Genomic DNA, 56,913 nt, shown 5'->3' with positions numbered 1-56,913 from the left:
CTGCCATCTTGGCAACCTTTGTTCTAATAGTCTTATTGTGTTCAGATTTTGGTTTCTTAAAACGCATCAGTTTTTTTGAACTAGCCTTTCAAAAGGAAAATCTTTTTCAATTTCTCTATTTTATGGGCATTGTAACGCCATATTTACTGATTGGCACCCGCATCAGCTCTCTATTTATTCTAGATAAAAAAATGTAACTGAACTTAAGTTAAAGAAAGCAGGAAAAATAATATGAAACAATTTAAAATTGGCGATGGTGTCACTCCCTTGGATGGACCATTTAAGGGAATCTATGGTGTTGTCGTTTTCTATGATGAAAAAGAACAGGTTTTAGTTCGTTTTACCGGCAGTCAGCAGTTGTATTTTGCTGAGATGGATTTGAGGTTGTGGGAGAACTAAAAAATTCTTGATACAATTTAGAGAATCAGTTTGTTACTAGTTTCAGACGCTTATGCTGAATAATGCCTTCTAATATCATCAGATGTTTTTTATCAAAAAAGAGTTTTCATTTTATTACTTGAAAAAAATTAGAAAACTAATTAGAATGAAAGCATATACATCAGATGAATTAGGGAAGGGGCATGCTTGTGGAAGCGACAAAAACTTTGGTAGAACAGACAACAGATAAAATCATTGCCTTTATCAAAACGCATGATTTAAAAATTGGCAATAAACTCCCCAATGAGTACCAGTTATCTCAGGAGCTAGATATTGGACGCAGCACTTTACGGGAGGCAGTTCGTGTGCTAGTTTCCCGTAATATTTTAGAGGTACGCCAAGGATCAGGGACTTTTATTAGCGATAAGCGGGGGATTGCGACAGATCCCCTAGGGTTTTCTTTGATAAAAGATCAAGACAAGATGATTTTAGATTTGTTTGAGCTACGTTACTTGCTGGAACCTAAGATGGCAGCGCTAGCAGCTAAGAATGCTTCAGAAGAGCAAATTCAGCGAATCACGTATTTAAAAGATGAGATTGAAATCTCTTTTTTAGAGGGAACAGATGATCACGTTCAATTGGACATTGAACTGCATACGACGATTGCTCAGGCTAGTGGAAATGTCGGGCTAACCCATATCATTCCAGTAATTAACGAATCTATCGCCCTCTTTAACAAAAGCTATAATGTCGAGCGATTGAAACGTGAGACGATAACCTTGCATTCAGACATTGTAGAGGCTATCAGCAATCATGACGAGCTGGAGGCCTTTGATACAATGACAGTCCATATGGCCACTAATCGCAAGGAGTTTCGCAAGATTATGAAAAAAAAATAGAAAACGCTTTAAAAAAAAGTTGACAAGTCATCTGATGTATTTTATATTGAAATACATCAGATGACTTTTTTATTTTGAGGAGGAGAAAAAATGAGTGGTTTTATGGACAAACTAACCGATGTACTAGGGAGCTTCGCCAACAAGATTAACAATCTACGCTACATCATGGTCATTAAAAATGCATTCTCTGCATTAATTCCTGTAATTATCACGGGGGCTTTCGGGACATTATTTTCTGCAATGGTTTTCGATGCTGAGAATGGTTTAGCTCAGATTAATGCACTAAGGTTCTTAGAACAATTGAAACCGATTGCGTCAGCGGTGAGTTACGTAACGCTGAGCTTTTTAACAATTTATGCCGTATTTTTAATTGGGATTGAGCTGGCTAAGCTAAACAAAATCAATGGGGTATTTCCTGGGATTTTAGCTGTCATGTCTTATTTATCAGTCAATCCAACAACCTATGAATTGGTTAATAATGATACCACCGTTTTAGTGGAAAATGTTTTAGCAAAACAATACACTGACACTAAAGGATTATTTTTAGGGATGTTTGTTGCAATTATTTCAGTCGAATTGTATAGCTGGTTAGGCAAACGAGAAGGCTTGAAAATCAAAATGCCAGACACTGTGCCAAGCAATGTATCGGCTAGTTTCTCAGCGCTATTTCCAACAATCATCACGGTAGCAGTAATTGCCAGTGCGGGATTTGCTATCAAAGCAATTACCGGTCAGTATGCTTATGACATCATCTATAATATTGTTCAACGACCTTTAGAAAGTGTCGTGCAAGGTTTACCGGGAATTTTAATTCTAATGCTAGTAGCTCAAGTCTTTTGGGTGATTGGGATTCATGGTAATCAGATGGTTAAACCAATCCGCGAACCGTTATTATTAGCTGCGATTGCGGTCAATACAGAGGCCTTTCAAGCCGGTAAAGAGATTCCGAATATTATCACGATGCCATTTTGGGATATGTATATGAGTATGGGTGGTTCTGGTGTTACCATTGGTCTATTAGTTGCTATTTTACTTGTGGGTAAACGAGACGATATGCGGGAAATTACGAAGCTATCTTTGGCCCCGGGTATTTTTAATATAAATGAACCGGTGATTTTCGGAATGCCGATTATGTTGAACCCGATTTTGGCGATTCCATTTATCATCACACCGTTAGTAACTGGGACAATCGGTTACTTTGCAACTTCATTAGGCTTTGCTGCCAAAGCCGTCGTGATGGTACCATGGCCAATGCCACCAATCGTGAATGCCTACTTGGCAACAGCTGGCGACATCGGTGCGGTCATCACTCAGGCAGTCTGTATTGTTGTCGCAATTTTAATCTATCTACCATTCGTTAAGATTTCTAATAAAGAAAGTCGCTAATCAAAGGAGAGCTTTATGAAAATCACAATTCCTGAAAATTTTATTATCGGTGCCGCTTCTTCCGCTTGGCAAACTGAGGGCTGGGTTGGCAAAAAGGAAAACCAAGATTCCTATTTGGATCGTTGGTATAAAAATGAAAAATTTGTTTGGCACAACGGCTATGGTCCAGCAGTTGCTACCAATTTTATGGAAAAATATCAAGATGACGTTGACTTGATGAAGGAAATCAAGCTAACGCATTATCGGACTTCTATCAATTGGGCCCGCTTTTTCACTGATCATGAACAATTAATTGTTGATGAAGACTATGCTCAGCACATCAGTGATGTGATTGATGCACTGTTAGCAGCGGGTGTAGAACCAATGCTGTGCTTGGAGCATTATGAAGTGCCTGCAGTCCTATCTGATAAATACGATGGCTGGTCTTCGCGAAAAGTCGTTGATTTGTATGCTGGCTATGCCAAAATCGCCTTTGAACGTTTTGGCGACCGGGTCAAACAGTGGTTTACCTTTAACGAACCGATTGTGCCGCAGACCCGTATTTATTTAGATGCGATGCGTTGGCCCCATGAGCAAAACACGCAGAAGTGGTTGCTGTGGAATTACCATAAAGTTTTGGCTAGTGCCAAGGCTGTTGAAATTTATCATGAATTAAATCAAGGAGGCCGGATTGGCTGTGTTTTAAATCCTGAGATGGTGTATGCCCGTTCTAGCTCTGAGGCCGACCAAAAAGCCGCCGCTATGTATGATTTATTTTTTAATCAGATTTTCTTTACACCAATGATTAAAGGAATTTACCCACAGGAATTGATTGATATTTGTCAAGCTCATGGGGTTTGGATTGAAACGGCCGCTGAAGATTTGGCGACGATTAAGGAAAATACCTTGGACTTTTTAGGGGTCAACCAGTATTATCCTAAGCGGGTGCGCTCACCAAAATATGCGCCAAATGCAGAGACACCGTTTCATCCAGAAATTTTCTATGACACCTTTGATTTACCAGGCAAGCAGATGAATAATTCCCGCGGTTGGGAAATTTATCCGCAGGTGATGTATGATATGGCCCTTTATCTGAAAAATAATTACGGCAATATTCCTTGGCTGATTACTGAAAATGGCATGGGCCGGGAGAACGAAGAGCAGTATCAAGATGAAACTGGGATGGTGCAGGATAGCTATCGCATTGATTTTATCAGACAGCACTTACGCTATTTAATTAAAGCTGTCGAAGAAGGAGCCAACTGTGAAGGCTATATGCTCTGGGCCTTTACTGATTGTGTTTCTCCAATGAATGCCTTCAAAAATCGCTATGGCTTGGTGCGGATTGAGCTAAATGAAGAACGCACTCGCTCCATGAAAAAGTCGGGACTGTGGTATAAATCAATTATCGAGACCCGTCAATTTGAAGTAGCAGACGAACAGGAATATAAATAAGTTAAAAGGCTGAACTCTGGCTCTGGCACAGTTCAGCCTTTTTGCAATTTTTTCAGGGACAAGGATGGGATTATCATGCAAAATCAAACACTATTTCTAGGTATCGACATCGGGACTACCGCCATTAAATTTGGTTTAATTGACAACGGTCAGCTTGTCTGGGAGACCTTGCAGCTGTCAAAAACTTATCAAGTGGGGGCTGCCCGTTTTCAAAAACGCAGTGAGCTGTATCAAGAGTTAAGGGCGGGGATTGCGGCTATTCCAGATGATTTGCGACAGCGGATAAAAACACTTGGTTTTAGTGTGGCGATGCACAGTTTATTTCCTTATGAAAATGACTCTTCTGAGAATATTTTCCTCTGGTCAGATGCCCAAGCCAAAGAGACAGTCAAAAAATTTAAAGGCAGTGATACCGCTCGCCAGTTTTACTTAAAAACCGGCACGCCAATTCATCCGATGACACCCTTTGCCAAGATTATGTACTTTAATGAGCAACAGACTTACCCGCAAAATATGTCATGGTATGGACTTAAGGAGTGTTTGATGCAGCTTTTCACTGGCCAATGGTGTCTAGATTTGGCCACGGCCTCAGCAACTGGCCTGCTCAATTTGAATTCCTTAACCTGGGATGCAGAAATTTTAGAATTTCTAGATTTGTCAGAAAAACAACTAGCACCTTTGACAGACACTACCGAGCTATTTCCGATTTTAGCTGAAACTGCGACTGACTTTTCATTGCCAATGGATTGTCAAATCATGATTGGTGCCAGTGATGGCAGCCTAGCGACCTATGCTGGCTTTAAAACTAGCGGCATTCCAAATAGTTTAACCATCGGGACTAGTGCAGCTTTGCGGAAGCTGCGAACCAGTCCCCGCCTTGATCCAATCCGGCAAAATTTTTGTTATTATCTGCATCACGAACTGTATGTAACCGGCGCACCGTCAAACAACGGTGGCAATGTCTTAGCTTGGGCTAGCGATATTTTATTTGAAGAAGCGGCTCATTTTTATCAAGAACTGCCGGCAGCATTAACAGTTTCACCAATCGGCGCTAAAGGATTGCGTTTTGCTCCGTATCTTAACGGTGAGCGGGCCCCTTTATGGGATATGGATCAAACGGCTAGTTTTCAAAAAATTACGAGCCAGCATCGCAAGGCTGACTTTGTTCGGGCCGTGACCGAGGGTGTTTTGATGAACATTCGAACACTGCAAGAGAGTCTCGGAGAAATGATTGAAATTACCGTTAACGGCGGTTTTTTCCAAACCGCCGAGCTCTCGCAGATGACAGCGGATGTTCTAGGTGCGACCTGCTACCTGACGGAAAAGAATGAACCCATTTTTGGCTTATATTATTTGCATCAGACAGAAGACTTAACGCCTGAGGTGCAAGAAAATTATTTTGTACCGGATGAAACACGGCATCAAGAGTATGAAAAATTATTTGCCAATTACTTTATTTATTAATTAAATATTACAGATGGACTGCTGATATTTTTTTCTCGGCAGTTTTTTATTTTTTTTTTCACCTCACCTGTTGATTTTTCTCTTCCTCAAGTTGTATATAGTATGACGGGTTTTTTAGAAAAGGGGAGTCGAGAATATGCGCAAACTACATCTTTTATTTAAAAATGCAGACGGCAGCCGTAAGCGGATTATCGTGGAGTGTTGTCATCAAAATTTATCCGCTGAAGCAGTACGTAAAGCGATGGAGGAGATTATTGCTTTAAAGCTATTTGAGCGCAATGGCGTGCAGCTTTACACAGAAATTGTTGGAGCAAAATACGTTGAAAAACGGATTACCGTAATTTTTGATGATGGTAATAGCCGCCCTCCAAAGGAAAAAACAGCGGTTGCTCAAACAGAGCAGCTGGTGAAAGATCAGCTGCAAACGGAGGTAGCTAGACGACCGGTAGGAGAATCCCCGAAAAAGCAAACTGAGTTTTATTCAAAATTTATCCAGCGTAATAAGGAAGCAAAAAGTCTCTCCAAAAGCCTTCTCCAAAGATTCTTGAGTTCTTTAAAAGGGACTGTCAATCACGTTTCAACAAAAAAACTGAGGCAGCTGAAACTGCGAAATTTCCACAGTTTCAGCCCTCAGTCAGCAGATTATTTATTAAAGTTCTTGGGTTTTCTGACGACATCAATTAAAGTGCCATCGCGATATTCAATCAAGGCGACAACCTGGTCGTCAAATTCGATATCTTCCGGTTCTCCGGCATACTGATAGGCCAAGTCCCGCAATTCTTCAATGGTTTTTAGCGGAATATCGGTATCTTTGAAGGCTTCCAGTAAATCTTGGCGGGCGGGATTTACTGCAACGCCATAATCGGTGACGACGATATCAATGCTTTCTCCTGGTGTCGTCACAGAAGTCACATGATTGCGGACGGTTGCTAACCGGCTGCGAATCAACGGCGCCACAATAATCGCAATTTTTGAACCGGCAGCAGTATCGGTATGACCGCCGGGGGCTCCTTGAAGGATGCCGGTGGAGCCTTGGACAACATTGACATTGAAATCAATATCAACTTCTAAAGCGCCTAAGATGACAAAATCTAGCTGATTGACAAAGGCTCCTTTGTTAAAGGGATTGGCATATTGAGAAGCGGAAATTTCAAAATGCCGTGGGTCGCTATGGGCCGAAGCAACCGATGCCAAATCAAAGGCTTGATCGTCTAATAAGGTGTTGATGTAGCCGTCACGGTATAAATTGACGATGGGTTCAGTGATGCCACCCATGGCCCAGCCGCATCTGACATTGGCTTTGTCCATAAATTCCTTCAAAAAGGTCGTGGTCGCTAGAGAAGGTCCGCCGCCACCAGTTTGAAAGGAGAAGCCGTCTTTGAATAAGCCGGAGTGGTACATACATTTCGCCGCATTTTCAGCGAGCATTAATTCTCTAGTATCTGTCGTTAAGCGTAGCACGCCGGTAGCAATTTTTGACGCATCGCCGATTGAATCAACCTCCACCACATAATCAACATCAATCCCTTTGATGCTAGCAGGGAAATTTGGTGCGGGAACTAAAGTGTCTGTGATGATGACCACCTTATTAGCATAGCGGGCATCACCGTCAACATAAGAAAGAACACCAGTATCAGATTTTCCGCCTTTTCCGCTGGCGTTGCCCCATTCATCACTGGTTGGGGCAGCCAAGAAGGCGATATCAATTTTAACGGATCCGTCTTCGATTGCCCGAGCTCGACCGCCGTGGGTCCGGATAATTGCTGGATTTTTTAATTTTCCGGCAGAAACTGTTTCGCCGATTTCATCACGAATCCCGCTGGTAGAAATACCAGTGACCGTGCCATCTTCAATACAAGGAACTAAATAGTTATGTGCGGTATTTAAGCTAGAGGCACAGACTAACAAATCCTTGATTCCCAATGCGTGAATTTCCTTCATCACCAGATTGACAACATAATCCCCATTGCGCAGGTGGTGATGGAAGGAAATTGTCATGCCATCTTTTAGACCAGCGGCGATAACAGCTTCACGGATGGAAGCGACTAATTTACTTTCTTGCGGTTTAACGTGAGCTTTAACGGTGGGGGCACTTTTGGTGAACTCATAGCCTTCACGGTAATATTGCCCTTGAAAAACTTCCCGACCATCAGTTAAATATTCATCTGGAATCTCACGACCTAATTGATTAATCACACTAATTCCCCCTTATAGGTGCCGGCAGCTTTTGCCAGTTTCAAAATTCTTTGAGCCCCTTCAACGTGGGCGATATCGACCATTTTACCATCGACAATTAAAACACCAATGCCGGCTTCTTTATTATCTTCAATTGCCTGAATCACATGCTCAGCATGATAAACCTCAGCAGCATCTGGCGTAAAAGCTGCGTGGGTGACGCTGATTTGCTTAGGACTGATTAGCGACTTGCCATCAAAGCCGAGGTCTTTAATAAAGTTGACCTCCTCGACAAAGCCCTCCGGATTATCAATATCCGTATACACCGTATCAAAAGCCATCACGCCAGCTGCCCGGGCTGCCATTAGCATCTGCGAGCGGGCCACGAATAGTTCTTGACCGGCAATCGTCCGTTTGGAATGCATGGTGCGGGTGAAATCGCCGCCGCTTAAAGCAATGCCCATCAAACGCTCACTACTTTTGGCAATCTCGTAAGCATTGATAATGGCCAGCGGCGATTCTAACGCCGCCATCAGCATGGTGTGCCCGACTGGTACGTTAAATTCTTTTTCGGCTGCTGCCACGAGTTTCTCAACTAATTGAACATCTGCGGCAGTCTCGGTTTTGGGTAGGCGGATGCCCTCAGCTCCGCCGGCGACAGCTGCCCGAATATCTTCTTCGAATAAAGCTGAATCCAGCGCATTAATCCGTACCCAGCGCTCCACTCCCTGATAGTCAATATCCCGTAAAGTATTAAATAACTGAATGCGAGCGGAGTCTTTTTCCTTTTCCGCCACAGCATCCTCCAAATCAAAAATCACGCAGTCCGGCTGATAGACAAAGGCATCTTTGACCAAAGTCGCCCGTTGCGCATTTAAGAAGATCATCGAACGTCTAATTTTTTCTGCCATTTAAATCAGCTCCTTCCAAGCGATATTTTTATTTTTGCCGATACTGCGGAAATAGGCGGTTTCAATCCGAGCTTTAATCGTGCAATCCAAAGCCCCTTTATCGATGATTTTAATCTGGGCATTTTCCATCTCCAAATTTTCCGCCACCTTTTGAGCCAAGGCGGTAATTTGATTCCCATATTGACTCATGACACTGCTCTCAATTAAAAATTGGTTGCCGGCTTGACTCGGGGTGATGGTAACTTGGACGTCACTGGATTCCAAAGTGCCGGCAATTGCTGCTTTTTCGATTTTCATATGCTGCCTCCTCTAAAATTTCTACTCTTTAAAAGTAACCGATTTCAGCATAAGAATAAAAGGTAAAAAAAGCATTTGAACCATGCGTAAAAGGAATGGATAGTATGGTAAAATATGTAAATAAAGAGTGATGAAAGGAGCCGAGTCTGATGGATGAAAAAGATATTGAGATGCTGTTGGCACTGCAACAGACCCGCAATATTACGCAGGCGGCCCAATTGTTATTTATCAACCAGTCGTCGTTATCAAAACGCCTGTCACTATTAGAGACGAAGCTGGGCGTTAGATTATTTTTGCGTTCAAAAAACGGTGTTAGCTTTACAGCGGAAGGCGAAGAAGTTTTGACTACCGCCATCCAAATCCAACGTCTGTTGAATAGACTGAAGGATCAGCTGCAATTTTCTGAAAACGGTGTGCGGGGTAGCTTGAATCTCGGCTGTTCGATTAATTTTTCCCAGTACGAACTGCCAAAGCTAGTAGCGGCTTTTCACCAGCAAAATCCGTTAGTCAAATTAAATATCACAGCGGATTACAGCCGCACCATTTATCAAAAATTAGTGGCTGACGAGATTGATATTGCGATTATCCGAGGCGAATTTGGTGGGAATTTTCAGCGGCAATTGATTGCAGAGGATCGCATTTATCTTATCAGTCAAGAGGAATTGTCCTTTGAAGAATTGCGTAAGCGGCCGTTTATTTCCCGCAAAAGCGATTTTTATTTTCAAGAAGAGGTCAATCGCTGGTTGATTGAAAATGATTTACTGACCTTATCCAGTGAAAATATTCTGGTGGACAACGCCAATTCCTGTGTTGAGTTTGTCCATCAAGGGTTGGGCTGGGCGATTGTTCCCGAGATTACCTTAGTCAATTATGGAGGGTACAAAAAGGAGATTGCCTTTAAAGATGGCAGTTCCTTTATTCGCCGCACTTATTTGATGCACAAAGAAAGGGCACTGGAAATTGCGCCGGCTCGGTTATTTAAAGAAGTGGTGGAGGAAAAATTAAAGTAAAGAGGATAGCCAATTAGAAGTTTAAAGGAGGCAAAACATGCACACCTATCAAGCAGATATTGAATGGATTCTCAGTTTTAAAAACCAGTTTGATTTTGATTATTGGACTACTTCTGATTTGCGTCTATTGAAGGGCAGTCCTTTGAATGCAGTTATCGCGCCAACGTATTTAGTGGAGTTAGGGGTTTCTGTATCAGAGCCTGTTATTCAAGAAAGTGTGGAACTGTTGTTTTCAGTTTTAAAAGAAGATGGCCGCTTTAAACTTTATCCAAAGGGCGGCATTTACCCTTGCTACACCGCCTTGGCTTTACTGAGTTTGTGCCAGCTGGGACAGGCGCAGGATTTCCGATTAGATAAAACCTTTAGCTATTTTTTGGAAACACAAGAATCTGATGGCGGTTGGAAATGCAATAAATATAGTTATGGCCGGGGACCTGAAACAGAGTTTTCAACGCCATTGACCACCTTATTAGTCTTGCATGCCTTTTTACACCGAGAAAAATTTAGCGAAAATCCGCAAGCAGCTGCAGCAGTCGCATTTTTGTTGAAGCATTGGGAAATTAAAACGCCCATCAGCCCCTGCCATTATGGGATTGGCAAGCTGTTTAAACAAGTCGAGTATCCCTTTGCTGATTACAATTTATTTCAGTATGTCTACGTGTTATCCCATTATCCAGTGGCGCAAACAGATGCCCGTTTTTTTGAAGCTTTTGCTTATTTACAAAGCAAAACGCAAGACGGAAAAATTGTAGTGGAGCGGCATTCGCCAAAGTTAAATAAACTGGAATTTTGTAAAAAAGGCCAGGTGAGTGAACTGGCCACCAAGCGTTATCAGCAGATTTTGCAGAATCTAGGACTGTAATTGAAAAATACTTTTTAGTCACTTTAAGACAGGCCGTTTGACGAGTGGAGGGAATAGTTTTCTACTTAAAAGTCAAAATCATTTTCATTTTGGCTGCTTTGCTCCATAATTTAGCTGTAGAAGGAGGCAAAGATTATGCCAGAGAAAAAAATGATGTCAGCAATCGGCTTTTATGAAGGCCTGCCGATTGATGAAAAGAACAGTTTTATTGATGTAAAAGTTGAAGTTCCGACGCCAAGACCACGGGACATATTAGTCAAGATTCAGGCGATTTCGGTGAATCCCGTAGATACAAAATTGCGACAAACGACCACCAAAAGCCAAAACCTTCGTGTGTTGGGTTTTGATGCTGTTGGCGAAGTCGTAGCAATCGGCAGCCAAGTCGAAAAATTTAAAGTGGGCCAGCGGGTTTTTTATGCGGGAACCACTACCCGAACCGGCAGCAACCAAGCCTTTCAACTAGTCGATGAACGAATTGCCGCTTTAGCTCCTGACAATTTAAGCAATGAAGAAGCCGCTGCTCTGCCATTAACCTCATTGACAGCTTATGAACTGCTTTTTGATAAATTTGGCTTGATTCCAGCAAAAAATGCCAATTCCGGTAAAAAAATTCTGGTGATTAATGGAGCTGGTGGTGTCGGTTCTATTTTAAGTCAGCTGGCAAAATGGGCCGGGCTGGAAGTCTATGCCACGGCAAGTCAGAAAAATTTTGCTTGGCTGCAAAAATTTGGGACTGACCACCCCCTTGACTATCATGAGGATTTGGCCGAAAGTCTACGGGAATTAGGCGTTGATAAAGTTGATTATATCGCGGTTTTATTCGATATTACCGCCTACCTTAAACAAATCACGCCATTGATTCAGCCCTTTGGACACGTTGGTACGATTGTCGGCGTCACTCAAGCACTTGATTTGAGCGCCTGGAAAAATCTTTCCGTAAGTTTCGATTGGGAATACATGTTTGCCAAAACTGATCATGATTATTTGCTGGACTCACAAGGTGCCGCCCTAGCTTTAATTGCCGATTTGGCCGAGCAAGGCGAACTGCAGTCGACGGTCAATAAAGTCTATGACAATGGAATCAACGCTGCGACTTTAAAACAAGCGACAAAAGATGTCGAAACTGGCCATATGCTAGGAAAAGTGGTGGTTAGCGGCCCGTTTAATGAAGGTTAAAAGAATTTGTTTAACTTTTTAGATAAGTTAAACCTTTGATTCAGAATAAACAAAACTAAAAAATAGTTTAAAAATCGAGTGTCTACCCTGTCTTCGTTTCCATCACGGAGGGGGAAGCTGCTCGATTTTTTATTTGTAAACTCGCTGTCAAAGTATTCAGCCGTGTTCTCTTTTGTGACTCACTATTGCGGGTAAAATTCTATGTAAGGACTATCTACATTGCCCAAGAAGGACTAAAATAAAATTGAAAAAATTTGTCATAAGTTAAGTCTTTTTGAAAATTTCTCTGTATATATAGGCGAAGGGGGAATGGCAAATTGCTGAAAGAAGAGATGGCTGCAACAAAGGAAGTCGAATTAGCAGCCTTGATTCAAGAATATTCTAAATTGCTATATGCAGTAGCATTATCAATTTTAGGTCGTCATGCCAGCAAAGAAGATGTCGAGGAATTGGTAAGTGATGTCTTTTTACGCTACTGGCAAAATCAAAGTAATTACAATCCGAAAAAAGGCTCTTTAAAGAATTACCTAGCGCTATTAACCAAAAGTATGAGCCTAAACAAGCTCAAGCAAAACAAACGCCTATTTGAAAAAATCACCGATTTTCCATTGGAGGATTTACCGGAGGCGGAAAAAGAAAATGCGGATATTTGGGATATCTTTTTTGAAGCCCTGTTATTAATTGATGAGCCAACAAAGGAAATTTGTCTGCAGCGGTTTTTTTATGAATTAAAACCGAAAGTGATTGCTGAAAATATGGGGATGGATTTGAAGGAAGTCAAAAATCGTCTGTACCAAGGCAAGAAGAAGATTCGTAAAGAGATGGAATTTTTATTATTAGCCCAAGGAGGTCTACACAAATGAAAGCTTATGAAGAAATACCTTTAAGCCGTCTATCCGATGAAAACTTAGATCAATTTATCGCTATGATGGGCCACCAATTTGATACCAGTAACGAAAAAAATATCCAGCAACGGGTTTTGTTAGCTGGCGAAAAGCTTACTTGGCTAGATAAAATTCGTTATTCTAAGCGGAATTTGACGATTGTTGCAGCGCTAGCTAGTTTTTTTATTATTCCCGGAACAGTCTACGGGGCCAGTAAAGTTTGGCAAACATACTTTTCACAACATAATTATAGCAGTCTGATTTCAATTACCAATCAGGAAAAAAAACAAGAGGAAAAATATCGCTTAGAAGTTCATTACTTACCAGAAGGCTTGCAACCAATTCCTCAGAATGAAGGAGAAGTCCCGGCGAAATTTTACAATCCAGATGCTACTGATGCCTCGATTTCCACCCTGTTGCTGCAAATTGATGAAGGACAGACGGATTTGGAGACTCTCTATACCGATTCTGCTGAAGAAATGGAGCTAGCGGGTCGCAAAGTCTGGTTGATTCATAAAAAAACAAATGAAGCCTCAGACAATCTTGATCGGACGGCCTTTGTTCTTTTTGAGGAGGAAGGATATGTGCTGCAACTGTTCATTGGCAAAGACATTCCAGAATCAGAGCTACTGGAATTTATTCGCAATCTTGAGTTGGTTCCGGCTGGTGATGGTCTCGCCTCAGATTCTTATCTAATTTCAGATTTTGAAGAAGAGACAGCAGCAACGTCTGAAACTGAAATAAGCGGCAACGAGGCACCTTGGCGCATCTCAACGGATAGTGAGTTGATTAAAAAAGTTGGCGAAGAACAGCATTTTAGCTTGAGCCAGCAACTTGATGATGAGACAGATTTTGCTTTGACGGTCAATGATGTGACAGTCAGCGACAATTTATTTGAGGTTGAAAATGCTGATAGCGACTGGTCTGTGCAAGGTTTCTTTGAGAGGATGAAGGAGGAGGGCTTAGTTGATGAAGCAGGAAATTTTTTGACATATACGGAGACTCTTTATAACCGAGGAGATGGGAAGGACACTTTAGATACAGTGGCTGCTCAAACCCAAGACCAAATGAAGCTAGTCAAACTAAATGTTACTTTGAAAAATTTAAGCACAGTTGCTTTTCCTGATTTTTATTTTCAAGCGAATGCTTCAATCTTAACAGCAGTAGATGGTTTTTATCAGCCTAAATATCTCTTTGATCGGGAACAGCAATATGCGGAGATTGGCTATCGCAATTCTAGTGACCTCGTCTATCTCAGCAATCATGGTGAGGGTAAGGGGTATTACAATATCGGCACTATTGCCGGGCAAGAAGCAGTCACCTTTGAAGTTGGCTACTTGGTTCCCGCCAGTGATATGGCGGATTTGTTCCTAGATGGAACGACCTACAGTTATGAAGAAGGTTATGAAGCCAAACTGGAACGGGTGAAGTTGTTTGAATAAGGATATTGAAGGAAGAAGAGAGAAAAGATTAAATTAAAAATGAGTGTCAATTTTTGACTGAGTAATAAAACGACTGGTGAGAGTTAGCGCAAAAGGCTGACTTTTACCAGTCGTTTTTAATTAAGTGGTCCCAAGTGTATTACTAGTTGAAATAACCAATATTTCATTTCCCAACAAAGTTTTGATAGCAAAACTTGCTGGTTAAGATTTTCCGTTCGCTTAAGACAATCATCTCATTATCTTCATTGTATCCTGCTTTGAAAATTGCTAAAGCAGGTTCAAAATTAGCTTCTAAAATTTCGGATTCCTCACTGGATAAATTAACGACTTTATAAGTTTCCTCAATAGCTTTTAGAGTCAAGTTATTATCATGGAGGAGTTGGTCAATACCTTGGTCTGTTAGAGTTTTTTCAGTTAAAAAACTGAAATATTGGTTTTTTAAAATTAGTCTTTCAAAAGCTACAGGAGTTGATCTTAATTTGTGCAGTAAATGAACCTTGAGAACATTCTGGCCTTTTTTTAAGCCCATTTTTTGACTGATGCTAACTTTAGGAGGTTCTTTTGTAAAGAGTAAAATATCTTGCTTTAATTCCTGACGATTTTCACCAAGATAATGGTTCATGAGATTTAAGTCAAAAAAAGAATTTAGTGATTCCGGCTTGATAGCCGAAACAAAAGAGCCTTTTCCTTGGATACGATAAATAAAACCACGCTTTTCCAATTCTTGCATGGCTAACCGAACCGTGGTGCGACTCATGGAGTATTCCTCACCAATTTGCTTTTCCGTTGGAAGTTTATCATTCGGCTTCATTTCATTTTCAATTTGCTCTTGTAAGGTATCTACTAGTTGATAATAAAGGGGAATTTTATTTGAACTATCACGCATTATGTTCACCTCAATTTGTTATAACAACATTATCGTTCAGACTTGAAACTTTGTCAATAAAGGATTTGATAGCTTAATAAAAGTTATCAAAAAATTATTGACAAACTCGAGTAAGCGTTTTATTATATATTTAAAAGTAGTGTTGTTATAACAAATTTTAACAAAAGAAAGGTGAATTCATTTGAAACGACTTTTAGATTTTTCCGCAAAAGATTTTTTAGAAGTAAGCCCCTTAGATTTAAAACAAGCCATATTAGCCTCTGAAGGCCGGACCATCATGGCGGAAAACGTACCCACGCATCATCCTTTTTTAAATGGTGTCACCAATGCAGAATTAGAAAGAGCTGCAGGAGCGGACCTTTTAATGTTCAATGCACTTGATTTGTTACATCCAATTATCCGGGGAGTTCCCGATGATATTACTGAAAATCCAATTACTTGGATAAAAAGGGCCACCGGTCGAGCGATTGGCGTCAACTTGGAACCAGTTGATCTAAATGCACCAATGAATGAAGAACGAACAGAAATCTCAATCGGTCGGATTGTTTCACCAAAGACCTTGAAGGAAGCTCAGAAATTAGGCTTCAGCTTTATCTGCTTGACAGGTAATCCCGGGGCTGGGGTTTCAAATAAAGCGATAAAAAATGCCATCCAACTCTCTAGAGAACATTATGATGGGTTAATTATCGCTGGAAAAATGCATGGTGCCGGGGTAGACGAGCCGGTCATGAACTTAGAAATTGCAAAAGACTTTATCTCAGCAGGAATTGATGTTTTGCTGGTGCCAGCACCATACACTGTGCCATATTTTATGGAACAGGATTTAAGAGAAATTGTTGATTATGTCAAAGCCTTTAATGTGGGTAAAACGATAAAAGAAAAAGTGCTAATTTTAACTGCCAATGGTACGAGTCAAGACTCCTCTGACATTGACACGATTAAAAAAATTGGCTTAGCATCAAAAGCTTGTGGTGCTGATATTCAGCATATTGGGGATTCTTTCAATGGCATTTGCCTGCCACAAAATATTTTTGCTTTAGGTCAAGCAATTCGGGGTTATCGCCATCAAATGATTATGTTAGGGAAATCAAATTATCGATAAGGAGTGGTTAAAATGATTGATAAAGTTCAAAATATTGCAGCCAAAATCAGCAGTCAGCGTCACTTAGTTGCATTAAGGGATGGCATGGCAAGTGCGATGCCATTAATTATTATCGGCTCAGTGTTTATGTTAGTTGCGAATTTTCCTGTCCAAGGTTTTACGGATTGGTTAGCAGACATCGGAATTCAAACGTTTCTTAATAAAGCTTCCAATTCAACATTTGGGATTGTTGGGTTAGCAGTAACCTTTTCAATTGCCTATAATCTTGCCAAGCATTATAAAGTTGATCCTCTATCAGCAGGACTTTTATCATTAGGCTCCTTCGTTCTGTTAACCCCAATTTTGGATAATAATGGCTTTCCTATGCAATATTTAGGTAGTGCTGGCTTGTTTGTTGGGATTATTGTTTCTTTAATCACCACTGAAATTTTTAAATTTTTTGTCAATCGCAATATCACAATCAAGATGCCAGAAACAGTTCCACCGAATGTTAGCCGAGCTTTCGCTGCTATTTTACCAGGATTTTTTATCATTTTATTTTGGTTTATCATCATGTTGCTTGCCCATTACACGGGGATTGATGATATTCACGCTTTGATTGCTAACACGATTGCTAAGCCGTTAAGCGTGCTAACAAAAACTTTGCCGGGTATCATTTTTGTAATCTTCATTCAATGTTTCTTCTGGATGTTTGGGATTCATGGTGCCAATGTAACAGGGCCTATTATTGAACCGCTACTCTTGCAAAATTCCGATGCTAACCGGATTGCTTATCAAGCAGGAGAAGAATTGCCAAATATTATTACTTACGAATTTTTGTATAACTTTGTCTTTTCCGGTGGCGCGGGGTGTGTAATGGCACTAGCAATTTTAATCTTCCTTTTCTCTAAGAGTAAAGAAAATAAAACTCTCGGAAAACTATCAATTGCTCCCGTTAGTTTCCAAGTCGCCGAGCCTGTACTATTTGGATTTCCGACTATCCTAAACATTAAAATGGTGATTCCTTTTGTGGTGGCACCAGTAGTTACAACACTGATTACGTATTTTGCAATGGATTGGGGTCTTGTTGGAAAACCTGTTGGGGCAGTCATCCCTTGGACAACACCACCAGTTATTGCTGGATTTCTAGCTAGTGGCGGTAAAATCAGCGGTGCTGTAATCCAAATTATTACAATCGCCATCAATATGGCCATCTACTATCCATTCTTTAAAATGGACGATAACGAAAAATTAAAAAGAGAATTAGCGGATTAAAAAAACTTTCCCTTTTCAGTCCTTCTTAAGATGAACAGCAGGTTCACTTAAGTTGGACTGGAAAGGGATTTTTTTCTAGCAATATTCCCCTAAGGCTGCGAAGTCTGAATCGCTGTCACAATCTCGATAAAATCCTCAACTTGGGTTGCTGGCTGTTTTGCATACAAAATGCCATAAGGAATCTGGAAGTTCCATTTGACTGGAACGGTTTTAAAAGCGGGATGGATGTCCTGCCAGCCATCTAAGGTCAAAAGAGAGTAGTTATTTTTGATGCAGTAATTGAAGGTGTCGATATCGTAAAAGTCCGTGCTTTCAATCGTGATGTTGCTATTTTGTTCCTGTAATAAGCGACGAACTTGATCCATTGTGTCTGATTCGCCTTCTTTAAAAATAATAATCGTTTTGCCGCTGAAGTCTGTGGGCTCCAGCATTTTTTTGCTGGCCAAGGGATGATTTCGAGGCAGCGCCATCTCAACTGAATAGCTGCCCAATTGTAGAAAATTGGCGTGTTCTAGCCAGCTTTTGGCATCACAGGGAGAAACAAATAAATCAAAGTCAGTGCCTAAATTGTCGAGAACTGTAAGAATTTGAGTATGATTTTCATTGAAGGGACCTACATTAAGCTGAAAGTCGGGAAAATTACCATAGGAGCTGTTCCACAGATCAATCAAGGGTTTGCCCGGTGACAACGAGGCGGTGCCTAAGCGGATAATCGCGGTTGTATCGGATAATTTGCGCGCCTTTTGGAGAGCTTCTTTGGCGGTTTTTTGCAGGTTAAGGCAGTCTTTATTGAGACTCTCACCGGCATCTGTCAATAGCACACCTTGATTTGTACGGGTAAAAAGGGCAAAACCTAGTTGGGCTTCTAAATTATTTATCTGCTTCATCACAGCCGTACTGGTGATAAAGAGTTTTTGGGCAGCTTTACTGAAGCTGCCTTCTTTGGCGACGGTCATAAAGACTTGAACTGCTGGACTCAGCATGAGAATCCCACCTTTTGCATAAACTTTTAGTTGATACAATGGTAACTTATTGGAGATTCTCTGTCAAAGCCTGATGGAGTATCATAAATCACATCAGGTTAGGACGCTGATTTTGAGGAGGACATCATGGAAAAATTAACATTAAATAATGGTGTTGAAATGCCGCTGCTAGGCTTGGGCACCTTTCAAATGACCGACTTGGCTGAATGCGAGGCGGCTGTCAGCGCAGCTTTTGATATTGGTTATCGTCTGATTGATACCGCTAGCGCTTATGGCAATGAGGCCGCGGTTGGCCAAGCGATTGCACAAAGCGGCCTGCCCCGGGAGGAACTTTTTATAACATCGAAGCTTTGGATTCAAGATGCCAGCTATCAGCGTGCCAGCGCCGCTTTTGAAAAAAGCTTGGACAATCTGGGCTTGGACTATCTGGATTTATATTTAATCCATCAGCCCTACAATGATGTTTTTGGCGCTTGGCGGGCTTTAGAAGAGCTTTATGCAGCCGGTAAAATTCGGGCCATTGGGGTGTCTAATTTTTATCCGAGTCGGATGGTGGATTTTTTTATGAACACGGAAACGAAGCCAGTCATCAACCAGATTGAGCTGCATCCTTTTTTCCAACAGCAGCAGCAAAGGGAAATTGCTGCAAATTTTGGTTTTACGATTCAAAGCTGGGCGCCATTGGCAGAAGGTAAAAACTGTTTCTTCATTAATCCACTGCTCTTTGAAATAGGCGAAAAATATCAAAAGACGCCAGCGCAAATTGCTTTACGCTGGCAAATCCAATCTGGAATTCCCGTAATTCCTAAATCGGTGAAGCGCGCTCATTTGCAAGAAAATTTTGAAATTTTCGATTTCCAATTGACTAAAGCTGAGCTGATGAAAATAAACCAGCTAAATCAAAAGCATAGCTTGTTTAACGAAAAGACGAATCCACAAGTTGCCCGCAATATGAACTCCTGGAAAATTAGTTGAGAATTCGCAACTAATTTTCATCAAAATTATTCCAAATCAACTTAGATTTATAAAAAACAGAAAGCAGGAACAATTATGGAATATGTAACACTAAACAATGGTCTGAAAATGCCGATTTTAGGTTTTGGAGTCTATCAGATTCCCGATTTAGAAGAATGCGAACGGGTCGTCAGTGAAGCGATTCAAACGGGCTACCGTTCAATCGATACCGCCCAAGCCTATGGCAATGAGGCGGCTGTCGGCAATGCCGTTAAAAAAAGCGGTCTTCCCCGTTCGGAATTTTTTATCACTTCAAAAATTTGGATTACAAACGGTGGCTATGAAAAAGCCAAAGCATCGATTGACGAATCACTGCGTTTACTGCAGACCGATTATCTGGATTTAATGCTGATTCATCAGCCCTTCAATGATTATTACGGCACTTATCGGGCAATGGAAGAAGCCTATGACGCCGGCAAATTGAAAGCCATTGGCGTCAGCAATTTTTATCCGGATCGCTTCATTGATATCGCAACTTATAGCCGCATTAAGCCGATGGTTAATCAGGTGGAAACCCACGTTTTCAATCAGCAAAGTCAAGCTCAGGAAATTATGCAGGAATACGGTACTCAGATTGAGTCTTGGGGTCCCTTTGCCGAAGGAAAAAATGATTTCTTTAATAATGCAGTTTTAAAAGAAATTGGCGGAAATCATGGCAAGTCAGTAGCTCAAGTGGCCCTGCGCTATTTGATTCAACGAAATGTGGTAGTCATCCCAAAAACCGTCAGCCAAGAACGCATGACGGAAAACTTTTCAGTCTTTGATTTCGCCTTAACTGATGGCGAGATGGCAGAAATTCAAAGTTTAGATCAAAAGGAAAGTCTATTTTTCTCCCACTATGATCCAGAAACGGTCAAATTTTTGACCAGCTTTGGCAGCTAAATGAAATACAAAACAGATTTACCTCTTGGAAGGAAGTATAAGGACACCCATGGAAACAACAAGCGTTAGAAAAATTGATTGGATTTTGCCGATTATTTTAGTCAGCTACTTTATGATTTTATTAGATAACTCGATTGTATTCACCGGCTCAGTGCAAATTGCAGCAGATTTAAATTTAAATCCGCTGCAATTAACCTGGGTCAGCAATGCTTATGCGCTGACCTTTGGTGGACTACTGCTCTTTGGCGGTCGGGCTAGCGATATTTTTGGTCGCCGCCGGATGTTTATTTTAGGCATGGTGATTTTTGCGATTGCCTCGTTATTCGTTGGCATGGCGGGCTCTGCTGCTCAAATTATTATTGCTCGTTTTTTCCAAGGTATCGGCTCGGCCATTTTAGCTCCAGCGACCTTGGCCTTGATTTTGGATAATTATCAAGGACAAAGACGGGTTAAGGCGATTGCTCTTTATGGCGCCACCGCTGGAATCGGTGCCAGCATTGGTCTCGTGTTAGGCGGATTTTTTGCCAGCGTCTTTAGTTGGCGGGATGGTTTTTTTATCAATGTGCCAATCGCTATTATTTTGATTTTGGCTAGTTTAAAGTTTATTGAAAGCAGTCATGCCGTGAAGGCCAAAATTGATTTGCTTGGCAGTTTACTATCCGTCTTAGGCATGTCTGCCTTGATTTATGGTATTTCTGCGGAGGCTTATCAGCTGCCGATTATTCTCGGCGCCGTAATCATTTTAATCTTGTTTATCTTAGTGGAGCATAAGATTGCCTCACCTTTAGTCCCAATGAATTTATTCTATGATAAACGCCGCAGTGGCGCTTATCTAGCTAGATTTTTATTTACAGCTGCCAGCTTTACTTACTGGTTTAACACGCCACAGTTATTGCAAAATCATTTTGGGTTTTCACCGCTGCTGACAGGCTTTGCCTTTTTTCCGCTTACCTTAGCTGTCTTTTTCTTTTCTTACCAAACAGCTGCTTTGACGGAAAAATATGGGAACATCCGCATCTTAATTATTGGCTTAGTGTTATCTGTATTAGGTTACGGCATGACGTTATTTTTAACAGAGCAAACAAGTTATCTATTGGGTGTTGCCCTGCCAATGGTGGTCATCGGTATTGGCCAAGGATTAACTTTAAGTCCGTTGACCTCCCTTGGTGTCATCGGAACTTCTGAAGACCAAGCTGGTTCAGCTTCGGGACTAGTTAACACGATTCATCAAATGGGTGGTTCAGTCGGGTTGGCTTTGATTACGACTTTATCCAGCGGCATAACTGGTGCCGTTGCAACTTATCGTCGGGAAATCATCCTGTGTACCTTGCTGCTGATTTTGTCTTTAGCCGCAGCTGTGGTCATTATTTATCGGGGTAGTCGAAAAAATAATTAATACGGAGGAAGCAAACATGGAATATATTACGTTAAGAAATGGTGTTCAAGTGCCAAAACTAGGCTTTGGCGTATTTTTGATGAACGAACCCGGCGAAGCGGAGGCCGCGGTTTTAGATGCAATCAAGGTTGGCTATCGGCTGATTGATACTGCTTCACGTTATTATAACGAAGAAGAAGTGGGCGCCGCCTTGAAAAAAAGCGGTGTACCACGGGAAGAACTGTTTATCACAACTAAGCTGTGGTACAAAGATGCCGGTTATGAAAATACCAAAAAAGCCTTTAAGCTCTCCTTAGAAAAATTAGGCTTGGACTATTTAGATTTGTATTTAATCCATCAACCCTTTAATGATTATTATGGTGCTTGGCGGGCGATGGAGGAATTATACACAGAAGGCTTAATCCGTGCAATCGGGGTCAGTAATTTTTATCCCGACCGCCTGCGGGACTTAGCGCAGCACAACGAGATTGCCCCGATGGTGGTTCAAAGAGAAACTCATCCTTTAAATCAGCAATGGGAAGCCGAAGAATGGCTGGCTAAAGACGGCGTTCAATTAGAAGCATGGAGTCCTTTAGGTCGCGGCAAGGAAGAAATTCTTCAGAGTTCCATTTTGAAAACAATTGCTAGTACCCACAATAAAACGGTAGCTCAAGTCATCCTGCGCTGGTTTATGCAGCGGAAAATCATTGCTATTCCAAAGGCTAGCCATCTGACACGGATTCAAGAAAATTTTGACATTTTCGACTTTACTTTGTCCACTGAGGAAATGGCTTTAATCAAAGGCATGGATCAAAAGACTTCCATTGGCGATGTTTTACATGATAATCCTAAGATGCTGGATATTTTAGGGCAGTTTGAGTAAAGTTTTAGTTATAATTTGTAAAAGCTACTATAAAATTTGGTTTAACTCAAATTTTGTAGTAGTTTTTTTCTGCCTTAGACTTGTAAACCTTTAGTCAACTAAATAAATTCTTTTGATACATAGAAAATACTCGTGGAATTTATTGCCTATGAAGAGTTCATTTAGAAAAGATCTAAAAGATTTGCTATCATTTATTGAAGAGAAGTAAATTTTTAATTGTGAGTGTCCAAAAGAACAATCATCCAATTTAATTGTGAGGGAAAAATAATGCAGATTGATACCTATAATGAAACTACAGATACGACAGAATTAATCAACCTTGTTCTGAGACTTGCTGATTTTTCGTTACCAAGAAGAGTGGATAAAGAAAAATTTATAAAAAAACAAGTGAACATGCTAGAAGAGGACTTGAAAAATAAATCCGGACTAATTTTGACAGTCAAGGATGGGAAGAAATTGCTGGGTTTTATTCAGCTTCAAGCAGAAGTTGATTGGATTAGTGGCGAGGAATATGGGTATATTTCTCGGCTGGTAGTCAGTAAAGAGGCTGAAGGCCAAGGCATAGGTCAGAAGCTAATAGGTTTGGCAGAAAAGTGGGCTATGGAGAATGAATATACGGCAATCGGATTAAACGTGTTTTCTCAAAACACTAAGGCTGTTACCTTTTATGAAAAGCTTGGCTATCAAACAGAAACTATTAAGATGATGAAGGATTTATGATTAGTAAATCAAATCATTTTAAGTAACAGAAAAAAGTTTGCTGAAATGCAGATTTGAAAGATTACCTAGATGTCGAAAAAAAAACTTAAAAATACTTTCCACGAGGTGAGTCAGATGATCAATCACGTTGAAATTTATGTGAGCAATTTAGAATGCTCTAAAAAATTTTATAGCTTTTTGCTGTCAGAACTAGGCTATAAGCTTTTTCAAGAGTGGCCTGATGGATTTAGTTATAAAATGGGTGGTTTGTATATTGTCTTTGTACAGGCAGAAAAAGAGTTTGTGAAAAATGGCTATCACAGAAAAAACATTGGCCTCAATCACTTGGCTTTTTCCTTGGCTAGCCCGCAGGCGGTTGATGAACTGCGGCAAAAACTGCTTTTAGCAGGTTGCAATGAGTTGTACGCAGAAGGTTATCCTTTTGCTGGAGGGAAAGATTATTATGCAGCTTTTTTTGAAGACCCCGAGCGCTTAAAAATCGAGCTGGTGGTCAATAGTGATAATCAGGCAGAAACTTAAATTTGATGAGCCTATTTTAGGTTGTCAGCTAATTTTAGATGGTTAAGAAAGCTCTAACAACTCAAGCTAATTATCCAACTAAACACCTCTGACCTTGGACTTTTTAGCAAAGAACAAGCCGGTTTATAAATCAGCTCACAACAGATTTCACAAAATCACAATGCTTTTTCAATCTTTTACAATAGGAAGGACATAGAAGCTTCACATTTACAGGCTATTATTAACTCATCCCAATAAAACAAACCCAATAAAACACTTTTTCATTTTTTACTCCTAAGCCCATCGGTCTCCGCCGATGGGCTCCTTTTTTGTTTTTAGGAAAACATTTTTTTGGGAAAAGGTTGGTCGCACGCAACTCACTAAGCAACTAGCTGGAGATAGTCGAAAAATGAACTAGCGTCTCTGACCTTTAATCCCTGGTAGCGTCTTTTTCTTTATCCAGATTATCATGTGATAGAAAGACAAAAGCCCTTTTTAGACTGCTATGAAAAATTTCTTGATAACCCGTTTACTGTTCATCTACTAACTTTTTTTCTAAATCTGTCATATAACTTCTTTGAAATTTTTTTAAATTCAGCATAGGAAAAGATAAAATATAAATCAAGGGATTAGCTATCTCAATCTGTTCGATAAAATCTAATTTCGTGAAACCATCCGGCATTGGAGTGAACTTTCCAATCCATTCACCGGAAAAGAGTTTGTTGTTCATAGCAAAACAATATTCCTGATGTTCTACTTTTTTTGTAATACGAAATGCTGTTTGAGTTCCATCACTGGAGACCTCAATAAATTCAGTTTCCGAGAGAGTCTGAATTTCCTTTAAGTCAGTGCGCCAGCGGTAATCGGTGTTATTAGTGACCACTGCCCATATTTTAGCGACATCACAGTTTATCACCCATTCAATTTTTGAACTTCTCTTCATCATTTCCTCCTTTTTTTTCTTTATCCATATGATTTTCTTCTGAATTATTTACCAGAAAATTGTTATAGAATGACAATTTGCCTTAGGCTTGAAGCTGCCAATTAAACATTCTTGCTGAATAGTAAACTAAAGTATCTCTTATAGTATAAATAACCTAGTAATAATTGTCATTTTTACCTTAGATTTTTGACTAAAAAATATGTTTGCTTCACACAAGAGCCAGTCTGGTCTCGATATATGGTTTTATAAATTAATGAATGATGGAGTATAATAAACAAAAAGAATTTACAATGATGGAGGGATTTTTATGTGTACAGGAATAAAACTTACTGCTGAAGATGGAAAAATCTTCTTTGGAAGAACGATGGATTTAAATGTGGCGATGTTTGGCGAGGACCCTGGGTTAAACGGAGATGTAAAGGTTGTTTCATTTCCAAAAAACTATGAGATAACCAGTCAATTGGATAACTGGGTTAGCAAGTATTCGGTTTTAGGAATTGGCACCAATCATACGACCATTTTATATGATGGTATTAACGAATGCGGTTTAGTGGGAGATACCCAAGTCTTAATTGAAGCTACCAGATGTGAAAAAGACAAGATTTTGGAAAGCGGCAATACTCCGGTTTTAGCAGAAGAATTTGTAACCTATATCTTAACCAATTTCAGCTCGGTTGCGGAAATAAGAAAAGCCTATTCTAATTATACCCTGGTTAATCAGTCATATAATTTTAATGGGATTGAACTCCAATACCCGTTACATTATTCCTTTATCGATGAATCCGGCGACGGGATTGTTTTAGAACCCGTATTAAATGGGCAGTTCAAATTGTATGACTATATCGGTGTGATGACAAACAGCCCTGAATATGATTACCATAAAACTAATATTCGCAATTATATAGGTTTGGAAAATATCAACGTGGCAAAGAAAAACTATAAAAATGACGTGACTTTGAATCCAATTGAAAATGGTACCGGCTTTGGCCTTTTGGGAATGCCCGGAGATTACACGTCACCTTCTCGTTTCATACGTAGCTTTTATTTTTCTAATATGATTGATTCTTTTGACTCTGCAAAAGGCCTCACAACGTTATATGCCGTTTTCCGGCCGTTTATTATTCCCAGAGGGATTGGCAAGCAAAAAGAGACGGACTCAATATCTGATTATACTCGTTATTGGTCCGGTTATGATTTGTCGAATAGAACCATGGTCGTTCAGAGTGCAGAAGGACTTTGTTTTACAGCGAAGAGTTTAGATTCAACAATTGAGAACGTCACATATGAGGAAGTCAACTTAGATAATAATTTTTATTATCTATAGACTGCAGGAAAATAGATGTCGCTTTTTAGCTGACTGGGAAAAAGCCGCTAGCACAAGTTAGCGGCTAAGAAACAAGCTTGAGACTTGTTCGGATTTTATAATGGAAATCTTTGTAAGCATGAAGTGATTTTGTAGACTAGACTTACGGAAAATCAAATTCAATAAATTCAATTAATTAGACTCAGCGAATAGAGCGTACACGTATTTGTTGTTTTGATGAGGACATTTATTCGATTTGATTAAATAGAGGATAAAGACAACATAGAAAATCAGTAACACTCTCACCGCAGCAAGGAAGCTTTTTCAATTAAGGCTTCAGTTTATTTAAGAAAGTTTGATCAGTGATTTTGTTTCCTTGTATCTAGATTTTCCAAGTAGCTAGCAAAAGCTATGTACTTTTTTGAAAAACTTAGCTCAAAAAAACCTCTAATATCAATTTTTGTTGAATCAGTGTTGATAGCAACTAAGAAATAGTAGAAAAATTTTATAAAAGATAGAGCGAGTTATGATTTTTTTAACCTAGTAAGAGTAAGGTCCATCAAAAAAAATGTACTGAGCTTATTTTACCGACACCAAAAATTAGCCTTTTGGCTAACTTCTGGTGTCGGTATTTTTACGGTTACATCTAATCTTGAAGGTAAAGGAGGAATGTCTTGTTAAGAAGAGCATTGATTATGAATTCAGTTTAAACTCAGATTCTATTGATGTGGGATTTAATAGACAAACAAATAGTATTTCACTATATTCCTTAAGGAACAAAAATTAAGTTCCATGTATTTGGATAAAACGCTATTCTAGTTGCTTTTTTGTTACTGTCAGAATTTATAATATAGAGAGGTCAAACTACCATTGAACTCTTAAATAGAGTTTTTTTATTCAAAAAAACTTGTGTAAGCAAGCCTTCACGGATAGTTTGAGACAGCAACAGTATGGGTGAGTGTAAAGACAAAAACCCCGCCTTTTTTGCATGGCGGGGGTCAGACTAGCTAGTGAAATGAATATTTTCAGAAGCTAGTGTTTCAGGGAGAAAATTCTCATAAGTTGGTTGGAATTTATCAGGTAAGCTGATACTAACTAATGGGGTATCATAAAAGGCATTTCCCCCAATACTTGCTACACTATTTGGGATAGTGATTTCTGTTATTCCGGTTGAAGAAAAGGCATCTTGATTGATTATTTCAATCTCAATGTCAAGAGTAACCATTTGAAGTGATTCTGCTTCAAAAAAAGCCCCAGATCCAATATTTTTTATATTACCTGGAATAGTAATCTCGGTTAAATTAGTACTGCTAAAAGCATAGGTTCCAATCATTTCTAGACCTACTCCCAAAGTGACTTGTTCTAAAGAAGAATCATTAAAAGCGAAACTTTCGATTCTTGTTATGTTATCTGGAATAGTAATTTCGGTTATGGCAGAACCAGAAAATGCAGCAAATTCAATTGTTTTAATTCCACTACCTAGAGTTACTTTCTGTAAAGATTTAGTGTTTTCAAATGCTGACCTACCTATGCTTTGAATGCTATCTGAGATGGTAAGTGTTTGGAGTTGTGTGTCTCCATCAAATGCAGCGAGATCAATTTTGGTAACAGGATAGGCAGACCCTTTGTCAGTAATCTGATCGGGAATTACAAGATCAGTTATTGTAGAGGGGGTTAGCAATCCTTTAATAGTTATTTCTCCAATATCTTCTATAACATATTCAAAGACACTTTCATTTTCGCTAACTGATCCATAAAAGGCAATCCCCTCATAAATCCAGCCTAAGCTGACTAACCAATCCCGTTCGTCAATTGATGCCGTGTAGTGATGGTTGAAGGTCTTTTCATATGGATTGTATAAACGATATATCGGCACGCCAATATTTTGGTCAGCCGAGGTCATTAAGGCTGCGGGACCAAGTGCTTCCCAACCTATTAGACTTAGATAATCATACTCAATTTTATCAATTGTATAAAATTCTTCATCTGTAGCAGGATTTTTTAAGGTGAAAATATTTGTGTATCCATCATTTGAATTGCTAACCCAGCCGACACCTTCTGCCCGCCAACCAATGTCTATGAGGTCATCACGATTCCAACGGCTATAAGTGTATCTATGCTCTCCAGTATTCGAATTGTATAACCGGAAAAAGTTTTCAGTATGGGCTTTGGCCGTCGTTTCAAAACTTGTTAATCCCAATAATGCTACCACTAGAACCAGCCCATATTTTCCTTTTTTTTCATCTGATTAACTCCCTTTTTATAAATCGAATTTATTATAACACGAAGTAATTCTAAAGATTATAAATTATTCATAGCTTTTCTTTAGAAATGAATAAACTTTTACTTGGATTTTATAAATGATTTACGGGGGAAGTTGTTTTTTATATTCTTTTTCATTTTAGTCACATAATATTTTAAAATTTTTAATTACGACTTTTAGTCATCTAATGATTGATTTCATAAATTCGCTACAAACACTTTCGACATTCACAAAATTAAATCCACAAAAAATTCAGATCTTCAGACTATTGTTAACTCATCCCAATAAAACAAACCTAATTAAAGCACTTTTTCATTTTTACTCCTTGGCCACTAGTCCCCGCTAGTGGTTTTTCCCTTTGTCTAAATTTTTTAGGTTTGTTCATGTGAGTTAGGTTCCATGCAATTAAATAAACCCTATTAAATCAACATTAGAAATCTTTTTCTAATGACTTTTTATCTAATATGTAATACATTGGAAAGACAGATTATGCCAAGAATAATAAAGTATGAGGGAAGATAAATGGAATTAAATCAAACGTTACGAGAAAATCGACAAAAGCATGAGTTAACCCAACAACAATTAGCGGATAAACTATTTGTCTCAAATAAAACAATCTCCAATTGGGAAACTGGAAAAACTTTACCTGATATCGAAAGTCTCATACGTTTAGCAAATTTATTTGATTTATCTTTAGATAATTTATTATTGGAGGGATCAGATATCGTGGAAGATATTAAGAAAAAAGAAAGAGCATTTGCATTGCAACGAGCATTGACTTTTGGACCAGAGCTGACCAACATTTTATTATTCATATTTCTATTTTTACCCGGAATTTCTAACATTTTTTACATGAGCGACGCTATGTATGTTGTCTTATTGGCAATTATTATTTCTAATGGCTATGGAGCTTTGTATTTTATGAAAGAAAAAAGGCAGTATAGAGGAACTGAATTTGAATCTAAGCGAAGTGATAGGATGAGCACCTTGTATGTCGTGATAGGTGTTATTGTGTGTGTAACGGTGCTTTCTTTGAAATTTATCTTCTAAACTGAAAGAGCTTTTTCAGGTGTAGTCTTATGGGGACAAAAAGATTTGCTTTACCAATAGAAGTATGAGTATGATTGTTATGTCACAAAAAATGAAAAGGGAGGAGAAAAAGCTAATGAAAAAGGGAATTCTCGAAGAATGGTGGGAAGATTCTTCTGCTAGCGAAAAAGTTTTTGCTTTTCTTGTAGGTTCTAACATTGCCAATCTTATTAATCGTGCTATGATTAGCATTTTTTTATAGACAGTTTTATATTAACCATGATTATAGGAACTATTTCAATTGCTTTGACTCCTGTACTGTTTCGATTATTAAGGAAAAGTAGACGGTCGTTTTTAAAAAGACAAAATAACTAAAACCTTATAAGAAACATTTTTTCAAAATATAGGCTCAGTGTCATTATGTGTCAGAAGAAAAATGAAGACGTTATTATAAAACATCAAGTTCACATAAGTTGAGAATAGATTTTAAACATGATCAGGAGTGCTTAAGACATTGCCATTTTACAATAACAAAGTTAGAAAAGAGGGCTAATTCATGGAAATAAAACCAAGTAATTCTGCGATTTTTTTGCGTTTTGGATTAATAGGGACATTTTTATATAGGAAATTCCACAATTATAGTTCCTGGAATAAGAAGAATTATGTCTTTACTCTTTTTGCGGGAACATTCTTCATTCTATTTACGGTATTATTAATCTTACTCTTCTTAATTTTCAAGAGTAGTGCTAATCTCTTCCTACTGGTAGGCATTGTGTTCTTATGCTCATTAGTATATGGTTATTGGGCGAAATCGTTTTTTAAAAAATATGTTCAGTAGGATAGAAATTTTATTTTGGAGAGACGATTTTATTGACTCAGAAAAATCGCTAGCCATCAAAACAATTCTTGGTGGATTAATTGTTTTCCATGCAAATCAAAATCGGAAATTTTTGAGATGGATTTTTAAAGGTTCACATAAATCAAGTTATACCAAGCTAATACTAAGCTCTTATATTGTATAGTTAAAAGGTTGGAGGAGGTTAGTTATGATTCATAATAAATTGATTGTTCGCCCATGGGCGCTTATTGTGCCACTTGTATTGACTGTATTTGCAATAGTTGACTTGGTTATAGGAAACTTAAGCCCGCTGGGAGTTAATTTTTTTAAGTATTTGATACTATCTGGAAAAATACTTATCCCGTTATTTTTTTATATCCTTGCTTTTTATAAAAAGAAGTGATTGAAACTTATAGTTTAGTAAGAACTTTTAAGTCGGCATAATCCTCCTTGGCGATTACGTGATGACGGTCAGAAAGGTGGGCTATTTGTATTTGCCTATGGTGCCATACCTTGCTTTAATTGGAATGGTCACTTTAGATTGTGGTTTTCGCGATAACTAGATGAAACCAATTGTAGCCAATTTTAATATCATTCCAGTATCTATTTTTGGAATGAAGGCCAGGTACGGCGTAATCAAAAATCAAGTTGCGATGGCCTTGTTTATGTTAGTTTTTTAAATTTTTATATGATTCTATTTAGTTAAGGAAGGTATTAAGAAAATGAAAGTATTAGTTACCGGATTCGATCCGTTTGGTGAAGACAAAGTAAACCCAGCTTTTGAAGCTGTTAAATTATTGCCAGAAGAAATTGCTGGTGCAGAAATTGTAAAATTAGAAGTACCGACTGTTTTTGGAGAAAGTAGCGAGAAGGTTGCAGCTATGATTCATGCCGAAAAGCCAGACATTGTCATTTGTGTCGGACAAGCTGGTGGTCGTGCTTCAGTTTCTTTTGAACATGTCGCGATTAATTTAATTGAAGCCCGGATTGCTGACAATAAAGGCAACCAACCTTTAGGCCAAGCCATTCAAGCCGATGGGAAAAATGCATATTTCACCTCTTTACCACTTAAGGCAATGGTGAAAAACGCTAGCGACCATGGCCTACCTGCCTATATTTCATACAGTGCAGGTACCTTTGTTTGTAATGAAATTATGTACAATTTACTTTATACGATTGAGAAAAACAACTTAGGAATTAAGGGTGGTTTCATTCATGTGCCCTTTGAACCTAGTCAAACCGTTGGAAAAGCAGTAAATGTACCTTCAATGTCAATCGAAATCATCGCTAAAACGATTGAGTATGGGATTGCGGCTGCCGTTATGAACAATGAGGATATTGAATTAAATTTAGGGACTATACATTAGGAAGTAGGGCACCAATAAATTTATTTTTAAGTTCAGAAACCTCCTATTTATGAGAAATTCGGATTTACTTCGTGTGACAAAGGAAGTTCTGTAGCTTTTTACAAAGAATTTTAGTTATCTCACATAATGACCATTAGAAAAAGTAGTCGGCAAGACTAACGCATGGTGGGTGTTTTCTTGTGAAAAAGGCAGTTAATTCATTGGTCTAAATAATAAATCTTAACATTACTGACTTTGTAGATAACAGTAGATAGCGAAATATTCAATAGTATGCTCTGTTAACGATACGGATGTTTTGTTATACTTTTTTTAAAGTAAGTATACTTTCAAATGGAGGGTAACGTATGGAAAACAATGGGAGAACAGATTTCGAGCAAGAAGAAATAAAAGAAATGAACGAGAAACTTTTCAAAAAAAATATGCGCACCGCTCAGCTCACATCAATTAGTATCGGCATTGTTTGCATACCTGTATTAATTAAAAGTGTTTTATTTTTGTTAGGAAAATAGCTACCAAAAAATTAATAACTAGTTCGCAGATTGCTGACAAGCCAATATATCCCGCCAAATTAATGTTTGGTGGGCTTTTTTTTATAAAAAGGTAATTGCATAGCTAGACTATCTAGCTGTTAAAATAAGGCCATTAATTTTTAGTTTCAAAAATTACAGTATCTCAAATGAGAAGCAAGGGATTGTGACATTAGTTTTATGACAGATGGAATCCTAAACTATATTGTCTTTGTTCCTGTGCCCTAGTGGATCTTCTTCGCAAATTCAAATTTACTAGATATTCTTCGTAAAAGTTCGGCTCTATTCTAACCAAGGGTACAGCCGTTTTTTTAGATATACCGCAATAAACCTTCAGTATTGAGCAAAAAATATATGGTTTTCATTGCACGAAATTGTAAAGGAGAAAAAATGCTTATAGCCTTAAAACTTTTCTCTTGACTTAAAGTGGACTTGAACAGGTATCCTTATGATAATTTGCAGGAGGAAGGGGTATTCACCTAATCAGATAAATTATGAAGTTGAAGCTTACAATTTTCTACTTGGGATTGTGAAGTAGGTAAATTAAGCATTAAGCGAAGAAAAATGATGAATACAGGAAAACTAAGAAATAATTTGTGAAGGGATGACAATAAAGTGATAAAAAAATATACAGTAATTACAGGAGCTAGTTCTGGAATTGGGCGGTCTGCTGCAATTAAATTTGCTGAAGAAGGAAAAAATTTAATCCTAGCTGCTAGAAATGAAGCAGCTTTAAAGGAACTCAAAAAAGAGTTAGAAAGTAAGTGTCAGAGTTCCATCATTGTAAAAAGTGTTGACTTGTCTAAAGAACAAGAGGTAAAAGAGTTTTGGGCCAGTTTAGGTGACTATCAAATTGAAACCTTTGTGAACAATGCAGGCTTTGGCAAGAAGACAACTGTAGAGCAGATGGATTTAGAAGACATCAGTGAGATGATTGATTTGAATATTAAGGCCTTGGTTTATTTATCTACAAAATTTGTGGCACAATACAGAGATGTAGCAGGAACAACTTTAGTCAATGTTGGTTCTTTGGCGGGCTATTCAATTTTTAATGAGTCGGTGGTCTATTCAGCTAGTAAATTTTTTGTCAGTGCTTTTACTGAAGGCTTGGCTAAAGAATTAGAGGTGAATAAGCATCTGCTAAAAGTGAAAATCTTAGCACCGGGGCCCGTTGAAACTAATTTTGAAGCCGTCGCTAAAAATGTTTCGACAGTGAACTATCAAGAAACTTTTCCTCAATATCATACCGCTGATCAGATGGCTGACTTTTTACTTGAATTAGTAAATAGCGATAAGGTTTTGGGTAAAGTCAATCGTGATGAAATGACATTTAGTCTTGTAGATGGGATATTTGAAAAAATCGGTTTCGAAAGCTCAAAATAGTTTTGTTGAGTAGTCCTTGTATAGCTTAACTTGCGTGGAACGATGGCTGACATTTTTATGGAATCTTTGATTAGACTAAAAGGCTAAACTCATTTGGTTATAAAGTCAAAGAATAATCTGTTAGAATGATATGAATACTGCTTTAGTGACTTTACAAAGCAATAATTGATTTAATAATGAGGAGAAATATGAATGACTTATGCACTTGAAATAGAGAATTTAGAAAAAGAGTATGATACGGGAGTAAAAGCGTTAAGGGGAATTGACCTACAAGTTGAAAAAGGCGACTTTTATGCTCTTTTGGGACCGAATGGCGCTGGTAAATCAACGACAATCGGCATTATCACTTCATTAGTCAATAAAACGGCCGGAAAAGTAACTGTTTATGGATATGATATTGATACCGATTTGGAAAGGGCAAAACAGCAGATTGGCTTAGTACCACAAGAATTTAATTTTAATCCTTTTGAGACTGTGCAACAAATTGTGGTGAATCAAGCTGGTTATTATGGTGTTCCCCGAAAGGAAGCTCTAAAACGTAGTGAAAAGTATTTAAAGCAATCCAATTTATGGGAAAAACGCAATGAACGTGCTCGCATGCTCTCTGGGGGGATGAAACGCCGGCTAATGATTGCTCGAGCATTGATGCATGAGCCGCACCTATTGATTTTAGATGAACCGACTGCAGGAGTGGATATTGAACTTCGACGGGAAATGTGGGTGTTTTTAAAAGAGCTAAACGAAAATGGCACCACGATTATTTTAACAACCCATTATTTAGAAGAGGCAGAAATGCTCTGTCGAAATATTGGTATTATTCAATCGGGGAAGCTTATTGAAAATACTAGTATGAAAAATCTTTTATCAAAATTACAGTTTGAAACATTTATTTTTGACTTAGCCCCTTCTGAAAAAACGCCTGAAATAGTTGGGTACAACTATCTTTTAGAAGATGAGCTGACCTTAGCGGTTGAAGTGGAGCGAAATCAAGGAGTAAATGATATTTTCAGCCAGCTCAGCAATCAAGGGTTGAAGGTCTTATCCATGCGCAATAAATCGAATCGTCTAGAAGAACTATTTCTAAAAATTACAGAAGAGAAAAATCTGCAGGAGGAAAATGATGCTTAGTCTCTATTTTACAGCTTTAAAAAGTCTCGCAGTCAAGGAGACGAACCGCTATATGCGCATTTGGGTGCAAACTCTAGTCCCACCAGTGATTACCACCTCATTATATTTTATCATTTTCGGGAAAATGATAGGTGGCAGAATTGGCGATATGGGTGGTTTTTCCTACATGGAATTTATTGTACCGGGTTTGATTATGATGTCAGCTATTACTAGTTCTTATGCAAATGTTTCTTCTTCATTTTTCTCACAAAAACTACAAAAGAATATCGAAGAATTATTGGTGGCGCCAGTACCACCACATGTTATCATCTGGGGTTTTGTTCTTGGTGGCGTGGGGAGAAGTTTGCTGGTCGGCACATTTGTTACAATAGTTTCCCTATTGTTCGTGCCCCTCAATGTTCATTCATGGGTTATTGTTGTGTTGACATTATTAATGACAGCAATTCTATTTTCATTGGCGGGATTACTCAATGGTATTTTCGCACAATCCTTTGATGATGTATCCATTGTCCCAACCTTTATCTTGCAGCCTTTGACTTACTTAGGTGGCGTGTTCTATGCTATCTCAATGCTGCCACCAATTTGGCAAACTATTTCAAAAATCAATCCAATTGTTTATATGATCTCTGGTTTTAGGTACGGCTTTTTGGGTACAGAGGACGTGCCGATAACAATTTCGATTTTAATATTAGTTTTATTCGTTCTGGTTCTTTACACTGCCTGCTATTATTTGATTCGTACTGGCAAAGGGTTGAGAAGTTAATCTTCTATACCTTTATTCTCGTAATGAACTTTATAAGAAATAGCTTGTAATAGCCCGCCAGATTCTAATCTGGCGGGTATTTATTTGGGAAAAGACATTTGAATAGATGATTTGAGTACCTAATAATTGCGATTATTAAAGCCGATGTGAAAAAACATAACCTATTTCATCCCTGTTTTAGACTAGAGATATCCGATGCTTTTATGGGAATGACATTAAGCTTCAAAGTTGCTTAGCAAATATAAATGAATCACTCACCGAAAAATTGATAGCAAAAAGCTCAAATTATACCTTTCAATATTTCCATGCTTGATGTGGTATTAAAAAAGTTTTACTCTTTTCTTTTCAGAGCTAGTGAAGAAGTGTACAATCATATGTAAAGGCTTTCGAAGAAATAAAAGGAGTGTTTATATGCAAACTGTTCAAAATATTACGGAATCTATTCACTATGTTGGTTGTAATGATCGAAGGCTGGAGAAATTTGAAAATATTTTTCCATTGCCCAATGGTATTTCGTACAACTCGTTTTTGATTAACGATGAAAAGACAGCGATTCTTGATACAGTTGATTCATCTGTAACTGAACAATTTTTAGAAAATGTTCAGGGGGCATTGGCTGGTCGAGATTTAGATTATATTGTGGTCAATCATATGGAACCAGACCATTGCGGAAATATTGTTGAATTGAGTCGCCTTTATCCCAACGGCAAAATTGTTGCCAATAAAAAAGCCTTAAACTTTCTTGATCAGTTCTACCCGCAAGTCGATTTGAAAGAGAATTATCATCAAGTGAAAGAAGGCGATACACTTTCTTTAGGAAAACATGAGTTAACCTTTATTTTTGCCCCAATGGTTCATTGGCCTGAAGTGATGTTTACTTATGAAAAAACCGAAAAGATTTTATTCTCTGCTGATGCTTTTGGAACATTTGGAGCGCTTCACGGAAATTTATTTGCCGATGAACTAGACTATGACCTTCTCTATGGTGAAGAATGCCGACGCTATTATACAAATATCGTAGGAAAATATGGAAAACAGGTAACAAAGGCAATGGGAAAAGTTAGTGAGTTTGATGTTCAGATGATTGCTCCTTTGCATGGTCCTATTTGGCGTAAAGATACTTCTTACCTTTGGGATCGCTACACCAAGTGGAGTGCTTATGAGCCTGAAAAAAAAGGAGTGGTACTTGTTTATGCCTCGATTTATGGTAATACTGCATCGGCAATTGACTATTTAGCAACTCGACTTTCAAATTTAGGCGTCACTGATTTACGAATCTATGATGTTTCTAAAACGCATCCTTCATATATTATTGCAGATATATTTAAGTTCACGCATGTGATTATTTCCAGTTCGACTTATAATTTAAATATTTTTCCGCCAATGAAAGCTTTTTTAGATGAGATGGCGCAATTGGATATTCAAAATAAAAAATATGCCTTAATTGGAAACGGTAGTTGGTCACCAACTGCGACTAAGCAACTAACCCAATTTTTCGCAGAGTTCAAGAATTGGGAAAATATTGCGGAACCAATCACGTTATCTACTACGCTCTCAGAAACGCAAAAAAATGAGTTTGATCAGTTAGCGGCAGGGATTGCTGCTTCAGTATCCGCTTAAAATTATTAATTCTTTATCCTCGACCAATGGCTGTGAGACTTATGGTCGTCTTGGTAATTTATTGGGTTTTACAAGCATCTCAAATTTTTTCAGAGAATAAATTTTTAAACTTAGTTCAAAAACTACTAATTTGTTTAAAATACCTGCCATGTATTTTTGGTAGGTATTTTTTTTGTGGCAAATTCCTACTAAATGCTGTCTGGGAAGGGAATAATTGTTTTAGTTTCCAAAACCTGTTTTAAAATTAGATTTTCGCTTTCTTGATTGAAGCAAGTCATAGGATTTCATGGTAAGAAACTCAAACAAACTCAATTTTTGATAAAAGAATTAATTCTCACAGAAAACGAATGCTAAAAATCAAACCAATTTTTGTAAAATTTTTACTTGAAAAGCTTGAAGCCAGCTAAAATTAATGAGTTGATGAACTTATTATTTGCTGCCACAAATAGCACCTTCTAATACTTTTCAGCCTAGAAGGTGCTATCTATTATGAAAAAATTTGGAGGTTGTAACCCCCTATTTTCGTCCAGCATTAGAATCTAAAGAGACTTTAGGGATGCTGCTTAAAGTCTTTTTCTAACCTGGTCAGCTAGTAGAGTTAATAATACATCGTTATCCAATTCTCGTTCCTTATCAGGCTTGACACCAATAATCCCATAGAGGAAAAGCTGCTGTAAATCCTCGGTTAGTTTATCTTGATCGAGGTCTTGAAAATCCATTTTTCTAACATAATTGATTGTATTCATCAAAGCGATGATTGACTCTTTAGCAATAGCTGGGTTGATATAGCCCATTGAATAACCTAATTCAAGATATTTTAAATAAATGGCATCTTTTCGTTTGGTGATGGCACTTTCCAATACTGCCGTCAGCTTAGGATCCTCTAGTGATTGAGAGCTGAAATAGTGGGTGATTGATTGGGCAATTTCACTATTACAGGCCTTTAGAACTTTATTTAGTTTCTCTGGATAGGGTAACTCTTCTTGCAAAATTTCCTCTGAGATAGATTCAATTTTATCAAACAAGACATTCGTACATTCCTCTGCCAGCGTTTCCTTGTTATTGAAATTATTATAAATGGTGACTTGAGATACTTTGGCTTCGGCAGCTATCTCTTTTATGGTCACTTTAGCAAAGCCTTTTTGACCAAACAATTTTAATGCTGCAAAGATTATCGTTTCTCTTTTAGATTCCATAGGACAACACCTTTCTTTGAACAAAGAAAGAATACCATATATTTCTAACTTAAACAAACTACCAAATAATTCAGACAAAATGAAATATTTTTATATATATTTCATGAAAAAGTTGACTAAAGGTGAAATATGAAGTTTAATATTAATTGTATTTATGAAGTATGAAATATAAAAATAAAGTTGAATGGTGGTTAAAGCATGGCTAGTATGATTGAGTTTAAAGAAGTATCAAAAAAATATCGTGTAGGAAATCAAGAGATTGAGGCAGTCAAGGATGTTACATTTTCTATTGATCACGGTGAGTTTATTGTTGTTTTGGGGGCTAGTGGGGCAGGAAAAAGTACCATTCTAAATCTTTTAGGTGGAATGGACACGGTATCGAGTGGAGAAATTCTTGTGGAGGGCAACAACATTGTTTCATTCAAGGATAAAGAATTGACTAATTATCGTGCTGAAAAAATTGGTTTTGTTTTTCAGTTTTATAATTTAATTTCAAATCTATCTTCTGTAGAAAATGTTGAATTTGCTTCAGATGTGGCAAATGATGCACTTGATCCTAAAGAGATTTTACAAAAAGTAGGGCTGAGTCATCGTTTGAACAATTTTCCCTCCCAACTCTCAGGTGGTGAGCAGCAGCGAGTCTCAATTGCACGGGCAATCGCTAAAAATCCCCTTATCTTATTGTGTGATGAACCAACTGGGGCGCTTGATTACGAGACGGGAAAAGAAGTTTTACAGCTAATTAGTGAGCTAAACCAGACGATGAGAAAATGCGTGGTATTGATTACTCATAATTCAGCAATTGCTCAAATTGCGGACAAGGTGATTCACGTTAGAAGTGGCCAAGTGGAGAAAATTGTATTGAATACGAATAAAATTTCTGTTGGGGAGTTGGAGTGGTAGGATGAAAGGTTTATTAAAAAAATTATTGAGAGATATCAAAGGCAATTTGGCACAATTTGTTACGATTGTGCTAATTGTTGCTATTGGCGCTTTTCTCTATGTTGGTCTAGCGAGTGTTGCAGGTAGCTTAAAAACATATACTCAAGACTATTATGAGGACTATCAGTTGAGCGATGTAACATTGACTTTTTCAACTATAGATCAAGCGACCATTGAAAAAATCGCCGAAGAATATCCAAGTATTCAGACGATTGAGGGGCGAACATCTCTTGCAGGAACGCAAACATTTGACGATTATACTTCAGAATTGAATATTTTCTCTACCTCAAACAATTCACAGTTGAATCAATCCTATGTGGTTGCTGGCAATACTGAGATAAAGGAGGCTGAAATCTTAATTGATAGCGACTATGCCAACGCCCATGACTATCAAGTTGGTAGTACCATGACAGTTACAATTGCAGACCAGATTGAAGAGTTGACAGTTGCTGGTCTTATCGAAAATCCTGAATTTGTAATGAAGGTTGCTGGTTCGGATTTAACACCGCAACCAAGGACGTATGGTGTAGCTTATATCTCTGAGGAAATGGCTCAATCACTCTCGAAGGGAATTGAATACAACCAAGTTCTTATAAAAGCTGATGGAGATAGGAGCAAGTTAGTAGAATCCATTTCTGAGGAATATCAGAGTAGCTATATTGCCAGTTCAATTTCTGAAGATTCAACAGCTTATAGTAATTTACAAGGTCTAATTACAACCGATGAGAGTTTGAGTAAAGTCATTCCGATTTTGTTTTTTGCAGTGGCTGCAATCATTACTTTTATTTCGATGACAAGACTGATTCAACAAAGTCGGACACAAATTGGTGTGATGAAATCATTGGGAAGAAAGCCTAGTTTTATAAGAATGTACTATATTATGTACACATTCTTAAGCAGTTTGCTTGGGACTATTTTGGGTAGTTTAGGTGCATATTTTGCATTTATTCGTATTGGTGACATGCAAGTAGCCGCAATGTATGCTTTACCAAATTACGAAGTGACTATTTCTCCGACAACTATTTTGCCTTCCTTTCTACTTGTTTTTACTTTTGGTCTGTTGGCAATCGGTTTATCCACAAGAAAAGTGCTAAAAGAAAAGCCTTCTGAGTTAATTCGCCAGCTGCCTCCCAAACATACTAAAGGAATTCTTTTTGAAAAAATTCCCTTTGTCTGGCAAAAACTATCATATGGAAATAAGTATATTGTGAGAAATCTTTTTTTAAACAAAAAACGCTTTTTCCTAAATCTATTTGGATTAATGCTTTCATTCATCATGATTGTATTCGCATTTGGCTACTATAACGCCATGAATACAGTCGTCAATCGAGAAGTTCATGAGGTTAATACCTATGATTTAAACATCACTTCTGCAAAAGCTGTTACAATTGAACGCCAGCTGCAATCGAAATATGACAAGTTAGAAAGCCAACAGATGGAAGTGCAGGCGATTGAGATAGGGAGTAAGTCAGACTCACTTACGACAACTTTGTATGTAAGTAATCAAAGGGCAAATTTATTAAAAACATTTGACTCAGAAAATCAAGTTCTATCCGATTTCACAGACGGGGTTGTCATTCCTGAAGTCTATGCTACAAAGCTTGGCAAAAAGGTTGGCGATTTTATTGAGTTAACTTTTATAAATCAAGCTGGTCTGACCATCAAGACAAAAATTACAGATATTTCAACACAATATTCAAATAACTTCCTTATTACTAGTAATATTTATCTACACACACTAGGAATAGACTACACGCCAACAACCCTATTAATAAGTACGGGAGATGAGGATAGGCAAACTGCACTAATTGATGACATCAAAGCAATAGATGCGGATGTAATTTACTCAACAAATGAAGATATTCAGTCAAATATGGCTGCAGTATTATCTACAACCGTTCCGATGGTAATCATTTTCTTGTTGTGCGCAATTTTTTTGACAATTGCGACTATCTACAATATTTCCTCGATTAATATTTTTGATAGAAATCGTGATATTGCAACACTAAAAGTACTAGGCTATTCAAAAGTTAAAGTAAATAAATTGGTGTTTAAGGAGAACTTTATGATTGCTCTTGGGGCGGTTGTTCTCTCATTGCCGATTGCAAACCCACTATTTAAAAATTTTATCGAGGCGCTAACTACTGACCTACAGTCAATGCCAACAAACCTGCCTTATTGGATTTTATTGCTGGCGGGGGCCATTGTAATGAGTGTGACCTTTTTATGCAATTTGCTTTTAAAAGCGAAAGTCAAAAATGTTGATATGATTGGTGTGCTAAAAAGCGTTGAATAGAAAAAATTTCTTAACCATGAAAGGAGCGACTATGACAGTTACGTATGATTTGCTGCTTCATTATTTAAATAGGCAGGCTAAAGGTAATAGCGAAAGGATTATCACGGAACTTGACATAAAAAATAGGCAAACTATTGTCGATATTGGAGCCGGCGGGGGCCATTTTAGCTACCAATTTGCAAAAGTTAACTTGGGAAATGAAGTAGTAGCGATTGATGTGGATCAGCGTCATTTAGACTTTATTGAAAGGCAGTCTGTGAAGCAGAACCTAAAAAATATTCGCACCTTATTAGTAAATACAGAGGATAATTCCTTACCGCTAGGAGACAATAGCGTTGATTTATTTTTTATGCGCAATATGTTTCACGATTTGACAACTCCACAGCAATACTTTGCAAATTTGAAAAGAAAACTAAATGATTCTGGGCGTATCGCTATTGTGGAGTTTTTGCCAAATCTAAAGTATGTTGAGGGAAGGACGGGGCATTGCACTGAGGAAAGGACTATACAAGAGATTATGACATCAGCTGGTTATTCCTTAAAAGCAAGTTCCGTCGCTTTAAAGCCAAAAGAGTCCTTCACTATCTATGGAGTCTGACAATTAGTGAATTATCGGAGGAATCTTTTTGAAAAACTTACAAGATTTCTAAACTTGGCTAAGATTTGAAGGTCTGTTTCCCACTTCTATTATTCGCTAGAAGCATTGAACAGCCGCCAGAGTAATATTTAACGGTGATTTTACTAATGAAAAGTTCAAGTTTGAGAGTTTCTGGCAATAAAATTTAGAGATTGTTTACTTAATCTTACCGTAAAAAACCATTTCCAAAAATAATTGGGAATGGTTTTTTCTAAGCAGGTTTATGAGATACTTTTTCGTTTGGTTTTTGATAGACAAATTCTGTGCCGAAGGTCAAAAGATATTCTTTTTCCAACAAATATTCCAAGCGATAAATTTTGCGGACAGAGACAAAGGAGCCGTTGAAACTCCAGTCGGTTAAGTCATACTGATGAAGATTCAGCATCCTACGAACCTCTGCTAATGACAAATCAAGCTTGGCGGCTAACTGCTGGATATTTTTAATCTGGCGTTTACGGCGAAAAGCTGAGGGCAGGCAGCTCAGATTAAATAGGATGAAGAAGCTGAAAAAGCCGATACTTGGGTAAATAAATTTCACTAGTAATAACAAGATAACGCCGATTAAAAATAAAACAAGCGAATACAGCAAATCAAGTTTTTCATTAGGGACAAGTTTTCTCATTTGCTCACCTCATTTATCCGGGCTGATTAAAGGAGCCCGTAATTTTTTTAAAAAAATTATTGCTTAATTCTATTAAACCACTTCTTAATATAGAAAACAATGACGCTGATTTGACCAAAAATGAAAGTAAGATAGAAATAGCCAATTTACTTAGGACAGCGAACTTTATTTTTTTGATAGCTGTTATGACTGTATTTTTTCGTTGGAAGTGAGTATGTTAGGATAAGAGATATGCGAGTTTATTGTTTGAGGTGTTTTCAAATATAAACCTAAATGGAGGGATTTTATGGCAACCGCTTCTGATAAACATCTAGCCTATTTGTTAGAACAGGTACACGCAGGCCGGATGAAGAGCAGTCAACAGCTATTGGAGTACCTAAAAATGAGGTTTGAGATTATGGAGTTTCCTTTAGAGAAAATCAGCAAATCGTTTTTAGAGATGCAGAAATATAATGCCAGCTTCGATATTACGCTGGATATTCAACCGCTAGTTTTTCATGCTTATAAAATCAAACGGACGGGCGACAGTCATGATTATTTTTCAGGCCGTCTAACGGATTATGGACCTTTGGAATTTCCAGTTGAGTCTCCAGAGGAAGGGGAGCTGTTATTATATCTCTTTGAAGAAAAAACCAATTACTTCTGGGTCAATAATTCGCTACTCCATTGTGAGCTGATGATTGAACGGGGGCTTGATCCTCAGAGTCTAACAAATAAAAATCTTTTTTATTTAGAATACGAGTCAAGTAGACAGATGAAATCAGCTTATCAAAAGAGGCTAGAAAAATAGAAAAAATTTCATTTAACAGTAGTTTACCACCTACTCGCTCATAATATAAAAGCCAACCTTAGATAACAGGTTGGCTTTTTTGCTGTAATTTCAGCTCTTTAACGGAGCAGAAGTGATTAAAACCTGATATCAGTCATCTGCTAATGCCAGACACAGGCAATCACTTTGATGTATAAATAATTTTATCTGGGCCAATTTTTTTTGCTATATTTTCTGGCAGCAGTCTATCGGTAATCAGATAGTCAACTTGGGTAAAGTCGTACAGTAAAAAATTGTGGCTTAAGCCTATTTTAGTGTGGTCACATAAGAGGATTAACTGTTCGGTTTGCTGACGAATCAAAGTTTTTATGTCGATATCCTCATCATAGGCATAATACACACCATCGGCATCAATCCCTGCACAGCTAAGAAAAGCCAGATTGAGTTTGTATTTTGACAATTCTAATAGCGGATGACCGCCTTTTACTGAGCGGGTGTCTCGATCTAAGATGCCCCCCAACAGTGTTGTTTTATTCTCGGTGTTTCTTAATAGTTGATCGGCAATATCAATTGAATTCGTAAGAGTATACAATTCTTTTTTGGGTAAAAATTGGGGCATTAAAGCGACGGTTGTTGAAACATCTAGATAAGTCATTTGCCCTTTTTTGGCTAATGCGGCCGCTTTTTTAGCCAAGGTTTTTTTTATGGCTACAAAATCATCGTTTCGTTCGAGGTAGCCATCTAACTTATTGAAAGAGTTGGTCAAGCTGATGCCGCCGTATGTTCTGGTAACAAGATTCTCATCAGCCAAACGAATAATATCCCGCCGCGCTGTATCTCTGGAGGCGCCGGTGATTACGATAATGTCATTTAAGCTCAGTGACATTTCTTCCTTCAATTTATCCATAATCAACAGCAAACGATTTTGTTGATTCATCAAAAACACCTCGCATTTAAGTTTGTTTAAGTATATAATTATTTTGACTTAAAGTCACTTAAAAAAATTAAATTTTTAAGCTTGCGAAAATTAATTGACCAATCAAATAGAGAGGGGTGCAGAAAATGACAGGAAATTTAAGTTTGGCAGCTGCCGAATATGAATTGGCAATAGCTAGCCGGCTAAATCCCGGCCCTTGGGTAGAGCATTCACGAAATGTTGGCCTAGCCGCAAAATATATCGCTGAGGCAAGTGGCATATTGGATGGAGAACAGGCATATATTTTGGGACTTTTACACGACATTGGCCGAAGAAATGGTCGCTCCGCCTTAAAACACACGATTGACGGCTATGATTTTGCCACAGCAAAGGGCTGGACAGATGTGGCTAGAATTTGTCTGACCCATTCATTTCCCATAAAAGATATTCACGCAGATATTGCTGAGGTGGATATTTCTCAAGAACAATATCAGTTTATGGAAAATTTTTTAAATTTAATTGAGTACGATGATTATGACAAACTGCTGATATTATGTGATGCACTGGCTGTTGCAGAAGGTTTTTGCCCCCTTGAAGTGAGATTTATTGATACAGCTAGACGGTACGGTATTTTTCCCTTTACTGTCTCTCGTTGGAATAAAACGTATGAATACAAGGAATATTTTGAAGCAATGATTGGAAGGTCGATTTACACACTTTTGCCGGGAATTTTAAAAAGTGTAGTTTAAATAAAAGATAAAAATTGATTGGAGAAAAAGTCATGAGTAAAAACCCTTATAACATTAAGCTTGTTGCCGTTGATATGGATGGCACCTTCGTCCGCAGTGATTACACCTACGATGTGCCGCACTTTAAAGCGGCCTTGGCGAGAATGCAGGAAGCCGGCTGTCAGTTTGTTGTAGCCAGCGGTAATCAATATTATCAACTGCGTTCCCATTTTCCAGGTTATTATGATGAGTTAAGCTTTGTCGCTGAAAATGGTGCTTTAGTAAAGGATAAAACGGAGCTGGTTTTTTCTGGAAATATTTCTAGGGAAGCCATTTTAGCAGTGTTGGAATTATGCAAAGAGCATCCTGAAATAAAAAATGTTATGTGTGGACTCGACAGCGCCTACTGTGAGCGGGGCACTGTCAGCCAAGAATTTTTCGACCTAACAAATATTTATTACCATCGTTTGAAATGGGTGGATAATTTTGCTGAAGTTGATGATCAGATTTTGAAATTTGCCCCGACTGTTCCCGTAGAAAAAACAGACGACTATCTGAAACTTTTTCAGGAAAAATTAGCGGGCTTGTTAGTACCAACTAGCAGCGGCCATGGCTCAATCGACTTAATCATTCCCGGACTGCATAAAGCATCTGGACTGAAAAGATTAATTGAGCGATGGGGAATCACACCAGCAGAATGTGCCGCCTTTGGTGATGGCGGCAACGACCTAGAGATGTTGGCTTATTGCGGTCGAGGCTACGCCATGGAAAATGCTGCCGCTAATGTCAAAGCTGTCGCCGATTACATTTGTCCATCAAATGATGAAGAGGGTGTCTTGGTGACTTTGGATCAACTATTTCCTAATTCGTAAGAGTTGACGAAAATTATGCAATGGTAAAATTTACCCACAGTATAGAGAGAGTTAAACTATCCTACTCAAGTTTTAAAAGACTTGAAAGTGAGTTAATCTCCATTCTGTTCTTTCAAAACGGAGTGATTAATAGCTACTAGCAAAAAAATTGAAGGTCTGTTGTTCAGATCAGTTCAGCCAGACTAATTAATGAGTCCGCAGTGCAACTTAAGCCCCATGAACTCAGCCTCCCCATCTTGTAAACTTAATTTATCAACAGGGGTTTGACATGGGGGCGTTCTAAATGAAACACAATAGAGATTTTCAATTACTATATTTAGCACAGTTTATTTTTGCGCTTTTTGTTGTTCTAGTACATTCTGGTACCGTCACAGCAAATCAAGAGCTCCATTTTTTTCTGAAAAATATGGTTGCTAGGCTGGCGGTGCCATTTTTTGTTATCAACAATGTGTTTTTTTATGCTCAAAAGGAATCATGGGGGCAAAAGAAATGGTTCAAAAAAAATGTTGGACTATATGTGATTTGGTCGATTATCTATCTGCCACTAGGGATTCAATTTATTCAGGAATATCTGCAGCTTCCCATTTTTCTTTATCCAATTGCCGCATTGGTTGGCTTAGTTTACACAGGTGTTTTTTATCATCTGTGGTATTTTCCTGCTGTTTTTGTAGGGATTATACTTGTTAAAAAAATAATCGATAGGTGGGGTTATCTAAAGGCTTTTCTTGGTTTAGTTGTCTTCTATGTAATCGGGGCCAGCGAGACTTATTCCGCTTATTTGGCTGGCACGTTTATGAACACAGTGATGGATAAATATTTTGCTACCTTTTTAACCACTCGAAATGGGTTATTTTTTACCGGAATTTTTATCTTAATCGGCTTTTACTTGGCAGAACACCATGAAAAGCTTATGCAAAAGACGAAACTAAACTTTCTTGGCTTAGGTGTATCTGCTTTATTTTTTCTAACAGAGGGTTGGTTAGTTTTTTCAAATCAAGGACGAGATGTCAATTTTTTCTTCTTATTGATTCCACTGAGCTTCTTCTTTTTCTTGATCTTGCTAAGCTATCGTGGAAAGAGCAATTTTTGCTATTTAAAAAAATATGGACAGGGAATTTTTTTCTTTCATATGGTACCTATCCAGCTCTTTAATATTTTTGTGACAACGACTGGCTTGTCAAAGCCTGAAATGGGAACCTATCGTTTAATTTTGGGCATAGGGGCATCATTTTTAATGGTCGAAACCTATAGCAAAATTAAAGAACTTAAGGCAAATGAATCACTATTGCCAAAGCTTTCAAGTAGACACTGAGGGGACAATTTTTTTTCGTTTGTCTGGTGATATCAAACATTTAACAAACCCTTCGCAACCCCATTAGACTGATGAAGTCTTTAGGGTCTATTTGTCGGATTTTCTTTCTTCACTAATAAAAGCTCGGTACAGATATAAATCTTCCATAGATATATCTACAGTTTTTTCTGTTGCTGAGTTATATCGGCTGCTTTTATAGTTTTCCTTTAGGTAAAGTATATTTGGAAAACATGTTGTGTTGTTTCAAGATAAGGCTATTTAAAAAATGCAAGATTTTTTCTTGTTACATAATTTAGTTTTTTCAATCAGATCCCCCTTAAATTTCAATTAATTCATCTCAAAATATTTTAAACTTTTAGAGCAAAAATAACGGATAATTCATCTTCAATTTCCGCATTTCTTTCCCCAATGATTTTGCAAGAGAAAAATGAAAATTCAGACAAATTAAAAAAAGATTAGATTTATAGTTGACAAAACAAAAGATATTTAATAAGATGAATAAAAATAGTTAAGAATATTCAGAAAATTCAAATTGTGGAGGTTGGTTATTATGCTGAAAAACAAAAACTTGGCGGTCATTATTTTATTATTAGTGTAGGGACTCTTTGATTTTTTAAATTCAAAAGTCCCTGTTCACATTGCATCTAAAAGAAGACAACTTCTTTGATGGAATGTTTTTTTTATACTCAATTATGAAACTCGATTGAGTGTAACAGAAAATAAATTAGTGAATCTTTGCAACTTTCACGATAACTTTTAATCGAGTGCTTTCAAAGACTGCTGATAAAAAGTTGTCAATCTGAATTGAAAGGAACTTACACCATATGAAAATCGTGAATGCTACAGCAAACTTTGTAAATAAATACTTGATTTACATTATGATTTTATTGATGATTGTCTCCTACTTTTTTCCTCAGCCGTTTTTATGGATACCTGCACAAACGACAAATTTGTTAAGTATTATTATGTTTTGCATGGGGATGACCTTGAATTTAGACGCATTTAAAATGGTTGTCATCCAGCCGAAAGCCTTTATTTTAGGAATTATTTTTCAATTTACAATTAGCCCCCTCGTGGCCTTTGGTTTGGCAAATCTCTTTGGCCTTTCTTCTGGTTTGATTATTGGTTTTGTTCTATTAGGTTCAGTTTCTGGTGGAACGGCTAGTAATGTGATGACTTTTATCGGCAAAGGGGATGTGGCCCTAACAGTTTCATTAACGACTGTCTCGACCTTATTGGCTACAGTTGTTACACCATTACTAACATTGGTGCTGGCTGGAAGTTACACCAATATTTCATTTATGCAAATGCTGCTTTCCGTGTTACAAATGGTGCTGGTGCCAATCATCTTAGGTGTGATTGTCCATAAATTAATTGAAAAGCATATTGAACGTTTTACCAAAACGTTTGTCCTAGTATCATCAGTTAGCATTTTGTTAATCGTAGCCGGGACAGTTTCAAATAATGGTGCCGTTATTGTTCAATCTGGTCTGATTGTGATTCTGTTGGTGACTCTTCATAATCTCATCGGTTACGGTGCAGGCTATGGTGTGAGTCGTTTGCTAGGTGTTAGCAGCAAACAAGCGAAATCAATTATGTTCCAGCTGGGTATGAAAAATACCGGCTTAGCAATCTCATTAGCAAATGCTCATTTTGCTACTATCCCGACGGCAGTTATTCCAGCGGCTGTTGGCATGGTCATTCATCAAATCACTGGACCAATCTTGGCCAGTTTGTCTGCTAAACATGAAGGAGGAAAAGAATATGAGTCAAAATCAAAACGTGTTTTTACCTAATTATACCCTTGGAGCTGGTGCTTATGAGGAAGTGACTGAGGTTGTCAAAAGTTATGGAACCAAAGCGGTCATGATTGGCGGCAAAAAAGCATTAGCCGCTGCCGAAACTAAAATTAAACAATCAATAACTACTGAAATCGAAATCATCGACAACTTATGGTATGGCGGCAACTCTACGTATGAAAATGTTGAAAAATTAGTTAACCACCCTAGTGTCCAGACAGCTGATGTGGTCTTTGCTGTCGGCGGCGGCCGGGTTTGTGATACAGTCAAAGTAGTCGGTGAAAAAACAGGCAAACCCGTTTTCACCTTCCCAACAATCGGCTCTAATTGTTCACCGGTAACTGCTGTGTGTGTTATGTACACGGAAGAAGGAGAAATGCAAGGCCTATTCTTCCCATCAAAACCGCCAACGCATGCTTTTATTGACACAACAATTATTGCGCAAGCTCCAGATGAATATCTGTGGGCTGGCGTTGGCGACGCCCTTTCAAAAGAAATTGAATCGACCTTCTCTGCCCGCGGCGATCAACTGGATTATACCGATGCACTGGGAATCCAGATTGGAAAAATGTGTACCGATCGTTTGCTGACTTACGGCACGCAAGCCTTGCAGGACAATGCTAAAGGTGTTTCTTCCTTTGCTTTAGAACAGGTTGTCGCTGATATTATCGTCACAACTGGCTTGGTATCTGTCTTGGTCATTAATGATTACAATTCCGCAATGGCTCATTCCTTCTATTACGGCACTACGGTGTTGAAAAAAATGGAAAACTATCTGCATGGCGCTTCTGTCAGCTACGGCGTTTTGGCATTACTAAAAATGGACAACCAGGATGCACTTTTCCAAAGAGTGTATCATTTTATGGAAGAAAATAAATTGCCGGTTTCAATGACCGAAATGGGCTTGGATGTCTCCTGTGACTTGGATAAAATTCTTGATAAGGCGATGAGCACAAATGACATCGTGCATGTACCCTATGAAATTACTCGAGACATGTTCAAACAAGCCATCATCGATGTTGAGACCTATCCAGCTTAATTAGCTTAGCCTGAAAAAAGCACGAAGCCTTGAAGAAACCTAATAATTCCCCCCTAGCCCGACTGAAGAAATTTGGTCGGGGTTTTTGCGTTATTGCAGAGAAAAAGCGTCGGTTGTTTGTAGAAGATAAACAACCAGCTAGCTATCTTTTTAGTTAATTTTTCCGACAGAAATTAATTGGAAACAAGCGCTTTTTCTTGGTAAGCTAAAAGAAAATAATAAGAGGTGTGAAGTATGGAAACAATCCGAATAATTGAATTTCCCGCATGTAAAATGGTTTCATCAGGTTATGCAAAAGAAGCTGATAATCCCTTTGGACTAGCTGGGCAACTGACCAAGTTTAATAACTGGTGGTCAGCTTTTGACAAGCAGCGCCAAGACAAATGGTTTATGCGGGATTTTATGATGTTTGAGTGCAGTAACAACTCTTTGATTTGGTTTTACGCACTCCCTAATCAGCTTCAGTATGAACTAATTGATTTTCCCGGTGGCTTATATGCTGCGGCAACGGCGGTTTTAGACGATGTTGCCGATGAACAAGCGGTCTATGGCACCATTAAACAATGGATTGCTGAGAGTGACAATTTTGAACTGAACGAATACGAGGGGCATTATGATTTATCCCACAGCGTAACTTCTTCTGAGCTGCAGGAACAGCTCGGCTATGCACAATTGGAAGTTTATGTTCCCATCAAATTGAAAAAATAAATTTTAATGAATTTCTTTAGCTAATAACTGGTTTCAAGAAAGCGAAAGAAAGAGAGGGACAAATGGAAATAGGTGAGATAATTACTTTTGGTTTGTATCAATGGAAGGTTTTAGCTGTTGAGCCAGAGAGGACTTTGTTAATTACCAAAGATATAATTGGCCAACGACCTTATCATAATCAAGCCGGTGAGGTTAGTTGGTCAACCAGTGATATTCGTCAGTATCTAAATAATGAGTTTTTCACGACATTCACAGAAGACGAACGTCAAAAAATTCTGCCAGTAGTCAATGAAAATCCAGCTAATGAATGGTATAAAACGGATGCGGGCGAGGCTACACTAGATAAAATTTTCCTACTAAGTATTGAAGAAGTCGCCGCAAAATATTTTGGCGACAGCAGCCGGCTGTTATATCAGCCGGCGAAAAAGCAGCGGTACTGGTTTCAAAGGAAGGACGTTCATAATCCTTTACGGTCTGCGGTGTATCAAGGTGATATCTGGTGGTGGTGGCTACGCTCGTCGGGAAAAAATCAGCGGACAGCCGTCTATATTTGGGGCAATGGGGTCATTGGAATTCAAGGCAATAGCACCTTTAACTATTCCAGCAACACAATTCATCCCCAGACTCATGACAATAGCGGCGGTTTACGACCAGCTCTGTGGCTGAAATTAACTTAAAAAAGGGGTAAGGAAAATGAATCAATTTGAAGAAGGATTACAATTATTGGAAGAAAAATTTGGTGGAGGTAAGGACAATCTGATATCTCTAGCGACGATTGCTTTAGAGTCAGCGGAAAATCAACAGCCTCGACCTGTTGTCCGTACGGTGGATGCCTATTACGAAAAGGGCGCGTTTTATATTATCACCCATGCCCAGTCCAATAAAATGAAACAAATTGCCCACAACCCAGAAGTCTCTGTAGCCGGCAATTTGGAAATGTTCACCGCCAATGCCTTGGCGGAAAATCTCGGCTGGGTCCTTGATCCTAAAAATGCAGAAATTCGAACAAAACTGCGCACGGTCTTTGCCGAGTGGTATGATATGGCCAATAATGAAGCCGATGAGAATTGTTGCTTCTTGGCTGTCCACTTAACCAAAGGCACCTTGAATATCAATCATTGGGAAAAACTGTATCATCTGGATTTTGTCAATCAACAAGAAATGCCAGATGGTGGGGTTTATTAACCTTAAGCTTTACGGTTAATAAAGAGTCGGTTTCATAGCAGATCATCAGTCTGATTCTGGAAACCTTGGCATGAAGCCACCCAATTTTTTTGAGAAAAATAGATTTTCAGCCCTGTTTATCAAATTTTCAGGAGATTTTACAATTGCTTTATTTGAGAAAGTTTACGAATCTGTTTTGAATTGAGTACCAACCTTAAATCTATTTCTAAAAACCACAGACTAGCAGTCGCCAAGTCTGTGGTTTTTATCATGTTTAGTGAGGTATTGGGTAAAGAGTTTGGGTTGGATTTGTGGATAAGTCCAATTTTTCGGTGCTGAATCAAGGTAGTGGAGTTTGGAAATTTCAAAATGAAGCTGAGGTTCAAGCTCCAAAATTTCGGCAAAAAAGACCAAGCCGAAATCTTCTTCCTGATTATCTTTTTGCACGCCATAAACAAAAAGAGGATCTATTGAATAGTCCAAAGCACCAGTTTCCTCGTAAAGCTCACGCTGGGCACAGGTTAAAATACTTTCATGAGCCTCTCGATGCCCACCAGGTATTTCTAGCGTGCTGCGATTTTTATGTTGAACAAAGAGATATTTAGCTTCAAATTTCGCGATAATAACTGCAAAGGCAAGTTGATTATCGGCTTTTTCATTTAAATTATAAATTGTAACTTTCAAATTAATACCACCTGTCTAGATTCTATATTATCAAACTTTTTTATCTGGAGGGGGATTTTTTTGAATCTTCTTGCCGTATTAAGATAAAAATCTAAGAAAGTAATTCATTTGATAGCAATTATCAAAACAAAAACTTACGTGTATTTTGAGTAAAATCAAGGTAGAGAGGAAATCAAATATTACAAATAGGAATTTGGAGGTTTTAATGACGATGGTTGTTTTAATGTTTTCTATAGCTTTCAAATAAAAATGAATTGTTTAGTTAAGGTTGAAATTATATCTGCACCTGATTTCCCTGCTCCACAACCTGCAAACTGGCGCTACCATCAATGGATTGATATATCTAACTTTTCATTTGCTTGTCATCAAAGTTCTCATTTTTTGTAAAATTTGAAACGGTAAGATAAATAGTCGAACTCAGTTGTGCAATATTATTGGAGAACCAAAGATATTTACTTAACCTTTTGCGTAGCTATCAGGAGAAGAAATAACAGCTAGATTTTAATTTTGTCCACAATCTAAAGTGTGGAAAAGCTCGTCTCGTGTGCCAGCAAAACAAATTTCGTTCAAAAGAAAGCGGACGTTTTGCACCAGGTGATTAAAATTGACTACAAAGCCAGATTGCCAAGGTTCACCATAATTTCCTGTAGAATAGAAAAATAATTGTTCTGCCGAAACGGATGAGTTCTCTAATGAATAAGCTATTTATTCTTTTCAAGTGGTTCAATGTATTTAGTTTTGATAAAATGAAACCTATAAAAGATTTAAGTATCGGATATAATTATCTATAAAAGGAGCAAACCATGGAAAACATAAAAATTATTTTTTTTGACATTGACGGCACGTTGATTGATATGGAGAAAAAGCAGATTTCTGAAAAGATGCTGCAGACGTTGATTGAGCTGAAAAAAAAGGGCATCATCATTTGTATTGCGACAGGGCGTAGTCCGATTGCTTTGCCGCAATTTGAGCAGGTGGAGTTTGATGCTTTTTTGACCTTCAATGGTTCGTATTGTTTTAATCAGCGGGAAACAATTTTAAGCAATCCGATTCCGACTGAAGATGTGCGGCAGATAATTCAAAATGCGAGTGCATTGCAACGTCCTGTCGCTGTTGCCACCAAAAACAAGACAATCGCGAATGGAACGGATGCGGATTTAGCTGAATATTTTGGATTTGCCCACCAACCGGTGATTGTGTCTGAGGATTTTGCTGAGGTAGTAGAAAATGAAGATATTTTCCAAGTCATGTTGGGTTCAGAAAAAAAAGATTACGATAAGGTAATGGAGGAGACTCACAATGCTAAAATTGTGGCTTGGTGGAATCGAGCAGTGGATATTATTCCTCTGAGTAGCGGAAAAGGTTCAGGTATTGCCAAGATTTTAGCCTACTATAATTTTGATCAGTCTGAAGCTTTGGCTTTCGGCGATGGGAATAATGATATTGAAATGCTGAAGGCTGTTGGCTGGGGTGTTGCGATGGACAATGCCTCTGAGGATTTAAAGGCGGTTGCGGATGAAGTAATCGGTCATGTAGCTGAGGATGGTATTTATAATTACTGTATTAAACATGGATTGATATAAGCTTATAGTGTAAATAGCTGTAAAAATAAGGCTGTGATATTAACTTTTTAACAGATGAAATTCTGAACTATTCTGTATTTGTTTCTGTGGACCAACAGGGCTTCGCGAAAGTACGTGAGTCCTTGCGATTCAATCGGTCCTCGTCGCAAATTAACAATATCGAGTGCAATTTGTTAGATATTGTTCATAAAGTTCGGCTCTGTTTTAAGTAATGGCACAGCTTTTTTTCTGCTTTCAAACACCGGAAAAGGTAATTTCAACATAAGAATCTAAATTTAGTAAGCCTTATCAAATGAAGTTTACTGCGTTATAATAGAAAATAATTGTGAAAAAGTGAGGATTTTATGGAACAAGTATTTTCAATTTTGACTGATGATAAAGTTCGGCTGGATTCTTTAGTGGTAGGAAATGAAGAGGCTCAGCAGCTGATTATTTTTTTGCACGGAGGCCCGGGTAGTGGCTATCGTCCTTTGAGAGAAATTGAGGCTTTCTTACAATTGGAAAAAGATTATTTATGTCTCTATTTTGATCAGCGGGGAGCTGGGAATTCTTATTTTCCAGCTACAGAAAAATTTTCTAAAGAGAGGCTGATAGCAGATGTCTTGGAGGTCATTCATTTTGCTAAAAAGCTGTTTGCCAAAAAAGAAATTTGGTTATTTGGCGGGAGCTTTGGAGGAAACTTGGCTCTGCAAACTATCAAAGCAGCGCCAACTTGCGTAAAGGGATTGTTGCTCAGCTGTCCTGCTGTTTTCTTTAGCAAAGCTGAAGGAAGAGCCTTTTTTAAAAAAGGCCAGCAACAGTATATGAATAGATTATTTGCTGAAGAGAAGCAGCGATTTGCTCAGATGCTTGAGTTATCGCCGCAGGATTTTTTTGCTCAGCCGGCAATTCGAGAGTATATTTTATCAGAGGAAAATCAGTCTAAATCCCTACACTATACTTATCAGATGAGTGATTGGTTTTTTGATGCAGATTTGGCTGGTGTTTTTGACTCGGTGCAAATCCCCCTTTGTATTATTCAGGGGGTTTTAGATTCAATTTGTTCTCAAGAGAAACTAAGTGCTCAACTGGTCAAAGAGCAAAATTCTTTGATAGACTATCATGCGCTTGCGGATTGTGGACACGGGCCTTTTTCCGAAGCTCCTGATACATTTTTACAGATTTACAATACGTTTATAAAGGAGCATACATCATGCTGATTTTTATTTGTTGTGCAGGCGGGATGACATCGAGTATGTTTTGTCAGAAAATTTCAAAGGCGGCTGACCCTGAAGCCGTCCATTTTGGCCATTTGCACGAGGTAATCAAGGATTTTGAACAATTGTCGGCTGAATTTCCGACACTCATCGCATATGGTGGAGAAGGGGAAATTACCCAAAATAATTTGGAGCCGCTGTTTAAGCCTTATGTAGATCAAGTGCTGGTGTGCCCTCAGGTTCGCTATAAAACGCCTAGTTTACAAAAGCTATTAGCAACGATTGATGTACCCTGTGCAGACATCGATATGAAAACCTTCGGGAATATGAATGGTGAAAAGGCCTTGGCTGATATTTTCAATCTGCAAAAAAAGTTGCAAAATAAGCAATAGGTACTGTTTCCAAAAAGATAACTCTTAGTCTGACTTTTGGTGTTTACGTCAAAATAAATAAATTTCTGCTGGTCTTTTTGGCAAGAGCTGAGAGAAGCCACTTTATAAGCTAGTCACAATCTAATGGAAAAATCTTTTCTGCTTGTTTTAAACTAGTTAAGGAGGTAGCGATGGTTATCCTTATAGAAATTTTACTAGTTGCTGTTGCTAGTGCATTGGCAGCAATCGGTTTTCATTTTCGAAAGGGGCAATGGCTGCGGCTAATTGCCGGCAATACGTTTAACAATCAACCAAAAGAAGCTCAAAAAGTCGCACCTGTCCTTGGAATTATTGTTTATGTGGCAAGTGGGCTGATGTTTTTATTTGCATTATGGGTGCTGTATATGTCTTTTACGCAACCTATAAATAATTGATATCAATGTCATTAAAAAACCACTAGAAAATCTGCAAAGAATTTTCTAGTGGTTTTTTGTAAGGATTAGATTTCTTTTAATGATGGGTATTCGAGCAGTGGCAGTTTGGTGATGTAAGTTAAATCTGTGCGGTCGGCTGCTTCGCCTTCAGCTAAAATCGCGAATTTTCCGATAATTTCAAGCTTAATTGCAGCCAAAAGGTCTACTGCTGCCTGCATAGAAGCACCAGTGCTGATAACATCATCTAATAGAATAACTTTTTTGCCTTGGAGTTCAGCGGCATCTGTCCCATCTAATACTAAAAGTTGTTCCTCTTTTGTAGTGATTGAATTGACACTTTGCGTGACCGGATTTTCCATATAGGATTTGATACTTTTTCTGAGGACAAAATATTTTTTCTGTCCGGCTAAATAGGTCAGCTCTTGAGCTAGCGGGATGCCTTTGCTTTCAAAGGTCACAATGTAATCAAAATCTTGTGGTAGTTTTTCAAGCAATAATTTTGCTGCATAATGGGTCAGCTCGGCGTCTCCTAATAAGACAAAGGAGGCAATCGCCATGTCGTTTGT

The 56,913-nt window shown here is 38.2% G+C and carries 59 protein-coding genes (2 of these 59 cut by a window edge); 47 read left to right on the top strand and 12 right to left on the bottom strand.

Features of this window, described 5'->3' with window-relative positions; translation table 11 throughout:
- The 7 genes from ORH16_RS01420 to ORH16_RS01390 all read left to right on the top strand — a co-directional run.
- A protein-coding gene (locus ORH16_RS01420; RefSeq protein ID WP_265455570.1) for a hypothetical protein crosses the window boundary here: on the top strand, nucleotides 1-197 show its 3' portion. Its footprint begins 163 nt before the window's first position; the window shows 197 of its 360 coding nt (coding positions 164-360); its start codon lies off the left edge, out of view; its stop codon occupies nucleotides 195-197.
- A gap of 34 nt (nucleotides 198-231) precedes the next feature.
- Nucleotides 232-399, top strand: a complete 168-nt coding sequence (locus ORH16_RS01415) for a hypothetical protein (RefSeq protein ID WP_265455568.1) — start codon at nucleotides 232-234, stop codon at nucleotides 397-399.
- 188 nt (nucleotides 400-587) lie between these two features.
- Nucleotides 588-1,277, top strand: a complete 690-nt coding sequence (locus tag ORH16_RS01410; protein ID WP_322597274.1) for a FadR/GntR family transcriptional regulator — start codon at nucleotides 588-590, stop codon at nucleotides 1,275-1,277.
- Nucleotides 1,278-1,367: 90 nt separating this feature from the next.
- Entirely contained in the window at nucleotides 1,368-2,663 is a 1,296-nt protein-coding gene (locus ORH16_RS01405) for a PTS sugar transporter subunit IIC (protein ID WP_265455564.1), read from the top strand.
- Between the two features lie 15 nt (nucleotides 2,664-2,678).
- Entirely contained in the window at nucleotides 2,679-4,097 is a 1,419-nt protein-coding gene (locus ORH16_RS01400) for a glycoside hydrolase family 1 protein (RefSeq protein ID WP_265455562.1), read from the top strand.
- A gap of 75 nt (nucleotides 4,098-4,172) precedes the next feature.
- Nucleotides 4,173-5,561 (top strand): gluconokinase, encoded by a 1,389-nt coding sequence (locus tag ORH16_RS01395; RefSeq protein WP_265455560.1) that lies wholly within the window; start codon nucleotides 4,173-4,175, stop codon nucleotides 5,559-5,561.
- Between the two features lie 136 nt (nucleotides 5,562-5,697).
- Nucleotides 5,698-6,321, top strand: coding sequence for a DUF2922 domain-containing protein (locus ORH16_RS01390; protein WP_265455558.1), 624 nt, complete (start codon nucleotides 5,698-5,700; stop codon nucleotides 6,319-6,321).
- Here ORH16_RS01390 and citF read toward each other — a convergent pair.
- Genes citF through citD form a run of 3 tightly spaced genes read right to left on the bottom strand, consistent with a single transcriptional unit; the run spans nucleotide 6,204 to nucleotide 8,944 of the window.
- Nucleotides 6,204-7,757 carry a citrate lyase subunit alpha gene (citF, locus tag ORH16_RS01385; protein WP_265455556.1) on the bottom strand — a complete coding sequence of 518 codons (1,554 nt, stop codon included), beginning with the start codon at nucleotides 7,755-7,757 and terminating at the stop codon, nucleotides 6,204-6,206. The genes ORH16_RS01390 and citF overlap by 118 nt on opposite strands.
- Complete coding sequence (locus ORH16_RS01380; protein ID WP_265455554.1) at nucleotides 7,754-8,647, bottom strand: aldolase/citrate lyase family protein; 894 nt, start codon at nucleotides 8,645-8,647, stop codon at nucleotides 7,754-7,756. The genes citF and ORH16_RS01380 overlap by 4 nt, the downstream gene beginning before the upstream one ends.
- The gene (citD, locus tag ORH16_RS01375; protein WP_265455552.1) at nucleotides 8,648-8,944 is read right to left on the bottom strand and encodes a citrate lyase acyl carrier protein; all 297 of its coding nucleotides are present in this window, start codon (nucleotides 8,942-8,944) and stop codon (nucleotides 8,648-8,650) included.
- A gap of 149 nt (nucleotides 8,945-9,093) precedes the next feature.
- Here citD and ORH16_RS01370 point away from each other — a divergent pair, with 149 nt between their 5' ends.
- From ORH16_RS01370 to ORH16_RS01350, 5 genes are all read left to right on the top strand, one after another.
- Entirely contained in the window at nucleotides 9,094-9,954 is an 861-nt protein-coding gene (locus tag ORH16_RS01370; protein ID WP_265455550.1) for a LysR family transcriptional regulator, read from the top strand.
- A 37-nt stretch (nucleotides 9,955-9,991) separates the two neighbouring features.
- Nucleotides 9,992-10,816, top strand: coding sequence for a prenyltransferase (locus ORH16_RS01365; protein WP_265455548.1), 825 nt, complete (start codon nucleotides 9,992-9,994; stop codon nucleotides 10,814-10,816).
- 135 nt (nucleotides 10,817-10,951) lie between these two features.
- Nucleotides 10,952-11,992: a zinc-binding alcohol dehydrogenase family protein gene (locus ORH16_RS01360; protein ID WP_265455547.1), complete on the top strand. Its 1,041-nt coding sequence runs from the start codon at nucleotides 10,952-10,954 to the stop codon at nucleotides 11,990-11,992.
- A gap of 317 nt (nucleotides 11,993-12,309) precedes the next feature.
- Entirely contained in the window at nucleotides 12,310-12,855 is a 546-nt protein-coding gene (locus ORH16_RS01355; RefSeq protein WP_265455546.1) for an RNA polymerase sigma factor, read from the top strand.
- Nucleotides 12,852-14,318: a hypothetical protein gene (locus ORH16_RS01350; RefSeq protein ID WP_265455544.1), complete on the top strand. Its 1,467-nt coding sequence runs from the start codon at nucleotides 12,852-12,854 to the stop codon at nucleotides 14,316-14,318. Before ORH16_RS01355 ends, ORH16_RS01350 begins: the two co-directional genes overlap by 4 nt.
- A gap of 163 nt (nucleotides 14,319-14,481) precedes the next feature.
- Here ORH16_RS01350 and ORH16_RS01345 read toward each other — a convergent pair whose 3' ends face one another.
- Nucleotides 14,482-15,204, bottom strand: a complete 723-nt coding sequence (locus ORH16_RS01345) for a GntR family transcriptional regulator (protein WP_265455543.1) — start codon at nucleotides 15,202-15,204, stop codon at nucleotides 14,482-14,484.
- 175 nt (nucleotides 15,205-15,379) lie between these two features.
- Here ORH16_RS01345 and ORH16_RS01340 point away from each other — a divergent pair, with 175 nt between their 5' ends.
- On the top strand, nucleotides 15,380-16,306 hold the full coding sequence (locus tag ORH16_RS01340; protein WP_265456650.1) for a haloacid dehalogenase-like hydrolase: 927 nt from the start codon (nucleotides 15,380-15,382) through the stop codon (nucleotides 16,304-16,306).
- Nucleotides 16,307-16,318: 12 nt separating this feature from the next.
- Complete coding sequence (locus ORH16_RS01335; RefSeq protein ID WP_265455541.1) at nucleotides 16,319-17,560, top strand: PTS sugar transporter subunit IIC; 1,242 nt, start codon at nucleotides 16,319-16,321, stop codon at nucleotides 17,558-17,560.
- An 89-nt stretch (nucleotides 17,561-17,649) separates the two neighbouring features.
- Here the strand turns inward: ORH16_RS01335 and ORH16_RS01330 are convergent, their stop codons facing one another.
- Entirely contained in the window at nucleotides 17,650-18,543 is an 894-nt protein-coding gene (locus tag ORH16_RS01330; protein WP_265455539.1) for a LysR family transcriptional regulator, read from the bottom strand.
- A gap of 126 nt (nucleotides 18,544-18,669) precedes the next feature.
- Here ORH16_RS01330 and ORH16_RS01325 point away from each other — a divergent pair, with 126 nt between their 5' ends.
- The 6 genes from ORH16_RS01325 (at nucleotide 18,670) to ORH16_RS01300 (ending at nucleotide 23,936) form a co-directional block, all read left to right on the top strand.
- Complete coding sequence (locus tag ORH16_RS01325; protein WP_265455538.1) at nucleotides 18,670-19,518, top strand: aldo/keto reductase; 849 nt, start codon at nucleotides 18,670-18,672, stop codon at nucleotides 19,516-19,518.
- Between the two features lie 75 nt (nucleotides 19,519-19,593).
- On the top strand, nucleotides 19,594-20,439 hold the full coding sequence (locus ORH16_RS01320) for an aldo/keto reductase (protein ID WP_265455536.1): 846 nt from the start codon (nucleotides 19,594-19,596) through the stop codon (nucleotides 20,437-20,439).
- A 49-nt stretch (nucleotides 20,440-20,488) separates the two neighbouring features.
- Nucleotides 20,489-21,835: an MFS transporter gene (locus ORH16_RS01315; protein WP_265455534.1), complete on the top strand. Its 1,347-nt coding sequence runs from the start codon at nucleotides 20,489-20,491 to the stop codon at nucleotides 21,833-21,835.
- Between the two features lie 16 nt (nucleotides 21,836-21,851).
- Entirely contained in the window at nucleotides 21,852-22,697 is an 846-nt protein-coding gene (locus ORH16_RS01310) for an aldo/keto reductase (protein ID WP_265455533.1), read from the top strand.
- 267 nt (nucleotides 22,698-22,964) lie between these two features.
- Complete coding sequence (locus tag ORH16_RS01305; RefSeq protein WP_265455530.1) at nucleotides 22,965-23,417, top strand: GNAT family N-acetyltransferase; 453 nt, start codon at nucleotides 22,965-22,967, stop codon at nucleotides 23,415-23,417.
- A gap of 114 nt (nucleotides 23,418-23,531) precedes the next feature.
- On the top strand, nucleotides 23,532-23,936 hold the full coding sequence (locus tag ORH16_RS01300; RefSeq protein ID WP_265455529.1) for a VOC family protein: 405 nt from the start codon (nucleotides 23,532-23,534) through the stop codon (nucleotides 23,934-23,936).
- Nucleotides 23,937-24,444: 508 nt separating this feature from the next.
- On the opposite strand, the gene ORH16_RS01295 is transcribed toward ORH16_RS01300, so the two are convergent.
- Nucleotides 24,445-24,858 carry a hypothetical protein gene (locus tag ORH16_RS01295; RefSeq protein WP_265455527.1) on the bottom strand — a complete coding sequence of 138 codons (414 nt, stop codon included), beginning with the start codon at nucleotides 24,856-24,858 and terminating at the stop codon, nucleotides 24,445-24,447.
- 307 nt (nucleotides 24,859-25,165) lie between these two features.
- On the opposite strand from ORH16_RS01295, the gene ORH16_RS01290 reads away from it, so the two are divergent.
- Complete coding sequence (locus ORH16_RS01290; RefSeq protein WP_265455525.1) at nucleotides 25,166-26,182, top strand: linear amide C-N hydrolase; 1,017 nt, start codon at nucleotides 25,166-25,168, stop codon at nucleotides 26,180-26,182.
- Between the two features lie 982 nt (nucleotides 26,183-27,164).
- Here the strand turns inward: ORH16_RS01290 and ORH16_RS01285 are convergent.
- The gene (locus ORH16_RS01285; protein WP_265455522.1) at nucleotides 27,165-28,373 is read right to left on the bottom strand and encodes a leucine-rich repeat protein; all 1,209 of its coding nucleotides are present in this window, start codon (nucleotides 28,371-28,373) and stop codon (nucleotides 27,165-27,167) included.
- A 573-nt stretch (nucleotides 28,374-28,946) separates the two neighbouring features.
- Here ORH16_RS01285 and ORH16_RS01280 point away from each other — a divergent pair.
- The 10 genes from ORH16_RS01280 (at nucleotide 28,947) to ORH16_RS01235 (ending at nucleotide 37,079) form a co-directional block, all read left to right on the top strand.
- A complete protein-coding gene (locus ORH16_RS01280) occupies nucleotides 28,947-29,474 on the top strand; it encodes a helix-turn-helix transcriptional regulator (protein WP_265455521.1) in 528 nt (175 codons plus the stop codon).
- A gap of 115 nt (nucleotides 29,475-29,589) precedes the next feature.
- Nucleotides 29,590-29,715 carry a hypothetical protein gene (locus tag ORH16_RS01275; RefSeq protein WP_265455519.1) on the top strand — a complete coding sequence of 42 codons (126 nt, stop codon included), beginning with the start codon at nucleotides 29,590-29,592 and terminating at the stop codon, nucleotides 29,713-29,715.
- A gap of 784 nt (nucleotides 29,716-30,499) precedes the next feature.
- Nucleotides 30,500-30,694: a hypothetical protein gene (locus tag ORH16_RS01270; protein WP_265455517.1), complete on the top strand. Its 195-nt coding sequence runs from the start codon at nucleotides 30,500-30,502 to the stop codon at nucleotides 30,692-30,694.
- A gap of 160 nt (nucleotides 30,695-30,854) precedes the next feature.
- Nucleotides 30,855-30,971: a 5-oxoproline transporter, DUF979 family subunit gene (locus ORH16_RS01265; protein ID WP_265455515.1), complete on the top strand. Its 117-nt coding sequence runs from the start codon at nucleotides 30,855-30,857 to the stop codon at nucleotides 30,969-30,971.
- A gap of 42 nt (nucleotides 30,972-31,013) precedes the next feature.
- The gene (gene pcp, locus ORH16_RS01260; protein ID WP_265455513.1) at nucleotides 31,014-31,658 is read left to right on the top strand and encodes a pyroglutamyl-peptidase I; all 645 of its coding nucleotides are present in this window, start codon (nucleotides 31,014-31,016) and stop codon (nucleotides 31,656-31,658) included.
- Between the two features lie 344 nt (nucleotides 31,659-32,002).
- Entirely contained in the window at nucleotides 32,003-32,167 is a 165-nt protein-coding gene (locus tag ORH16_RS01255; protein WP_265455512.1) for a hypothetical protein, read from the top strand.
- A gap of 633 nt (nucleotides 32,168-32,800) precedes the next feature.
- On the top strand, nucleotides 32,801-33,568 hold the full coding sequence (locus tag ORH16_RS01250; RefSeq protein ID WP_265455510.1) for an SDR family NAD(P)-dependent oxidoreductase: 768 nt from the start codon (nucleotides 32,801-32,803) through the stop codon (nucleotides 33,566-33,568).
- A gap of 192 nt (nucleotides 33,569-33,760) precedes the next feature.
- Nucleotides 33,761-34,696, top strand: coding sequence for an ABC transporter ATP-binding protein (locus ORH16_RS01245; RefSeq protein WP_265455508.1), 936 nt, complete (start codon nucleotides 33,761-33,763; stop codon nucleotides 34,694-34,696).
- A complete protein-coding gene (locus ORH16_RS01240) occupies nucleotides 34,689-35,459 on the top strand; it encodes an ABC transporter permease (protein WP_265455506.1) in 771 nt (256 codons plus the stop codon). The genes ORH16_RS01245 and ORH16_RS01240 overlap by 8 nt, the downstream gene beginning before the upstream one ends.
- Nucleotides 35,460-35,870: 411 nt before the next feature.
- Nucleotides 35,871-37,079: an FprA family A-type flavoprotein gene (locus ORH16_RS01235; RefSeq protein WP_265455505.1), complete on the top strand. Its 1,209-nt coding sequence runs from the start codon at nucleotides 35,871-35,873 to the stop codon at nucleotides 37,077-37,079.
- 563 nt (nucleotides 37,080-37,642) lie between these two features.
- Here ORH16_RS01235 and ORH16_RS01230 read toward each other — a convergent pair.
- Nucleotides 37,643-38,275 (bottom strand): TetR/AcrR family transcriptional regulator, encoded by a 633-nt coding sequence (locus ORH16_RS01230; protein ID WP_265455503.1) that lies wholly within the window; start codon nucleotides 38,273-38,275, stop codon nucleotides 37,643-37,645.
- 198 nt (nucleotides 38,276-38,473) lie between these two features.
- On the opposite strand from ORH16_RS01230, the gene ORH16_RS01225 reads away from it, so the two are divergent.
- From ORH16_RS01225 to ORH16_RS01215, 3 genes are read left to right on the top strand one after another with little or no spacing between them, the layout of a single operon-like run.
- Complete coding sequence (locus ORH16_RS01225) at nucleotides 38,474-39,178, top strand: ABC transporter ATP-binding protein (RefSeq protein ID WP_265455501.1); 705 nt, start codon at nucleotides 38,474-38,476, stop codon at nucleotides 39,176-39,178.
- Nucleotide 39,179: 1 nt separating this feature from the next.
- Nucleotides 39,180-41,513, top strand: a complete 2,334-nt coding sequence (locus ORH16_RS01220) for an ABC transporter permease (RefSeq protein ID WP_265455499.1) — start codon at nucleotides 39,180-39,182, stop codon at nucleotides 41,511-41,513.
- 31 nt (nucleotides 41,514-41,544) lie between these two features.
- Nucleotides 41,545-42,111 carry a class I SAM-dependent methyltransferase gene (locus ORH16_RS01215; RefSeq protein WP_265455497.1) on the top strand — a complete coding sequence of 189 codons (567 nt, stop codon included), beginning with the start codon at nucleotides 41,545-41,547 and terminating at the stop codon, nucleotides 42,109-42,111.
- A 250-nt stretch (nucleotides 42,112-42,361) separates the two neighbouring features.
- Here the strand turns inward: ORH16_RS01215 and ORH16_RS01210 are convergent, their stop codons facing one another.
- Entirely contained in the window at nucleotides 42,362-42,772 is a 411-nt protein-coding gene (locus ORH16_RS01210; RefSeq protein WP_265455495.1) for a hypothetical protein, read from the bottom strand.
- Nucleotides 42,773-43,058: 286 nt separating this feature from the next.
- Here ORH16_RS01210 and ORH16_RS01205 point away from each other — a divergent pair, with 286 nt between their 5' ends.
- Entirely contained in the window at nucleotides 43,059-43,562 is a 504-nt protein-coding gene (locus ORH16_RS01205; protein ID WP_265455493.1) for a hypothetical protein, read from the top strand.
- A 160-nt stretch (nucleotides 43,563-43,722) separates the two neighbouring features.
- Here the strand turns inward: ORH16_RS01205 and ORH16_RS01200 are convergent, their stop codons facing one another.
- Entirely contained in the window at nucleotides 43,723-44,478 is a 756-nt protein-coding gene (locus tag ORH16_RS01200) for a DeoR/GlpR family DNA-binding transcription regulator (protein WP_265455491.1), read from the bottom strand.
- Between the two features lie 125 nt (nucleotides 44,479-44,603).
- Between ORH16_RS01200 and ORH16_RS01195 the strand changes: the two genes are divergently transcribed.
- From ORH16_RS01195 to ORH16_RS01160, 8 genes are all read left to right on the top strand, one after another.
- The gene (locus ORH16_RS01195; protein WP_265455490.1) at nucleotides 44,604-45,206 is read left to right on the top strand and encodes an HD domain-containing protein; all 603 of its coding nucleotides are present in this window, start codon (nucleotides 44,604-44,606) and stop codon (nucleotides 45,204-45,206) included.
- A gap of 32 nt (nucleotides 45,207-45,238) precedes the next feature.
- Complete coding sequence (locus tag ORH16_RS01190; RefSeq protein ID WP_265455488.1) at nucleotides 45,239-46,057, top strand: Cof-type HAD-IIB family hydrolase; 819 nt, start codon at nucleotides 45,239-45,241, stop codon at nucleotides 46,055-46,057.
- 283 nt (nucleotides 46,058-46,340) lie between these two features.
- Nucleotides 46,341-47,369 carry an acyltransferase family protein gene (locus tag ORH16_RS01185; protein ID WP_265455486.1) on the top strand — a complete coding sequence of 343 codons (1,029 nt, stop codon included), beginning with the start codon at nucleotides 46,341-46,343 and terminating at the stop codon, nucleotides 47,367-47,369.
- An 824-nt stretch (nucleotides 47,370-48,193) separates the two neighbouring features.
- Complete coding sequence (locus ORH16_RS01180; RefSeq protein ID WP_265455484.1) at nucleotides 48,194-49,165, top strand: bile acid:sodium symporter family protein; 972 nt, start codon at nucleotides 48,194-48,196, stop codon at nucleotides 49,163-49,165.
- Complete coding sequence (locus ORH16_RS01175) at nucleotides 49,134-50,207, top strand: iron-containing alcohol dehydrogenase family protein (RefSeq protein WP_265455482.1); 1,074 nt, start codon at nucleotides 49,134-49,136, stop codon at nucleotides 50,205-50,207. Before ORH16_RS01180 ends, ORH16_RS01175 begins: the two co-directional genes overlap by 32 nt.
- A 234-nt stretch (nucleotides 50,208-50,441) precedes the next feature.
- Nucleotides 50,442-50,915: a hypothetical protein gene (locus ORH16_RS01170; RefSeq protein WP_265455480.1), complete on the top strand. Its 474-nt coding sequence runs from the start codon at nucleotides 50,442-50,444 to the stop codon at nucleotides 50,913-50,915.
- A gap of 62 nt (nucleotides 50,916-50,977) precedes the next feature.
- Nucleotides 50,978-51,592, top strand: a complete 615-nt coding sequence (locus tag ORH16_RS01165; RefSeq protein ID WP_265455478.1) for a DUF6273 domain-containing protein — start codon at nucleotides 50,978-50,980, stop codon at nucleotides 51,590-51,592.
- 16 nt (nucleotides 51,593-51,608) lie between these two features.
- On the top strand, nucleotides 51,609-52,100 hold the full coding sequence (locus ORH16_RS01160) for a pyridoxamine 5'-phosphate oxidase family protein (RefSeq protein WP_265455476.1): 492 nt from the start codon (nucleotides 51,609-51,611) through the stop codon (nucleotides 52,098-52,100).
- A 219-nt stretch (nucleotides 52,101-52,319) separates the two neighbouring features.
- On the opposite strand, the gene ORH16_RS01155 is transcribed toward ORH16_RS01160, so the two are convergent.
- Nucleotides 52,320-52,763 (bottom strand): NUDIX hydrolase, encoded by a 444-nt coding sequence (locus ORH16_RS01155; RefSeq protein WP_322597273.1) that lies wholly within the window; start codon nucleotides 52,761-52,763, stop codon nucleotides 52,320-52,322.
- An 803-nt stretch (nucleotides 52,764-53,566) separates the two neighbouring features.
- Here ORH16_RS01155 and ORH16_RS01150 point away from each other — a divergent pair.
- The 4 genes from ORH16_RS01150 (at nucleotide 53,567) to ORH16_RS01135 (ending at nucleotide 56,347) form a co-directional block, all read left to right on the top strand.
- Nucleotides 53,567-54,346 carry an HAD family hydrolase gene (locus tag ORH16_RS01150; protein ID WP_265455474.1) on the top strand — a complete coding sequence of 260 codons (780 nt, stop codon included), beginning with the start codon at nucleotides 53,567-53,569 and terminating at the stop codon, nucleotides 54,344-54,346.
- 344 nt (nucleotides 54,347-54,690) lie between these two features.
- Nucleotides 54,691-55,545, top strand: coding sequence for an alpha/beta fold hydrolase (locus ORH16_RS01145; protein WP_265455473.1), 855 nt, complete (start codon nucleotides 54,691-54,693; stop codon nucleotides 55,543-55,545).
- Nucleotides 55,539-55,934, top strand: a complete 396-nt coding sequence (locus tag ORH16_RS01140; RefSeq protein ID WP_265455472.1) for a PTS sugar transporter subunit IIB — start codon at nucleotides 55,539-55,541, stop codon at nucleotides 55,932-55,934. Before ORH16_RS01145 ends, ORH16_RS01140 begins: the two co-directional genes overlap by 7 nt.
- A gap of 170 nt (nucleotides 55,935-56,104) precedes the next feature.
- Nucleotides 56,105-56,347 carry a hypothetical protein gene (locus ORH16_RS01135; RefSeq protein WP_265455470.1) on the top strand — a complete coding sequence of 81 codons (243 nt, stop codon included), beginning with the start codon at nucleotides 56,105-56,107 and terminating at the stop codon, nucleotides 56,345-56,347.
- Between the two features lie 65 nt (nucleotides 56,348-56,412).
- Here ORH16_RS01135 and ORH16_RS01130 read toward each other — a convergent pair whose 3' ends face one another.
- A protein-coding gene (locus ORH16_RS01130; RefSeq protein WP_265455468.1) for a phosphoribosyltransferase family protein crosses the window boundary here: on the bottom strand, nucleotides 56,413-56,913 show its 3' portion. It continues 69 nt past the right edge of the window; the window shows 501 of its 570 coding nt (coding positions 70-570); its start codon lies off the right edge, out of view — the gene reads right to left on this strand; the stop codon is at nucleotides 56,413-56,415.

Source organism: Enterococcus sp. HY326, from assembly GCF_026157065.1.
Taxonomy (GTDB): Bacteria; Bacillota; Bacilli; order Lactobacillales; family Enterococcaceae; genus HY326.
The sequence above is the reverse complement of the archived record's forward strand: the minus strand, read 5'-3'. Positions and strand labels throughout refer to the sequence as shown.

Excerpts from the sequence above, each read along its gene's own strand:
- ORH16_RS01280 (WP_265455521.1), top strand. The coding sequence starts at position 28,947 with ATGGAATTAAATCAAACGTTACGAGAAAATCGACAAAAGCATGAGTTA.
- ORH16_RS01220 (WP_265455499.1), top strand. The coding sequence starts at position 39,180 with ATGAAAGGTTTATTAAAAAAATTATTGAGAGATATCAAAGGCAATTTG.
- ORH16_RS01400 (WP_265455562.1), top strand. The coding sequence starts at position 2,679 with ATGAAAATCACAATTCCTGAAAATTTTATTATCGGTGCCGCTTCTTCC.
- ORH16_RS01335 (WP_265455541.1), top strand. The coding sequence starts at position 16,319 with ATGATTGATAAAGTTCAAAATATTGCAGCCAAAATCAGCAGTCAGCGT.
- ORH16_RS01370 (WP_265455550.1), top strand. The coding sequence starts at position 9,094 with ATGGATGAAAAAGATATTGAGATGCTGTTGGCACTGCAACAGACCCGC.
- ORH16_RS01205 (WP_265455493.1), top strand. The coding sequence starts at position 43,059 with ATGGCAACCGCTTCTGATAAACATCTAGCCTATTTGTTAGAACAGGTA.
- ORH16_RS01270 (WP_265455517.1), top strand. The coding sequence starts at position 30,500 with ATGATTCATAATAAATTGATTGTTCGCCCATGGGCGCTTATTGTGCCA.
- ORH16_RS01215 (WP_265455497.1), top strand. The coding sequence starts at position 41,545 with ATGACAGTTACGTATGATTTGCTGCTTCATTATTTAAATAGGCAGGCT.
- ORH16_RS01325 (WP_265455538.1), top strand. The coding sequence starts at position 18,670 with ATGGAAAAATTAACATTAAATAATGGTGTTGAAATGCCGCTGCTAGGC.
- ORH16_RS01330 (WP_265455539.1), bottom strand. The coding sequence starts at position 18,543 with ATGCTGAGTCCAGCAGTTCAAGTCTTTATGACCGTCGCCAAAGAAGGC.
- ORH16_RS01170 (WP_265455480.1), top strand. The coding sequence starts at position 50,442 with ATGGAAACAATCCGAATAATTGAATTTCCCGCATGTAAAATGGTTTCA.
- ORH16_RS01265 (WP_265455515.1), top strand. The coding sequence starts at position 30,855 with ATGAAACCAATTGTAGCCAATTTTAATATCATTCCAGTATCTATTTTT.
- ORH16_RS01300 (WP_265455529.1), top strand. The coding sequence starts at position 23,532 with ATGATCAATCACGTTGAAATTTATGTGAGCAATTTAGAATGCTCTAAA.
- ORH16_RS01145 (WP_265455473.1), top strand. The coding sequence starts at position 54,691 with ATGGAACAAGTATTTTCAATTTTGACTGATGATAAAGTTCGGCTGGAT.
- ORH16_RS01190 (WP_265455488.1), top strand. The coding sequence starts at position 45,239 with ATGAGTAAAAACCCTTATAACATTAAGCTTGTTGCCGTTGATATGGAT.
- ORH16_RS01360 (WP_265455547.1), top strand. The coding sequence starts at position 10,952 with ATGCCAGAGAAAAAAATGATGTCAGCAATCGGCTTTTATGAAGGCCTG.
- ORH16_RS01225 (WP_265455501.1), top strand. The coding sequence starts at position 38,474 with ATGGCTAGTATGATTGAGTTTAAAGAAGTATCAAAAAAATATCGTGTA.
- ORH16_RS01195 (WP_265455490.1), top strand. The coding sequence starts at position 44,604 with ATGACAGGAAATTTAAGTTTGGCAGCTGCCGAATATGAATTGGCAATA.
- ORH16_RS01245 (WP_265455508.1), top strand. The coding sequence starts at position 33,761 with ATGACTTATGCACTTGAAATAGAGAATTTAGAAAAAGAGTATGATACG.
- ORH16_RS01275 (WP_265455519.1), top strand. The coding sequence starts at position 29,590 with ATGAAAAAGGGAATTCTCGAAGAATGGTGGGAAGATTCTTCTGCTAGC.
- ORH16_RS01405 (WP_265455564.1), top strand. The coding sequence starts at position 1,368 with ATGAGTGGTTTTATGGACAAACTAACCGATGTACTAGGGAGCTTCGCC.
- ORH16_RS01240 (WP_265455506.1), top strand. The coding sequence starts at position 34,689 with ATGCTTAGTCTCTATTTTACAGCTTTAAAAAGTCTCGCAGTCAAGGAG.
- ORH16_RS01305 (WP_265455530.1), top strand. The coding sequence starts at position 22,965 with ATGCAGATTGATACCTATAATGAAACTACAGATACGACAGAATTAATC.
- ORH16_RS01310 (WP_265455533.1), top strand. The coding sequence starts at position 21,852 with ATGGAATATATTACGTTAAGAAATGGTGTTCAAGTGCCAAAACTAGGC.
- ORH16_RS01230 (WP_265455503.1), bottom strand. The coding sequence starts at position 38,275 with ATGGAATCTAAAAGAGAAACGATAATCTTTGCAGCATTAAAATTGTTT.
- ORH16_RS01200 (WP_265455491.1), bottom strand. The coding sequence starts at position 44,478 with ATGAATCAACAAAATCGTTTGCTGTTGATTATGGATAAATTGAAGGAA.
- ORH16_RS01150 (WP_265455474.1), top strand. The coding sequence starts at position 53,567 with ATGGAAAACATAAAAATTATTTTTTTTGACATTGACGGCACGTTGATT.
- ORH16_RS01390 (WP_265455558.1), top strand. The coding sequence starts at position 5,698 with ATGCGCAAACTACATCTTTTATTTAAAAATGCAGACGGCAGCCGTAAG.
- ORH16_RS01185 (WP_265455486.1), top strand. The coding sequence starts at position 46,341 with ATGAAACACAATAGAGATTTTCAATTACTATATTTAGCACAGTTTATT.
- citD (WP_265455552.1), bottom strand. The coding sequence starts at position 8,944 with ATGAAAATCGAAAAAGCAGCAATTGCCGGCACTTTGGAATCCAGTGAC.
- ORH16_RS01255 (WP_265455512.1), top strand. The coding sequence starts at position 32,003 with ATGGAAAACAATGGGAGAACAGATTTCGAGCAAGAAGAAATAAAAGAA.
- ORH16_RS01160 (WP_265455476.1), top strand. The coding sequence starts at position 51,609 with ATGAATCAATTTGAAGAAGGATTACAATTATTGGAAGAAAAATTTGGT.
- ORH16_RS01140 (WP_265455472.1), top strand. The coding sequence starts at position 55,539 with ATGCTGATTTTTATTTGTTGTGCAGGCGGGATGACATCGAGTATGTTT.
- ORH16_RS01295 (WP_265455527.1), bottom strand. The coding sequence starts at position 24,858 with ATGAAGAGAAGTTCAAAAATTGAATGGGTGATAAACTGTGATGTCGCT.
- pcp (WP_265455513.1), top strand. The coding sequence starts at position 31,014 with ATGAAAGTATTAGTTACCGGATTCGATCCGTTTGGTGAAGACAAAGTA.
- ORH16_RS01395 (WP_265455560.1), top strand. The coding sequence starts at position 4,173 with ATGCAAAATCAAACACTATTTCTAGGTATCGACATCGGGACTACCGCC.
- ORH16_RS01210 (WP_265455495.1), bottom strand. The coding sequence starts at position 42,772 with ATGAGAAAACTTGTCCCTAATGAAAAACTTGATTTGCTGTATTCGCTT.
- ORH16_RS01350 (WP_265455544.1), top strand. The coding sequence starts at position 12,852 with ATGAAAGCTTATGAAGAAATACCTTTAAGCCGTCTATCCGATGAAAAC.
- ORH16_RS01345 (WP_265455543.1), bottom strand. The coding sequence starts at position 15,204 with ATGCGTGATAGTTCAAATAAAATTCCCCTTTATTATCAACTAGTAGAT.
- ORH16_RS01180 (WP_265455484.1), top strand. The coding sequence starts at position 48,194 with ATGAAAATCGTGAATGCTACAGCAAACTTTGTAAATAAATACTTGATT.
- ORH16_RS01380 (WP_265455554.1), bottom strand. The coding sequence starts at position 8,647 with ATGGCAGAAAAAATTAGACGTTCGATGATCTTCTTAAATGCGCAACGG.
- ORH16_RS01165 (WP_265455478.1), top strand. The coding sequence starts at position 50,978 with ATGGAAATAGGTGAGATAATTACTTTTGGTTTGTATCAATGGAAGGTT.
- ORH16_RS01135 (WP_265455470.1), top strand. The coding sequence starts at position 56,105 with ATGGTTATCCTTATAGAAATTTTACTAGTTGCTGTTGCTAGTGCATTG.
- ORH16_RS01235 (WP_265455505.1), top strand. The coding sequence starts at position 35,871 with ATGCAAACTGTTCAAAATATTACGGAATCTATTCACTATGTTGGTTGT.
- ORH16_RS01365 (WP_265455548.1), top strand. The coding sequence starts at position 9,992 with ATGCACACCTATCAAGCAGATATTGAATGGATTCTCAGTTTTAAAAAC.
- ORH16_RS01315 (WP_265455534.1), top strand. The coding sequence starts at position 20,489 with ATGGAAACAACAAGCGTTAGAAAAATTGATTGGATTTTGCCGATTATT.
- ORH16_RS01320 (WP_265455536.1), top strand. The coding sequence starts at position 19,594 with ATGGAATATGTAACACTAAACAATGGTCTGAAAATGCCGATTTTAGGT.
- ORH16_RS01175 (WP_265455482.1), top strand. The coding sequence starts at position 49,134 with ATGAGTCAAAATCAAAACGTGTTTTTACCTAATTATACCCTTGGAGCT.
- ORH16_RS01290 (WP_265455525.1), top strand. The coding sequence starts at position 25,166 with ATGTGTACAGGAATAAAACTTACTGCTGAAGATGGAAAAATCTTCTTT.
- ORH16_RS01415 (WP_265455568.1), top strand. The coding sequence starts at position 232 with ATGAAACAATTTAAAATTGGCGATGGTGTCACTCCCTTGGATGGACCA.